The following is a 57,671-nucleotide window of genomic DNA, read 5'->3' on the forward strand; positions in this document are numbered from 1 at the left end:
AAAAGGCCCTGAAGGCGCATTCCGTCAGGGCAGTCCGTTCACGGGCATTGGTCTCGCGCAGGATACGGGCGGAGCCATCAAGGGACATCGTCTGGATTTCTTCAGCGGCTATGGCGATGAGGCCACATGGGTTGCCGGCCACATGAACACACCCGGCAGCGTCTGGCTCATGCTGCCCCGCATCCCGTAAGAGGAGGCCTCATGAACACCCAAAAGCCGCATACCATACTCGTACTGGACGATGATCCGGTAGTCCGCAGCACCATGGCGGCCTTCCTTGAGGATGAAGGCTATGTGGTACTGGAGGCGGACAGTGGCGAAAGCGGTCTTGAGGTGTTCCGCTGTGCGCACCCCGACGCCATCCTTCTGGACTGGCGGCTGCCCGGCATGTCGGGCGGAGAGGTACTCAGCCGCATGTGCGAAGAGGCCCCCACCACCCCCGTTATCATCGTCTCCGGCACCGACAGGATGAACGATGTCGTGGACGCCCTGAAACGCGGCGCGTGGGATTTTCTCACCAAACCACTCAGGGAATTCAGCGAACTGTCCGCATCCATCCAACGGTGCCTCGAGCGTGCACGGCTACTGCGGGAAGAAGGCCTGAGACGGGAGAATCTTGAACAACAGGTTCGCAAGCGTACGGAAGCGCTGGAAGAAGCCAACGCCATGCTTCGCAGACAGATTGCTGAGCGCATTGAATTTGAAAAGGCACTTGCCGACAGCGAAGAACGCTTTCGTCAGTTAGTGGAAAATGTCCGTGAAGTCTTCTTCGTCCGTGACATGAATACCGGAGCCTTTCTGTACGTAAGTCCGGCATACGCGGAAGTATGGGGCCGGTCGTGCGCCTCGCTCTACTCCGACCCCGAAGGGCTGTTCTCTACAGTACATGCCGAGGATCAGGAAAAGTTCGTACAAGCGTGGGACCTGCTTCAAAAGGCCCACAAACCCTTTGACGTGGAACACCGCATCGTACGTCCCGACAACACGCTGCGCTGGATTCGCGGCAGGGCCTTTCCGGTCGAGGATGACCGCGGCGTGCCCTACCGCATCGTGGGCATTGCCGACGACATCACCAACCGCAAGACAAGTGAAGAAAAGATTCGCAGCTCCCTGAAAGAAAAAGAAACTCTGCTCAAGGAAGTGCATCACCGGGTAAAGAACAACCTGCAGCTGGTTTCCAGCCTGCTTAATCTGCAGGCTTCCTACATCAGGACACCGGAAGACAGGGAACTCTTTCTCGAATCACAGAACCGTATCCATTCCATGACGCTGGTTCATGAAGAGCTCTATCGATCGGATGACCTGGCCTGCGTGGAATTCAGCGACTACCTGCCCAAGCTCACACAGAAGCTCATTTCAGTCTTCTCCATGGGCAAGGACATCCGACTGGTAACGGATATTCAACCCATATTCTTCCCCGTCGATACCGCCATTCCCTGCGGGCTCATCGTCAACGAGCTCTTTTCCAACGCACTGAAACACGCGTTCAAAGGCCGCGACGAAGGCATTGTCTGCCTTTCTGTCAAACGCGATCAGGACAACATCAAGATTATCGTCAGGGATAACGGGATCGGTTTTCCGCTGGATTACGAGCCGGATGCAGCGCGCACGCTGGGCATGCAACTCGTACATTCGCTGGTGGACCAGCTCGGCGCCTTTCTGGATATAGAGGTCGACACAGGCACCACCTTTACCATCACCTTCCACGCGCCCAACCGCTGCACGTTGGTAAGCTGACAGGCAGACCCGGCTGAGGAGTTACAGAAACCTCTTGGCCAATTCCAGCAGTTGCGGACCGCTGTCCACTTCCGCAAGACCGCAACACCCTTCCTCAGAGAATTCGCTGCAGGGCAGAAACTCAAGCCCTTCTCTATGGATGATGAATGGCACTGCTCCACATTCATGCGTCCGCGTCTGCGAAGAAGTCCGATGGTCACAGGTGACCACGAACACGGCATCCGGCAACGCGGCTTTGAGCGGAGCAAGCAAATCCCTGTCAAAAGCTTCCAGAGCCCGCCTTTTCCCCTCGGCATCACCGCCATGAGCGCAATGATCCGGCGCTTCCACATGAATAAAGGCCGCATCACCGCCACTCTCGAGAAAATCGATGGCCGCCTTGGCCTTCGCCCCAAGATCAGTATCCGGCAACCCCGTAAAAGCAGGGTTATCGACAACCGTCATACCCGCCGCACGACCAAGCCCACGAAGCAGTGAAACCCCTGTAATCATGCAGGTATACAGTTCGTGCAACGCGGAGAACTGTGGAAGATATGGCATGGGCCCCTGCCCCCATAACCAGACACGGTCCGGTGCCGAGGCATCATCCAAGGCGATACGGTTCATTGAACGAAGTGCCTGCTGCAAAGCAGGCGGATAGGTTTGCAGAATAGGCAATACGCTCTGGCCCAACAGCGTATGGGGACCGGGAAAACGCATACTCGCTTCCGGCTTGGCCGCAGCGCCGCGCTGGACAAGAATATGCCGGTAGGCCTCATTGGGCAGAACAAGAAACTCTCCACCGGTTACCGTTTCAAGTTCGGCAGACATGGCAGCGATAAGGGATCTTGCCTGCTCGTCGAAAATACCCCCGCCATGGGCATCGCGCATGATGCATTCCGGTCCTTCAGTACAGACAAGGGAGAGACGCCAGACAAGGTCGTCGGGAGAAATGGCAAATGCATCACTCGCAGCAGCCATCCCCAACAGTTCGATGGGGCCCCTTCCCGTGTGATACCTGAGCGGGTCGTAACCCATGAGGGCCATGTTCCCAACATCGGAATCGGGCGGCAGGAGATCAGGAATAACATGACAAAGGCCCGCCACAGAGTGGCGGGCCATGCTATCAAGTATCGGCATTTTCGCAGCCCGCAACGGCGTCATCCCTCCGGCGCAATATGCCGGAACATCCGCCATGCCGTCCGCGATGCAGTACACCAGTTTGCGCACTACAGAATCCTGTAATAGACGGGTTCCTGCACGACAAGGCCCTTGGCCTTCATGCCTTCAACGGCAGCCTTGACCGCACGGGCCGTGGCCTCGTGGGTAAGGAAGACGACAGGCACTTCTGCCGCGCCCTTTTCCTTCTGGATGGCCTGCGCAATAGAGATGTCCTGCTCTGCCAGCGCACCGGCGAGGTCTCGCAACACCCCGGGCACGTCGCGTACGATGACCCGGAAGTAGTACTTTGAACAGGCGTCGTCGGGAGACATGATATTCGCCAGCGGCGGAACCTGCCGCACAAATCCCGTATTATTCGGGTGTGCGCCGCGCGCCACGCTGAGAATATCGCCAAGCACCGCGCTTGCAGTGGGCAGATCGCCCGCTCCGGGTCCGTGCAGGAAGATGGGCCCGCAGGCGTTCCCTTCCAAACGAACCGCGTTGTACGCTCCTCCCACCCGCGCGATCAGGTAGGTATGATGCACCAGCGTGGGGAAAACCCCCGCTTCGATCTTGCCATCCACGGACTGCACCTGTCCCACCAGCTTGACCCTGTAGCCGAACTCACGGGCGAATTCAATGTCTTCAGGCTCAACCTTGGACACGCCAACCACAGGCAGCTCCTCAAAGGGATAGTTCACGCCGAAGGCAAGACGGGTCAGCAGGCACAACTTGTGCGCCGCATCCAGCCCTTCGATATCCAGCGTGGGGTCCGCCTCGGCATAGCCCAGTTCCTGCGCCTGCTTGAGTGCGGTGGCGAAATCCAGCTTGTTGGAGGTCATCTCCGAAAGGATGTAGTTCGCCGTGCCGTTCAGGATACCTACAAGGCGCTGAATCCGGTTGCCCGCAAGGTTTTCCTTCAGGGTGTCCAGAATCGGGATGGCGCCGCAAACGCTGGCTTCGTACTTGAGATGCACTCCATATTCTGCCGCAAGTTCGAAAAGCTCCAGCCCCTGCTCCGCCAGCAGCGCCTTGTTAGCCGTCACCACATGCTTTCCGGCACGAATGGCGGCCGCAATCAACTTTTTGGGCGCTTCAATCCCGCCCATCAACTCGACCAGCACGTCCACTTCGGGATCGTTCAGCAGGGCTTCATGATCATCCGTCAACTGCGCACCCGCAGGCACGGGAAAATTGCGAGGCTTATTCAGATCACGTACGAGAATGGATTTGATCACTACCTCGCTGCCGGAGCGCTCGATGATCCAATCCCTGTTCTCTTCAATAACCTTGGCAAGTCCAGTGCCCACAGTGCCGTATCCGGCAAGGGCAAGGACCAACCGCTTCTTTCCGTTAGACACAGACGTCGCCTCCTGCATTCAGCAGCTTCTTGATGCCGCGGCATGCCTGATTGGTGCGATGCTCGTTCTCGATAAGTGCGAAGCGCACATGGTCGTCACCAAAGTGCCCGAAACCGAGGCCCGGAGAAACAGCGACCTTGGATTCCGTCAGCAGCAGTTTGGAGAATTCCACGGAACCGAGATGACGGAACTCTTCGGGAATCTGGGCCCACACAAACATGGTCGCCTTGGGCGGCGGCACATCCCAACCTGCACGGCTCAGTCCTTCAATCAGCGCGTCGCGACGGTTCTGGTAAACCTGCACGATGTTGCGAACGCAATCGCTGGGACCGTTCAGAGCCACGGTTGCGGCGATCTGAATGGGCTGGAAGATACCATAGTCGAGATATGACTTGATGCGGGTCAGCGCGTACACGAGGTCGCGGTTGCCCACGCAGAAGCCCACACGCCAGCCGGCCATGGAGTAGCTCTTGGACATGGAATAGAACTCTACGCCCACATCCTTTGCGCCGTTTGCTTCCATGAAGCTCGGCGGCTTGTAGCCGTCAAAGCCAAGGTCTGCGTACGCCATGTCGTGAATGACATACATCTTGTGTTCCTTGGCAAAATCCACAACCTTCTGGAAGAATTCGGGAGCCGCCAGCTCCGTAGTGGGGTTGTGCGGATAGCTGATCATCAGCACCTTGGGCTGAGGCCAGGTCTGCTTGGTCGCCGCCAGCAGATCTTCAAAAAAGTCACGTCCCTTGCCGATGGGAATGCGGCGCACGTCAGCGCCCGCAATAATCGCGGCATAGGTGTGAATGGGATAGGTCGGGTCCGGTGCGAAAACGACATCACCGGGCGAAAGCATGGCCAGCGCGAGGTGCGAAAGGCCTTCCTTTGCGCCCATGGTCACCACGCATTCCTTATCAGGATCAAGATACACCCCGTAGTTGCGCTGGTACCAGTCACACATGGCCTTGCGCAGGTTGGGGATACCGCGAGATACGGAATACCGATGGTTGATGCCTTTGGCCGCCGCCTCAGTCATTTTATCCACGATGTGCTGAGGGGTGGGGATATCGGGGTTTCCCATGCCCATATCCACGATGTCGATGTTCTGACGACGCAGCTGCATCTTGAGCTCGCCGACAACAGCAAAGACATAGGGGGGCAGACGGTGCATACGCGGAAATTCTTGCATAGCCTTGGCATCCTCCAATGACAATTTAAAATAGACGCGTACACTATCGCGCCGCGTGCACGCTGTCAAAGAGACAGTTAGGGTTGGAGGCGAATAAATAGCAAGGCGATGGTGAAAAGATCATAATATGAAAATATTTTGATCAATTCACCCAAGAAATACCGCCTTAATCAAGTCTAATCGTCATTGAAAAAAATGAAATCTATTAGTTCAGTGAGTTAAGCTGAAATCATGAGCGACGATTTCAGCATCGACACGTCCTAGCGCAGTTTAGCCACCCCATTCGAAAAACACAAAATTAGCCGTTATTTCATGCAATTCTACCCAGAAAGCGCTATATCGGGCGATTCCACCAAGGCGAGCGCCATACCGTATCATCCAACCCCACGGTCCTGCCAGGCGGAGGGCACGATACATGGACACTTTGTGCCTTTGCCGCCTCTAGACATCGCACCAAAGGCTCATGCCAATCATGCAAGGCCAGATTAAAGGTGGCATAGTGGATAGGTATCAACACTCCCCCTTCCAAATCCTTATGCACCTTAACAGCCTGTTCCGGTGTAAGGTGTACATCCTTCCAATACCGGCTGTAGGCTCCTATAGGGAGCATCGTGACATCAAAGGGTCCCAGTCGCTCTGCGATTTCGCTGAAACCGTCAAAGTATCCGGTATCGCCACCAAAGAATACCTTGTGGCTGCTGTCTGAAATGCCCCAACTCGCCCAAAGGGAGGCGTATCTGTCTGCAAGTCCACGGCCCGAGTAGTGACGGGCGGGGGTAGCCGTCAGGGTAATCCCCCCTATGGTGAAATCTTCCCACCAGCGTAATTCATGAATTCGTTCTGCAGATACACCCCATCGCCTCAAAATACGCCCTACCCCGGAAGGAACAACAAACGCTGCGCCCGTACGCCGTAAGGCTCGTATGGTCGTGCGGTCCAGATGGTCATAGTGGTCATGGGATATAAGAACCACGTCGATGTCGGGAAGATCCGATACGCCGCATGGCACATCATGTAATCGCGCCGGTCCCCAGAGACCCGTGGGAGACGCCCGATGTGAAAGGACGGGGTCTGTCAGTATAGCCATACCCGACATCTGGATAAGCATGGTGTTCCAACCCAGCCATGTGAATGCGGGGTCCATGTTTGCAGCAAAAGAGTCACGAGTTCGGTACTCCACAGGCACCTTTTGCTCAGGTACACGCTTCTCATTGCCACAGAGCAGACGATGTACAATTCGCGTGGCATCTTTCGCGCTGAACCAGACCTTGGTGGGCAGACTATTCTCGAAACGAGATTGCGAGATGGAGTTTTGTTTAGCCATGCGAAGATAGTTAAGGACATCCGGGGGATTGGCAATGTTATTCGATGAATAGGCATGAATAAATGACAAGAGCCGAAGGAAAACGCTTCACCTCTACAATCGGATGAAACAAGATCTTCCACTGCTCATACCGCAACCCGATGCTATCGAGGTTTACCATGGGATTACAAGTAGACAGTGCCACCCCAGACACATTCAAGGGGAAAGCGAAGAAAGGAAAATGCCCCTGCTCCCCTCACAAAACGTGAGGCCGATTGGAAGCGCTTCGCTTCCACGGCGGGAGGGGTGCCCTTTCAGCGGACTGCTAGGGCGAGGCAGGGGAGTCCAGAGAGGCCTTGCTAAGGGCGGGAAACGCCCGGCTGAGGCCCCTCTGGTCGCCGGAGGCAGCAACGGGTATGACGAGCCAAGACTCAATGTAGTCGATGAAAGCCTTACCAAGTCAGCACAGACCAAGGCCCACGTCTCTCAAGTTAAAATGATGAAAGAAAAATCCCCCCCTACTTCCCTCCACAAACGTGTGGCCGATTGGAAGCGCCTCGCTTCCACGGCGGGATGGGTGCTCTTTCAACGGCCAGCCGGGGCGAGGCAGGGGTAGTCCAGAGGGGGCCTTGCTAAGGGGCGGTACGCCCCGGCTGAGGCCCCGCTCTGGTCCCGCTGAAGGCGGCAACGGGCAAAGCTAGCTAAGGCGTAATGTAGTCGGTGAAAGCCTACTCTAGATAATACTTACCAAGGCCCAGTTCACAATACATGACAAAGGTAAAAGTAATAGGAAGGGATAAGAAGAAAGGATGGAAGGATGAGGCACTACCCCCAAAACAGAAAAACTCCGGCCCTCATCGGTTACCGGAGTTTTTCGTCTTGGAAATAAGTCTTGGCGGCGGCCTACTTTCCCACCAGCTCCCTGGCAGTATCATCGGCGATGGCGGGCTTAACTTCCGAGTTCGGAATGGGATCGGGTGTACCCCCGCCTCCATGGCCACCAAGACAAAGTTCTCGGGTCTGCGTCTGTCGGGAAGGCGAACGGTATTTACCCCGTTGCCACATCGGCGACTTGACCCAAAATTTGAATCAAATAGGGAGGAAAGGAAGATTTTAGTAGAAAAATAAGGCGCACGGACTATTAGTACCGGTAAGCTGAATGCATCGCTGCACTTACACCTCCGGCCTATCAACCAGGTGGTCTACCTGGGTCCTTTAGCTCTTGCGAGAGGGAGACCTTATCTCAAGGCAGGCTTCACGCTTAGATGCTTTCAGCGTTTATCCCTTCCGAACGTAGCTACCCTGCTATGCCGTTGGCACGACAACAGGTCCACTAGAGGTTCGTCCACCCCGGTCCTCTCGTACTAGGGGCAGGCCCTTTCAAGTCTCCTACGCCCACAGCAGATAGGGACCAAACTGTCTCACGACGTTTTAAACCCAGCTCGCGTACCACTTTAAACGGCGAACAGCCGTACCCTTGGGACCTGCTTCAGCCCCAGGATGTGATGAGCCGACATCGAGGTGCCAAACCGCGCCGTCGATGTGAACTCTTGGGCGCGATCAGCCTGTTATCCCCGGCGTACCTTTTATCCAATGAGCGATGGCCCTTCCACTCGGAACCACCGGATCACTAACACCGACTTTCGTCCCTGCTCGACATGTCTGTCTTGCAGTCAAGCTCCCTTATGCGTTTGCACTCAACGGCTGGTTTCCAATCAGCCTGAGGGAACCTTTGCATGCCTCCGTTACTCTTTAGGAGGCGACCGCCCCAGTCAAACTACCCACCAGACACTGTCTCCGAGCCGGATAACGGCGTCGGATTAGAGCCTTAGATTGGCAAGGGTGGTATTTCAAGGATGGCTCCACACACACTGGCGTGCACGCTTCAAAGCCTCCCACCTATCCTACACATGCCAACCCAAAACCCAATGTCAAGCTATAGTAAAGGTGCACAGGGTCTTTCCGTCTTGCTGCGGGTACACGGCATTTTCACCGCGACTTCAATTTCACCGAGTCTCTGGTTGAGACAGTGCGGAGATCGTTACACCATTCGTGCAGGTCGGAACTTACCCGACAAGGAATTTCGCTACCTTAGGACCGTTATAGTTACGGCCGCCGTTTACCGGGGCTTCGATTCAAAGCTTCGCTTGCGCTGACCTCTCCTCTTAACCTTCCGGCACCGGGCAGGTGTCAGTCCCTATACATCGTCTTACGACTTAGCAGAGACCTATGTTTTTAGTAAACAGTCGCCACCGCCATTTCTCTGCGGCTCTTCAGTGCTGTACGAGTAAATCAGACACACTAAAGAGCACCCCTTATCCCGAAGTTACGGGGTCATTTTGCCGAGTTCCTTAACCAGAGTTCTCTCGAGCGCCTTGGATTACTCATCCCGCCCACCTGAGTTGGTTTGCGGTACGGTCTGCGTGAACTAAACTTAGAAGCTTTTCTTGGAAGCATGGACTCGGCAGCTTACGGCCATACGGCCACCGCATCGTGTCTCAGCCATAAGGAAGACGGATTTGCCTATCTTCCAAGCCTACACACTTGCACCAGCTAATCCAACAGCTGGCCTGCGTATCCTTCTCCGTCCCTCCATCGCACATTCACACAGGTACGGGAATATTAACCCGTTTCCCATCGGTTACGCATTTCTGCCTCACCTTAGGGGCCGACTAACCCCGGGAAGATTACCTTTACCCGGGAAACCTTGGGCTTACGGCGAACAGGTTTTTCACCTGTTTTATCGTTACTCATGTCAGCATAATCACTTCTCTACCGTCCAGTTAGCCTTACGACACACCTTCAACCAGTAGAGAACGCTCTCCTACCACTTGATAAATCAAGTCCGAAGCTTCGGTACCATGCTTAGCCCCGTTACATTTTCGGCGCAGAATCTCTAGACCAGTGAGCTATTACGCTTTCTTTAAAGGATGGCTGCTTCTAAGCCAACCTCCTGGCTGTCTGTGAAATTCCACCACCTTTTCCACTGAGCATGGATTTGGAGACCTTAGCTGTCGGTCTGGGCTCTTTCCCTCTCGACTACGGCCCTTCTCAGTCGCAGTCTGACTCCCGAGGAGCATTTATGCGGTATTCGGAGTTTGATAGGGTTTGGTAAGCTGGTGAGCCCCCTAGCCCTGTCAGTGCTCTACCCCCGCTAAACTCCCTCGAGGCTATACCTCAATATATTTCGGAGAGAACCAGCTATCACCGGGTTTGATTGGCCTTTCACCCCTATCCACAAGTCATCCAAATCGTTTTCAACCGATACTGGTTCGGTCCTCCACTCAGTTTTACCTGAGCTTCAACCTGCTCATAGATAGATCACCCGGTTTCGGGTCTACTCCACAGTACTTGTCGCCCTTATCAGACTCGCTTTCGCTACGGCTCCACTTTCGCTTAACCTTGCACTGTAGAGTAACTCGCTGACTCATTATGCAAAAGGCACGCGGTCACATCTCAAGGATGCTCCCACAGCTTGTAGGCAAATGGTTTCAGGTTCTATTTCACTCCCCTAACAGGGGTTCTTTTCACCTTTCCCTCACGGTACTGGTACACTATCGGTCGCCAGAGAGTACTTAGCCTTGGAAGATGGTCCTCCCAGATTCCCACGGGGTTTCACGTGTCCCGCAGTACTCAGGTACGGCCTACGCTGTGTTCAACTTCAGGTACGGGGCTTTCACCCTCTATGGCCGAGCTTCCCAGCTCGTTCCCCTATTTACTAACAGATCGATGATGGCCGCCCTACAACCCCGACTGGTCGAAACCAGCCGGTTTGGGCTAATCCCCGTTCGCTCGCCGCTACTGAGGGAGTCTCGTTTGATTTCTTCTCCTCCGGGTACTGAGATGTTTCACTTCCCCGGGTTCGCCTCCAAGAGCCTATGTATTCAGCTCAAGGATAACCGGACATGACTCCGGTTGGGTTTCCCCATTCAGAGATCAGCGGATCAAAGGATGTTTGGCTCCTCCCCGCTGCTTATCGCAGCCTACCACGTCTTTCATCGCCTTCTGGCACCAAGGCATCCACCAAATGCCCTTAATAACTTATTTTTCTTAGACTTCCTTTCCGTCCCTATCGATTGTCAATGAGCAGAGGCACAAAAGCCTCAGCCAAGTGTATACTTGGAGTACATGCATCACTTGCGTGGTGCGTGCTACCAACCATTCACTTGTCAAAGAGCGTGAAGCTCCTTGCAATTAAATAGCGAGTTGGACAAATTTCCTTAAAGGAGGTGATCCAGCCGCAGGTTCCCCTACGGCTACCTTGTTACGACTTCACCCCAATCATTAGCCCTACCGTAGGCGGCTGCCTCCCTTGCGGGTTAGCTCACCGATGTCGGGTAGAACCAACTTTCGTGGTGTGACGGGCGGTGTGTACAAGGCCCGGGAACGCATTCACCCCAGCATGCTGATCTGGGATTACTAGCGATTCCGACTTCAAGGAGTCGAGTTGCAGACTCCTATCCGGACTGAGACGCGCTTTTTGGGATTGGCTCCACCTCACGGTATCGCTGCCCTTTGTACGCGCCATTGTAGTACGTGTGTAGCCCTAGGCGTAAGGGCCATGATGACTTGACGTCGTCCCCACCTTCCTCCCGGTTAACCCGGGCAGTCTCCCTAGAGTGCCCAGCATCACCTGATGGCAACTAAGAATAGGGGTTGCGCTCGTTGCGGGACTTAACCCAACACCTCACGGCACGAGCTGACGACAGCCATGCAGCACCTGTCTCCTGGTTCTCCGAAGAGCACCCTTCCTTTTCGGGAAGGTTCCAGGGATGTCAAGCCTAGGTAAGGTTCTTCGCGTTGCATCGAATTAAACCACATACTCCACCGCTTGTGCGGGCCCCCGTCAATTTCTTTGAGTTTCAGCCTTGCGACCGTACTCCCCAGGCGGGATACTTAACGCGTTAGCTACGGCACCGAAGGTCAAGCCCCCGACACCTAGTATCCATCGTTTACAGCGTGGACTACCAGGGTATCTAATCCTGTTTGCTCCCCACGCTTTCGCTCCTCAGTGTCAGTATCGGTCCAGGTAGTCGCCTTCGCCACTGGTGTTCCTCCAGATCTCTACGGATTTCACTCCTACACCTGGAATTCCACTACCCTCTCCCGAACTCTAGCAATGCAGTATCAAGTGCAATTCCACGGTTGAGCCGTGGGCTTTCACACCTGACTTACAAAGCAACCTACGAGCGCTTTACGCCCAGTGATTCCGATTAACGCTTGCACCTTCCGTATTACCGCGGCTGCTGGCACGGAATTAGCCGGTGCTTCCTCTGAAGGTACCGTCAGCTGCGAAGCGTATTATTCTTCGCAGGGTTCTTCCCTTCTGACAGGAGTTTACGATCCGAAAACCTTCATCCTCCACGCGGCGTCGCTGCGTCAGGGTTTCCCCCATTGCGCAATATTCCCCACTGCTGCCTCCCGTAGGAGTCTGGGCCGTGTTCCAGTCCCAGTGTGGCAGGCCACCCTCTCAGGCCTGCTACTCATCGTTGCCACGGTAGGCCGTTACCCTACCGTCTAGCTAATGAGACGCGGACTCATCTATGGGCAGTAGCATGCAAGCAGAGGCCACCTTTAACGTTGCCATATTATCCAGTATTATCAGTCGTTTCCAACTGTTATTCCAGACCCATAGGTAGATAATCCACGCGTTACTCACCCGTGCGCCACTGTACTCATTCCCGAAGGAACTTTCTCGTTCGACTTGCATGTGTTAGGCACGCCGCCAGCGTTCAATCTGAGCCAGAATCAAACTCTCCAGTTTAAATCTGTGTCTTCATGATCAAGGGGGCTAATTCCCTCAATCACGCTAGCTGATATCTTTCTGTCCAACTCGCTATTTAATTGTCAAAGAACCTCTCGGCCTCACAAACGCGACACTTTGTCGCAGAGGCGGATTTTCAACTTATCGAAACCCCACCACCCCGTCAAGCATCTTTTCAACTTTTTTTCTTCACCGTGTTGGCAAAAAGAAGCTGATCGTTTTGTGAAAGAACCGTTTTGTTCGCCTCATCGGCGCGGAGGTGGAAACTACCCGAAAACGGATTTAAGTCAACCGCTTTTTTAAAAAACATGTAAAAAGCAAAATCAACTGTCCGAAATCAATGGATAATAAATCACACCCCCTGTGTTTTGACGAATCAGGCAACGCTATCATCTAATAGGGGCTCTTGTTTCTCTGGCGATATGCCGCAAGATGCGTTACACACTTCGGCGAACACAAAGGAGTTACCCATGGGATTCATGAATGCAAGCGCAAGCTTCACCCGCTACTATATAACTGAACCGGTACCTTCCGATCTCTGGCCGCAGATCCCTGACAAGCTCAAGCAGTTTGCCTTCAAGGAAATCGAAGACACGGCCGAAGAACGCGGCTGGGGCTGGGTATGTTTTGACGATATGCTTGATTCCTTCTGGCGGACGGCACCGCCGGAAAAGGGCGAATTCATCACCTTTTCCCTGCGGCTTGACACGCGCAGAATCCCCTCAGCCGTGCTGAAGAAGCACGTTGCTCTGGAACTCCGCGAAGAGGAACGCAAGAACAAGGAACAGGGCAAGAAGTACGTTTCCCGCGAACGGAAAAAGGAGATTCGCGAGCAGGTCCAACTGAAGCTCCGCGCTCGTTCCTTCCCCATTCCCGCCGAATTCAATGTGGTCTGGAACATCCAGACGGGCGCGGTATATCTGGCTTCCACACAATCCAAGGTTCTGGAGCTCTTTGAAGAATACTTCTCCACGACCTTCGGACTGGACCTTGAGCCCATGACCCCCTACGCACTAGCAGTTCGACTGCAGGGTGAAGACGTCATGAACAAGCTCGACACTCTTGAACCCACCCGCTTCGCCTAGGAGTTCACATGGCAGACACCCCTTATCTCGGGCAGACCACGGATGTGGTTCTCGGTCAGGAATATCTCACGTGGCTCTGGTTCCGCAGCGAAACCCGCAGCGGCCAGTTTCAGACGCCTGATGGCGATCCCTATTTCCTCTACGTAGAGCAGCGCGTCAGCGTTCAGGGCGGAGAGGGGGAAACCCTCGAAACCGCAACTGTTTCCGGCAACCTTTCCGAATTGCGCGAAGCCCGTCTCGGGCTGACGACCGGTAAAAAGGTGAACCGCGCGCTTATCCGCATTGAGCATGATCCGGAAGCATGGCAGCTCTCCCTTAAGGCAGAGGATTTCTCACTTGGCGGACTGAAGACGCCCAAGGTTGAAAAGGCCGATGGAGAAGACGACGATCCGGATGCAGCGTTTCTGGAAAAGATGTTCCTCATCGAGAAGTGCCTCACCTATCTTGATGCTTCCTACAACGACTTTCTGACCGTGCGCCTGTCACCCGAATGGGCAGACCAAGTCCGGCAGATCGGCCGTTGGCTTGAAATGGCTGAATAGGAGTCGCCAGCCGGATGCCTCATAGCGAGAACGTACACACAGCCCTGCGCGGGCTCCTCAAACGCGCCTGCATCAAGCTGGGCTGGATGCTCCTTGTACTTTGGGGCATCACCGTGATCAGTTTCTGGGTCATTCATCTGGCACCCGGTTCTCCCACGGACCTGCAAACCTCCATGAATCCGTTGGCAGGTCAGGAAGCAAGACTCCGTCTCGAGAAACTCTACGGGCTGGATAAGCCCCTGCACATTCAGTATATCAACTGGCTGGAACGGCTGGTCCGTCTGGACTTCGGCCGTTCCATGTCAGGCGACTACCGCCCTGTGTGGGACAAGATAAAAGAGCGACTGCCACTGACCGTGGGCATGAACGTAGCCTCAATGGTGCTTACACTACTCATCGCTGTCCCCATCGGTGTTGCCTCCGCCTATTACCAAGGGCGCTGGTTCGACTCCATAAGTGCGGTCTTCGTCTTCATAGGCTTTGCCATGCCCGGGTTCTGGCTCGCCCTGCTGATGATGCTCTACTTCGGCATCCATCTGCAATGGTTGCCCATTTCCGGCCTCACTTCACTGGACTACAACAACCTGAGTCCGTTCGGGAAGCTGCTGGACATCGCCCAGCACATGGTCATGCCCATTTTCATTTATACCTTCGGCTCGCTGGCAGGCATGTCACGGTTCATGCGCTCTTCAATGCTTGAAGTATTGCGGCAGGACTATATTCTGACAGCCAGAGCCAAGGGACTGCCCCTCCGAACCGTCATATTCAAGCACGCCCTGCGCAACGCCCTGCTGCCGGTCATAACCATTCTCGGGCTTTCCGTACCGGGACTTATCGGCGGTTCCGTGATCATTGAATCCATATTTGCCCTCCCCGGTCTTGGCCAGTTGTTCTACACGGCGGTCATGGCGCGCGACTATCCCATGATCATGGGCAACCTCGTGCTCGGTGCCGTTCTGACGCTGGCAGGCAACATGATCGCAGACCTGTGCTACGGCCTTGCCGATCCGCGCATCCGCAGCAGAGGGGGAGATGCCTGATGCCTTTGTCCTTCTCACACCTGGCGACACAGATAACCACACGGCAGTTCTGGCAGCGCTACGGCCTGTTGACGCTCGGCCTCACCATTGTCGGCATCATGTCAGTCGCGGCAGTATTGGCTCCGTGGATCAGCCCGCATGACCCGACAGCCCTTGACCTGAACGCTATTCTGCAAGCTCCTAGCGCCCTTCACCCCTTCGGGACCGACGCATTGGGCCGCGATGTGCTCTCACGCATGCTTCACGGTGCGCGGGTTTCCCTGTGGGTAGGTTTTGTAGCTGTGGGCATTTCCGTCGGCATAGGCATCGCACTAGGATTGATCGCGGGCTTCTTCCGCGGCTGGGTGGATGAAGCCATCATGCGTATGGTGGACATCATGCTCTGTTTTCCGTCCTTCTTCCTGATTCTGGCGGTTATCGCCTTTCTGGAACCGAGCCTGAACAACATCATGATCGTTATCGGCCTCACGTCGTGGATGGGCGTGGCGCGTCTTGTCCGCGCGGAAACCCTGACCCTGCGTGAACGCGACTTTGTCTCCGCGGCCCGCCTTGCCGGAGCAGGCAAGATCAGACTCATGGGCCTGCACATCCTGCCAAACGCACTGGCGCCGGTGCTGGTTTCTGCCACACTCGGCATTGCCGGAGCCATTCTCACGGAATCAGCCCTCAGCTTTCTCGGACTCGGGGTACAGCCCCCCATGCCGAGCTGGGGCAACATCCTGATGGAAGGCAAGGAAGTGCTCGAGATCGCACCATGGATGTCTCTCTTTCCCGGTTTCGCCATCCTGTTTACCGTGCTTGGCTACAATCTGCTCGGCGAAAGCCTGCGCGACATTCTGGACCCAAGACTTTCTCAGTAATATCATTCAATTGAACACATACACACTGCCCACGGCAATGCAGCCCCACGCGCCTCCCCCCTTGGCAAACAGGCCGGAGTTTGGATACAGTGCGCTCTCTGCAACGAATCAACCTTCCCTGACGGGATACCCCACATGCTGGAACTGCTCAGAATTCGTCAATTGGCGCTGATAGACGACATGGAACTGGAATTTTCTCCGGGCATGAACGTGCTCACGGGGGAAACCGGCGCAGGCAAAAGCTTCATCCTGAAAGCCCTGAACTTCCTGACGGGCGACAGGATGTCGCCGGACCTTGTGCGCCCCGGTGCCGAAAAGGCTCAGGTGGAAGCCCTGTTCGCCATGCCGGACGGAGACGTCGTCATCAAGCGTGAACTGGTTGCCGCCACCGGCCGCAGCCGCCTGTACATCAATGATTCCCTGAGCTCGCAGGACGCCATCCGCGACCTGCGCCCCAGCCTGCTCGTACATACCAGCCAGCATGGTCAGCAAAAGCTGTTGCAGCCAACCTTTCAGGCGAAGATTCTGGACGATTTCCTGAACCGCCCCGACCTGCTCAAGCGACGCGAATCCCTTCTCAAGGAATTGCGCGCTCTCGCTGCACGCCGCGAGGAACTGCTGGAGCGCAGTCGTCACCTTGAAGACAAGCGCGAACTGCTGGAATACCAGCAACGCGAGATTGCCAAGGTGAGCCCCGAACACGGTGAAGAAGACTTACTGGAGTCCAAGAAGCAGGAGTTGCGCAACCAGACTGTCGTTCAGGACACCATTGATTCGGCCCTTGCCCTGCTTGGTGCAGGCGAAGGCGGCATTCTGGACGGCTTGGGAAAGCTCGAACGCAACATGGAAACCCTGCGCCGCGTTCTTCCCGACTACGATGATGACGTGAGCCTGCTTGTGGAAGCCCGCCAAAACCTGCAGGATCTTGCCGCCAGACTGCGAAAGCAGCCGGCCTGCTCTCCCGACGAGGACAGTCTCGAATCCATAGAAGCACGTCTGTACGAACTGGCCCAGCTCAAGCGCAAACTCAAACGCTCTCTTGATGAGATCGTGGACCTGCAGAAAGAGATTGAGGAAAACCTTTCCTTCATGGATTCCTGCTCGCTCGATCTCAAGCAACTGGCCAAACAGGAAGCCACCCTGCTCGACGAACTGGCAACCCTGCTCACGGAACTCAACCCGCTCCGTAAGGAAGCCGGTGAGGCATTGTGCGCCGCCATCATTATGGAGCTGAAGGAACTGGGCTTTTCCGAACACGTACAGGTACGTTTCGATTTCAAGCCGGTGGAACTTTTCGAAGACCGCTCCGACTGCATTGAGGAACGCCCTTCCATGCTCTGGATTCCCAACCCCGGCCAAGCGCCCCAACCGCTGGACAAGATCGCGTCAGGCGGGGAACTTTCACGGTTCCTGCTGGCTGTGGTGGGCATAATGAACCGCAAGGAAACGCCCAGCCTCATCTTTGACGAAGTGGATGCCGGTGTAGGCGGCCTCACACTGAATGCCGTGGCCGATTCACTCGACAAGCTTGCTGCCCATCAGCAGGTCATACTCATCACCCACTGGCCGCAACTGGCCGCACGGGCGCGCAGACATTTCCAGGTCCGTAAGGAAGTGCGGGAAGGCAGCACCTACACCCACTGCACGGCACTGAACAATACCGCCATATGGGACGAAATATGCCGCATGGCCGGTGGTGGCGACCAGGGACAAGCCATGGCCCGGGAGCTTCTCGCCTGAGAGACATAACATCTTGCGGGAACAGTTTTTTTCTGGTTATCTCTTAAAGAATACACTCTGCCCCCGTACAAAAAGCACAGGTACTCATGACCGCAGATCCGGACAAGGGACAACCTCCGCAGCAGCGTCTGGCTGCCTATTGGGAAGTCCTCAAGGAGCACAAGGAAAAAAAGACCATTCGCGAACTCATGGAACGCGAAGTTCTGCTGTGCTTCATCTCCATCAACAAGGATCGCATCAATGAATACCCTCTGCTGCAGCCGCAGCAGCACGCCATCATCGATTTTCTCACGACGCGCGCGCAGGGGCACCCGCTGCACGAGCATACCGGTTCGCAGATTACCTTCTTCATCAACCAACTGAACAAATACGGCAGCCTTCTTTCCGCAGGCGACATAGCCGGCGCCGAAGGCGAAGTATCGGATCTGGTCAATCAGGAATCCCTGCTGCTCAAGGCGGTGCAGGCTGTGGTCTACACCACCGCCTTAACCGTGGACAACTTTACCGAAGTGCTCATCAGGCACTACGGCGAAGAAGCCCTTCCTGCCATAGACGCCATCATGGAAAAGGTGGAACTGGGCGAGAAGTTCTGGAAGGACAACTTCGACCACTTCATTACGCGACTGGCAGACAGCGCCTACCGCGAAATGACAGCCAACCAGCTGTATCAGGTGCGGAAGGAAAAATCCCAGATAGTGCTGCGTTTCAACTTCGACGATTTGCTCAGCCGCCTTAAGCGCACCAGCAAATCCATCGAGAAAACCAGAGCGCAAAGCATCTATGAGACCTCTCTCCATACCTTCGAGGCACGCAAGGCACGCAAACGTCTGGCAGACCACCTTGCCAAGCTGGCCCAGAAGCCGGAGTATCCCTTTACGCTGTCTGACATTCCCTACCTGGCCAGCATCCTCTGCATGGATCCTGCGGGATTGTCCTTTGAAGCCGCATACACATTCCTGCAGTCCCAGAACTCGGCCGACCCGCTCAAGGACGCTGAAGGACGCGAACTGTCGCAGGACAGTGCCCGCTTCATTTTCGAGCAGGTGCTCATCATGGCCTGTGCAGCCTCGGTAAGCCTGAACATTCTCCGTCAGGATTTCCAGAAATCCCTGCACATGTTCGAAAACAAGGAAGCTGCACACATCATGGCCCTGTTGGGCATATTTGATCTTGCGTCCATCGAGCGTGCGTTTTTCGCCATGCTGGAATTCCAGTTCATTGCCATTCTCAGGCAGCGCTCCGGCGAAGACAGTGGCAAGATGCAGATACGCAGCATGCGCCTGAGACGGGCAAAGGAAAAGGACATTGACCGTCTAACGGAACTGGGGCTCAACCGGATACGCAAAAACAAGCTGTGGCTGAAAGATCCGGAAAACGAAGAATATCTGCTATTTGCCCAACAGACGCCCGCCGATTTCAAGGCCATTCTGGACATCATGCATCTTGAACCCAAGCTGGCAAAGGCCGTTCTCATCCTTTGGCAGAAGGCTCACTTCAAGGTGTTCATCAGCGTCCACCTCAATATAGATCTCATTTCCCGCACCACGACCAATCTGAACCAAAGGCTCGCGGAGATCTTCCTTCGCTTCGGAACAATGGGGCCGGGAAAGAAAAACGGCGCACGGGGCTGATTGCCGCCGCACGCCGTCTGTCTTCATGGCCGCCAGTCGCCTGACGGCAATTCGCCTGCCACATCAGCAGGCCGCATACCGCAAGAACGGTCTGCCTATTCCCCCTCCTCGCGAAGCGCGAAGTTCACTTCCAGCCTGTTCAGATTCACCTCGGTAAGCCACAGAAGCACCTTCTGCCCCAGACGGAACCGCCGCCCGGTACGCTCGCCGATAAGCTCCTGCCGCTCGGGGAAATAGCCGTAATAGTCGTCATCAATGGTGGAAACGCGCACCAGACCTTCTGCCATGACTTCCTCAAGCTCCACCCAGAAGCCGAAGTCCGTCACGCCGTTGATGATGCCTGTATAGCGCGTACCAATCTTGTCACGCAGGAAGAGGACTGTCAGACGTTTCAGTATTTCACGCTCAGCCTCCATGGCCTTTCGTTCACGCTCGTTCAGATGGTCGGCAATACCCGTCAACTGACCCACGGAAGGATTGGGGGCATAGCCGGGAATCTTGAGAGCGTGCTTGAGCGCCCGATGCACCACAAGGTCTGCATAGCGCCGGATGGGCGAAGTGAAATGACAGTAGCAATCCGACGCCAGACCGAAGTGTCCCTCGTGCTCAGGCGTATACACGGCCTGCATCATGGTGCGCAGGGCCAGCCTGTTCACGATGAATTCCTGATCGGTTCCCGCAGCTTTCCTGAGGATGTACTGCAGGGCGGCAGGGCTCGGGTCCATGGGCACATGCTCGGCCATTTCCGTGCGCTGCAAGGTTCTGAAGAGTCCAAGCAGCTTTTCTCCGTCCGGATCAGGATGCGAGCGATACAGGAACGCCTCGCCCCGCTCGGTCAGGAAACGGGCAACGGCCTCGTTGGCCGCAATCATGAACTCCTCGATGATCTGGTGCGAGAAAAGGCGCTCCTTACGCCGGATGTCCACGGGCTCGCCATAGACATTGAATTTCACGCCGGCTTCCGGCAGGTCGAAATCAAGACTACCCCGCTGCATACGCTGGGCACGCAGCAGTCTGGCCAGTTCCTCGGCCGTCTCCAGCATGGGCAGAACCGGATCGAGCACCATGCGGACGTCAGCATCCTTTTCTTCCAACGCCTTATGTACCTGCTCATAGGTCAGGCGTGCCTTGCTTTCAATGACGGCAGGATAGAACTTGGATTTACCGTAAGTGCCGTTGCTGTAGAAATAGGTTTCCGCCACCATGGAAAGGCGGGGAACGCGGGGATTGAGGCTGCACAGACCGTTGGAAAGCGCCTCGGGGAACATGGGTTCCACCGATTGGGGGAAGTAGTAGGAGTTGGCGCGCTCCTGCGCTTCCCTGTCCAATGCGGAACCGAGAGGCACGTAATGGCTTACGTCTGCAATGGCCACCCACAGGCGGAATCCGTCGCCCTGCGCCTCCACATACACAGCGTCATCAAAGTCCTTGGCTGTCTCCCCGTCAATGGTGACAAAGGCCATGTGGCGCAGGTCCACGCGGTCGGCAAAGTCCTCTTCCGCCGGCACAGACGGCAGGCCACGGGCTTCTTCCAACGCAGAGGGAGGGAAGGCGGTGGGGATATCGTTGTTGAGCTTGACCAGCTTCTCCTGCACGGCAGCGCTTTCCTCGTTGCCAAGGCTTTCTAAAGCTTCAGCGCTCCACAGGCCGTCTTCAACCATCTCCTCGGGGCGCACCACAAGAAGCTCGCCCTTGGCGGGTTTACCGCCCAGTGCGTCCGTGTTGACCATGAGTGATATCTTCAGTCGCGGATCGGCCGGACGGCACAGGTAACCGCCTTCGCCGCCAAGCTTGCGGACCACCTTGCAGGTCAACGTCTCGTGCGCACGTTCCAGAATGCGAACGATACGCCCCTCCTGACTTTTTCCGGGCTGGCGGCCGGGCAACAGGGCAACTACCACCTTGTCTCCATGCATGGCACCGCCGAAATCATGCGGAGCCACGAACACGTCATTTCGCTTGCGGTCTTCGGGCAAGACAAAGCCCACACCGGAGCGCTGCACTTCCAGAGTGCCGGTGAGCATCTTCAACTGCTCCGCAAGCCCCCAGGCGCCGCCGCGAAGACGCAGAATGCGTCCCTTATCCTTGAGTTCCTCAAGGCGCAGTTCAAGGCCACGCTTCCAGCGCTTGCTGATATTTCCCATCCGCAGCAGGTCGTCGATTTTCAAAGGACGACGGGCTTCCTTGAACATGGCAAGCACATCGTTCTGAGACAGCGAGAACTCTACGGGATTCTTCTTTTTCGATTTAGCCATTAAATTCCTCTGGCAGACTGCATCGCCTGCCATCTGTTCCCCCACCATTCAGAAAAGGTATCGGGGGTATTCCATGCGGGACCGAACACGGTCTTGAGCACGAGTGTCCACACGGGAACACCGGCAAGGCCCAATCCGGCAATCTTCACCGCATCTTTCGGGGTGCAGAGCAGGGGCACTCCCTCCTCCGCCATATTCAATATGTCCTCACGGGTGTATCCGTAATGGTCAGGAAAAACATGATATCTGAGCGGCGGAACGCCGACATAGGAGGCAACGGTCTGCTCCACCTGAGCAGGCACACCGACACCGCTGAACAAGACATACCCGTTGCGGGCTATCAATCCTGCGGATGAGAGCACCTCATCTTCCGTTACGGACTGTACCCCCACGGGCTGCAGGGAAAAGCTGAATACCGGAACGCCTAAGTGTCCCAGTCGCTTCTTCACATCCGGCAGCAAGTCCGCAAATTCTTCCGGCGTGCATTTTATGAGAAAGGCACTGGCCCGGGAAAGTGCGCAGGCCCCCTCTCGCCATGATCCGGAGGGAATGACGCGATCCCACTCCGAGCGCAGATCATCAGGCCGCAACAGCACCAGATCGGTATCCCGCCGGACTGCCAGATGCTGAAACCCGTCGTCCATCACAAAAATGTCCGGAGCAAGGTTCGCTTCGGCCCACGCGCCGGAACGCCGCCGCACGGGATCAACCACAATGCGTGCCTGCGGATGCTGACGGGCAAGCATCAACGGTTCGTCACCCGCTTCTGCAGCGGAACTTGCAGCACCTACCACATAGGGCAAGGCAGGCGGTGTCGCCTTGTAGCCACGGGTGAGAACAACGGCCTGATGTCCCTCCTGAGCGGACCAGTCCAGCAGCCAGTCCACAATGGGGGTCTTGCCGCTCCCCCCCCATCCGATATTACCGACGGAGACAGTGGGAACCGAGGGCGAAAATACTTTGGCGCCGCCCTGTTCATACCTGCGTCGACGCACGGCCATGACAGCACTATAGGCCTTGCCGAAAGGCCACAACAAGGGACGGAGCACCCTCTGTGCCTTTTCGAATGTCTCTGGAAGCGTGCATCTCAACGCCATGGCTACCCCGCATGAAAATGGAGAATCCGCGACTCTCCTCGACTAACAACGTACGGCCAGCTAGCGCTGGCGTCCGCAGAAGACGTCCCCATCAAGAATCAAAGGGAGCACAAGGCTCCCTTTGGTCATTGCAATTTCCGAGACGCCCGTCATGTCAACGGCATCCCGATCATGTGATAATCCAGTGCCCGAAACAGGTTGCCGATGCGCACGATACATCAGCGGCAACCGTTCGTCGAGCCCGGGAACTGTTCTTAGTCTCTGGAGCCGCCGAAAAGACGGAGCAGGAACAGGAACAGGTTGATGAAGTCCAGATACAGGGTCAGCGCGCCAAGGATGGAGCCGCGACGAATGGCGGTTTCATCGCCCAGCGGCATGGTTTCACCCATGTAGCGGAGCTTCTGGCTGTCATAGGCGGTCAGTCCGGCGAAGATTACCACACCGATGAGGCTGATGATCATATCCATGGGGCCGCTGCCCAGGAACATGTTAATGATCGAAGCGATGATCAGACCGAAGAGGCCCATCATCATGAACTGGCCCATGCCGGTCAGGTCCTTCTTGGTAGTCATGCCGTAGATGGACATGGCCGCGAACATGCCTGCCGCAGTGAAGAAGGCATTAAAAATGGTGCTCTGTGCGTAGACCAGCAGAATGGCGGAAAGGGTTACGCCGTTCAGCGCGCTGTACGCAAGGAAAAGGCCGGTGGCTGCAGAGCCTGAAAGCTTGTTGATGCGAGCGCTCAGATACATGACCAGACCGATCTGGCCGATGAAGAGCATAATCGTCATCATGGCGTTGCCGAAAATGAGCTGCAGCATGGTTTCGCTGCTGGCCACAGCAAGAGCGGTCAGTGCGGTGACGCCGAGACCTGCGGTCATCCAGCCATACACGCCGCGCATGAAGGCGTTAACAAGTTCCCCGCGCCGTACTCCGGCAGTGCTGACGGTTCTTCCGAGCATGATTCCTCCAAAAAATGAGTCATTGTTTACAGTTCGGGTGATGCCGACAGTTATAACCATCCGTCATACCTTGCCGACATCGCTGAAAGAGGTAACAATCATTATATAGGTTGGCAAGGGCGCATGGTATCATATATTTTCATAATGTGAATTCGGAACTGCGGAGAGACACTCTGCAACATTCTGCATCACAACAGCTTGTTCCTGCCCACACACCTTTCACCCCCCCAGTTGTTCCAGCAGGGTGCCCACATGATTGAATCGCAAAACAACAAGAACAACAGAGTGCTCTTTGTCGATGATGAAAGCAATATTCTGGACAGCTTCCGACGCACGCTCTGCAAACGTTTCAGCGTCACCACGGCCTGCGGGCCGCTCGCCGGACTGGATACCGTGCGCGACCATCCCCCCTTTGCCGTCATCGTCTCGGACCTGAAAATGCCCAGAATGAACGGAGTGGAGTTTCTCAGCGAAGTCCGTTCCCTTTCACCGGACACAGTACGCATTCTGCTTACGGGACACGCTGATACGGAAAGCTCTGTCGCTGCCGTCAACGAAGGGGCCATTTTCCGCTTTCTGACCAAGCCCTGCCAGACCGAGTCGCTTATCCGCGCCATTGAAGCCGGTATTGACCAGTACCATCTCGTCACCAGTGAACGAGAACTGCTCAGAGGCACCTTGCGCGGGTCCATCAAGGTGCTTTCAGAAGTGCTGGCCCTGACGAACCCCGAAGCCTTCGGGCGGAGCGAACGCATCAAGCGTCACATGAACGCCCTCTCCAGCCACTTTGAAAGACCTGACGCCCTGAAGCTGGAACTGGCGGCCATGCTCTGTCAGATAGGCTGTGTGACGCTCACCTCGGAGATGCTCAACAAGCATATACGCGGAGAAGAGCTTTCCGGAGAAGAACAGCAGCTTTTTGCCATGCACCCCCATGTGGGCTACGATCTGCTTACCCACATCCCCCGCATGCGGGACGTGGCACGCATCATCCAGCAGCAGAATGTGCCGTTGTCAGAAGACAAAGACATGCATTTCGGAGCACGGGCTCTCAAAATCCTGCTGGATTACGACATGCTGGCCTCACGCGGCATGGCAGCCGGTGAAGCCCTTCAGTACATGCAGAATACGCAGAGCATTTATGATCCCGAAATCCTGCGTGCCTTTCGCGAAACCATACTGGATCAGGAAGTGAGCGTTGCCGGAGAAATGTATCTGGAAGACCTGCGGCCCGGTTTGATTGCGGCGCAGAATATTGAAACGCGTGACGGCATGCGGCTGGCCACAAAAGGGCAGGAGCTGTCCGAGGCGTGCATCGCCCGCATCAGAAACTTCGCCAAGGCATACGGCCTGGACGAACCCATCCGCATGATCGTTCCCGACGAGAGCACCCAGTCTTCATAGCGTGCTACAAGGCGCGCATCCACTCTGACTTGATGGGCACATAGCCGCCGATGGCGGCATCCAGTTTCTCAAGGGCAACATCCTTGTCCTTGGGAAGCCGCACTCTCATGGGCAGATGATTGGAGGCATGGTTGGTGAGAAAAATGCCCGAACGTATATCAGTGCAGGCAAGCAGCTCACGCAACTCGCGCAGCAGCCCGCAGGCATCGGGCATTGAGAACTCGCCGCGTTTATATTCCCCGTGCAGAGGTGTATCCGGTAACAGCATCAGGCTGAGCACGCCGATGAAATCCGGAGACATGGCGCTGAGCACCCTCCCCGTCTCCCGGGCGTGTCGCATACTGCCTTCCACCCCGCCAAGTCCCACTATAACAGTAACGTTAAGTTTCATGCCGGCAGCAGTTACCCGTGCGGCCTGTTCAATAAGCTGCGCGCTGGAAACGCGTTTGTTCACGCGGCGCAACACGTCATCGTCACCCGACTCCACACCCATATAGACAAAGGAAAGACCAAGGCTGCGCAGAACCGCCAGCTCATCGTCAGTCTTGCGGGCAATGGACATGGCGCTTCCATACGTGCCCACCCGCGTCACCTGCGGAAGGTGCTGGCGAATGGACTGCAGCAGGGCAACAAGACGATGCTGGGGAAGCGCAAGACAATCCCCGTCACAAAGGAACAGGCGGCGCATCCCCTTCAGATGTTCGGCAGCCCAGAGGATATCGGCATCAATGACGGCATCGTCCTTGATGCGGAACGTCTTGTCCTGATAGGCCCCGCAAAAGGTGCAGTTGTTATGGGGACAGCCCGTAGCTACCTGCAGCAGGATGGAATCTATTTCACTGGGGGGGCGGATGATGTCGCCTTCGTAATGCATGCGTTCTCCTTCCCTCACCCGCTAACCGCTTTTGGCGGATTCGTCCAGCGCGCCACAGGGCAAAAAAAAGCTCCCGCCGAAGCGGGAGCTTTCAATACCGGTCATGCGAAATTCAGGCGCTTTCAGACAAAACGGAAGTCCTTGAAGCCAGATATGTCGTACATACGACCCGAAGCAGGGAGGCAAAATTCCCGACCGAGCCGTGAATATGCACAGCCTCATCATACAGGGTTTCAAGGAACTTGGGGAGCGAAGAGCCTTCCGAAGCGGCCAGTTCCTCAAGCACGTTCCAGAACCTCCGTTCCAGCCGTACGCTTGTCACCCCGCCATGCAGCCTGACGGACCGTGTAGTCTGTTCGTACTCGGCAGGGGCGGTGGATGCATACATCTCACACATGGGGACAAACTCCATGGCCGCCCTGCGGATATAACGATGCTATCCGAGCAGGTCGGCAATCTTACGCAGCCACTGGGGATGGGCAGGCCATGCCGGAGCGGTCACAATATTGCCATCCACGAGGGCTTCATCCATTTGCAGATTCACATATTCAGCACCGGCAAGACGTACTTCCGGCGAGCAGGCAGGATACGCGGAGATGCGCTTGCCGTCCAGAGCAACAGCAGCGGCAAGCAACTGCGCACCATGGCAGATGGCACCGATAACTTTGCGGCTTTCCTGGAAATGACGCACCACGGCCAGCACCTTCTCGTTGAGGCGCAGGTACTCGGGAGCACGACCACCGGGAATAATGAGTCCTGCGTAGTCTTCGGGACGGATGTCATCAAAGGTCGCATTCAGCGTGAAATTGTGACCGGGCTTCTCGGAATAGGTCTGGTGCCCCTCAAAATCATGAATGGCGGTTGCCACGGATTCACCGGCTTTCTTGCCCGGACACACGGCATCTACAGCATACCCCATCGCCTGAAGTGCCTGAAAAGGCACCATAACTTCGTAATCTTCCACAAAATCACCACAGATCAGCAACAGTTTCTTTGCCATGACGCAATGCCTCCTGATTATTTTGTGGGTACCTTACACGGTTCTCCGGATATGGGGTACTACTCGGCTACTACATACCGCACATCTCGCACACAGGAGCGCTGCTCCGAAATGCGAACTGCCGGTCATTCACCGGTATGGTCATTTATCGCTTGAACTTATGAGAAACCTCCCAGAACTCACCCAAGGAAAGACTCCTGTTGGACGGTCCCTGCCGGACATAGAAGGACTCCACACTCTGATGACGCAAAAACACTGGCGTGGTGGACTGCCTGCACAGAACGACCAGCACCAATTTATCGTCCAGCTTGCAGGTGTGCAGTGAAACGCAATTGAAATGGCGTGCGCCAACACACTCGTTGAACACATTCCCCAAATGCCGCAGCGCGTGGTCCTCACTGCGGAAGCCGTCGGGCTCCACACCCAGAATCTCACCGCCGTCACCGACTCCCACGATCATGGTACCGCCAAGGGTATTCATGAACGCGCACATCCCCTTGAGTACGGCAATCTCCATACTCTTGTCGCGTTTTCCGCTTTGAAGGTTCTGGCGCAAGGTGGATTTGAACTCCACATGCATTCCCTCCCCCTGCTTGATCAGTGTTCGCACGAAGTCGGCGTCAACAACCACTTCAGGCCGGTAATACCGCCTGTGGCGGGTAAGATATCGTGAAATGGCAAGCACCAACACAACCAGCACCAGCACGAACACGCCGAGCGTGATAAGAAACTCCGGTTTTGCCAGCAGGCCTCTGAGCAAGCCCATCCCCTGACTGATGAACACAATACGCAGCCCTGTAACGGAGTCTTCGGTTATGATCTCCACCAGATCTTCTTCACCCGCAGGGCCCAGACGATCCAGAAAGGCAGCAAAGGGAACCTGCACGCTTCCATCGCCTGTCAGCTCTCTGTATTGCCGTTCGGCAGCAGATGACACGGCCAGTACCTTGTCCTGCTGTAGCAGAGCCGCACTCATCTGCACGGGAATGGCTGCGGCAAGTCTGTTCAGAAAGAATTCCGGCGTGAACACCAGACAAACGGTTATCGGCTTCTGGGTTGCCGGAGCCTGCATGTACAAAAGGACAAATCGCTTGCCTTCCGGCGTGGTCATCAGGCTCATCACGGGCGCGCTCTCGGCAGGGGGCACAACAAAGAGCAGGTTCGCCCGCAAGGCAAGCGCAAAATCCCTGAGTTCGTCCCCCGCTATGGATCCCACCTCCGGGGCAGCACCTCCCGCCCCTGCAACACGTGACAGGCTGTAGGATACCTTCTCGTCGCCCGTTTCCTCCATGGTGGCACGAACGCCCGTTCTGGCATCAACCAATTCGGCCCTTGCATTACCTAGCACGACAAGCACATAGCCGGCATGGGTGCTTTCTGCCATGAACTGCATCTCATCCGCGAGCGCAGCATCGGGCAACATTCTGCCATCGCGCACAAGCCGGGCTATATTCTCCCGCATGGTCTGCAGCGTGTCGCGAGTGTTGTCGGCAAAATATCCGAGGGCCAATCCGCCCAACTGGCGTTCCACCAATCGCATCTGTATCTGCAGAAACAGGAGCAGGCACAGGCCGAGCAACACGACCAACGCAACCAACCGGCCATATGTAAACGTCACTTTCTTCATACTGCACCACATAGCCGACAAACGCGCATAATGCCAGCCCGTAATAAAAAAGGAGGGCAGCCTTCCGGCTGCCCTCCTGAATTGCTTCTGAGATACGGATTAGATCTTGTCGAGGAAGTCCTGATTCTGAATCAGAATTTCCGCCTTCTTGCCAAGGTCGTTCATGAAGGCGCGGAACATCTCCTGACGCTTGGCACGGAGCATGGAAGCCATAACCTGTTCTTCTGCAACTTCCCATTCCTTGTCGGAAGGCAGGCTGGTATCCTTAAGATGGAAGAACACGGCACCGGCAGCACTCATGAAGGGACCGCCCCACTGATCGCCGGATGCAGCGAACACGGCATTAACCAGTTCCGGAGCCTGACCGAGACCGGGCACAAAGCCACGGCGGTCAAACAACGGAGAGGTCTGCACCGTAGCCGCCAGCTCGGCGGGCAGCTTGCCCGAGGCCACATCTTCAGCAATCTTCTTTGCCTCATCAGCGGCCATCTGCATGGCGGCTTCCTGAAGCAGACGACCTTCAATCATGGTCTTTACCTGATCAAACTCGATGTAGCTTTCGGGGGAGGCTGCGCTCACACGGGCAACCATGTAACCGCCTTCCACTTCAAGGGGGGTTTCCACAACACCGCCGACAATGGTGCCGAATACGGCGTCAAGGGAATCAGGCTTGATACCCACGACTTCCATTGCCTTGGCACGGGGGAATTCGGAGGTAGTACGCAGATCCAGATTATGCGCGGCAGCGGCATCAGCCATGGACTTGCCGGCCATGACTTCTTCGAACACCACGTCAAGGGAGTCTGCAACCTTATCGGCAGCCTTGTCTTCAGCCAGACGCTGACGAATCTCGTCATGCACTTCGGCCAGAGCCTTCACGCGGCGGGGAGTCTTTTCCTCCACCTTAATGATATGGAAACCGAACTGGGTACGCACGATGCCGGAAACCTGTCCTGCATCAAGCGCAAAGGCGGCATCCTCGAAAGGCTTCACCATGGCGCCATGTCCAAACTCACCAAGATCGCCGCCATTGGGGGCGGAGGGACCTTCAGAGTATTTCTTGGCCAGTGCGGCAAAGTCTCCGCCCTTCTTCACTTGAGCCAGAACCTGCTCGATCTTGGCCTTGGCTTCGGCAACCTTGGCTTCAGGTGCGTTGGCGTCCGCCAGCACGAGAATATGACGGGCACGCACAGACTCATCCTGCACGAAGTAGGTTTCAGCATTCTGGTCGTAGAAGGCGGCAATCTCCGCTTCATCCACAGTAACGCCCTTGGCGAGGCTCTTGGGCGTAATGGTGATGTATTCAAGGGCTACCTTGGCAGGCTGCTTGAACTGCTCCTTGTTCTGGTCATAGAACTCCTGAAGCTTTTCGGGAGCCACGGTAACCTTGGAAACAAAGGAAGCGGCGGGCATCACAGTGAATTCGATGGAGCGTCTTTCACCTGCGAAGTTGAACGCGGTGCGGGCTTCATCGGCGGTCACGGATGCGGGCAACCCAACATATTCCTGCATCTTCCGAATCAGTATATCCTGACGGTAGGACTCTTCGAACTGCCCGGGGGTCATGCCCTGCGCTTCCAGAACCCGCTTGTACAGGTCACCGTCGAACACGTCCTTCTCATTGCGGAACACCGCGATGGAAGCAATGGTCTTCTTCAGTTCCTGAGGCGTCACGGCAATGCCAAGGCGCTCAGCTTCCTGCAGGATCAGCTTCTTGGAAACCAACTGCTGCATCACCTGCTGCGCAAAGCCCAGCTGCTTCAGGTCTTCCTGCTTCAGGCCGGGAATCTGCCGTTTCAACACGGCAAACTGCTGATCATACGCCTGCTTGAATTCGGGAATCAGAATCGGTTCTTCGTTGACCGTGGCCAGCACGGACGATCTGTTGGAGTTGCTCATGGAGCCCACTCCCCAGAAAATGAACACGATAATGATAAGCGCAAAGGCAATTTTCACGCCCCACGACTGGGCATTCTGCCGAATAGAGTCCAACATGCTCCGTATCCTTTGGTTCTAACGGTGTGGCGTGCGCCTGTTACGCAACGCCGGTTTTTGAGAGACGGACATAGTTCAGAAGTCCGCCCGCCCGAATAATGTCCAATTCCTTCTGCGTCAAATCATTCTTCACGGGCACCAGTCCCGCACCGTCCACGGTGATTTCCACTGTACCACCGGCAGTTACGGCAGCTACGGGAACCGTCACCTTGCCGCCCAATGCAAAGCGGTCGTAATCCGCCTTATCCTCGAGAATGAGCGGCAGAATGCCGAAGTTCACGAGGTTGGCACGGTGAATACGGGCAAGGGACTTGGCGATAACCGCACGTACGCCCAGATGACGGGGAGCCAGTGCGGCGTGCTCGCGCGAAGAACCCTGGCCGTAGTTTTCTCCGGCCACGATGACGCCATTGTCACATGCCTTGGCACGGGCCACGAACTGTTCATCCACGCGGCTGAACACATGCTCGCTGATGGCGGGCACGTTGGAACGCAACGCGGTGATCTGAGCACCTGCGGGCATGATGTGGTCGGTGGTGATGTCGTCCCCGGCCTTGAGCAGCACTTCCGCCGTCACAGTGTCGCCGAAACCATCGAACTGCTCCAGCGGCACGATGTTGGGACCACGCGTCACTTCCACGCCGGCACCTTCGGCAGGGGGGAAGATAAAGAGGTCACGGATGGACGGCACGTCCGCGGGCAGCTCGGGCACCGCAGGCGCATCACCCCAGGTGGCGGGGTCGGAAAACTCACCGCGGATGGCAACCATGGCCGCAGTGAGCGGGCTGACAAGATACACGTCCGCATCCTTGGTACCGGAACGGCCTTCAAAGTTGCGGTTGAAGGTACGCACGGAAACGCCTGCGGAGACGGGAGAACCGCCCATGCCGATGCAGGGGCCGCAGGAACATTCCAGCAGACGGGCACCGGCGTCCAGCAAAGGCTCCACAAGCCCTTCACGGGCCAGCATTTTCAGCACCTGCTTGGAGCCGGGGCTGATCAGGGTATCCGTCTCGTTGCTTACCTTGGCGGAGCCGAACAGCACGGCAACGGACTTCATGTCCGCGTAGGAAGAGTTGGTGCAGGAGCCGATGGCAACCTGATCAACTTTCTTTCCGGCCAGTTCGCGTACAGGCACAACGCGGTCGGGCATGTGCGGCTGTGCAGCCAGGGGCTCCAGCTTGGAAAGATCAATGACGATCACATCATCATAGGTGGCGTCGGCATCGGCCACCAGTTCCGACCAGTCTGCCTCGCGGCCCATGGCGGCAAGGAACTGACGGGTCTTGTCGTCGCTGGGGAAAAGAGAGGTGGTGGCGCCGAGTTCTGCCCCCATGTTGGTGATGACCGCACGTTCAGGCACGGACAGGGTGGCAACGCCGGGACCGGCGTATTCAAATACCTTACCTACGCCGCCCTTCACGGTCAGCATGCCGAGAAGATGCAGAATGACGTCCTTGGCGGAAGCCCAGCCGGTCAGCTTGCCTTCCAGCTGCACCTTGATGACCTTGGGCATGGCGATGAAATAGGACTCACCAGCCATGGCAAGGGCAACGGAAAGACCGCCCGCGCCCATGGCAAGCGAACCGATGCCGCCTGCAGTGGGAGTATGGCTGTCGGAACCTACCAGCGTTGCGCCGGGCTTGGCGAAATTCTCCAGATGCAGCTGATGGCAGATGCCGGTGCCGGGAGGGGAGAACACCACGCCATACTTCTGCGCCACGGTGCGCAGGTAGCGATGGTCGTCCGGATTGCGGAAGCCCATCTGCAGCGTGTTGTGATCCACATAGCTCACGGACAGGTCTGTGCGCACACGGTCAACGCCCATGGCCTCGAACTGGAGGTAAGCCATGGTGCCGGTGGCATCCTGCGTCAGGGTCTGGTCTATGCGCAGACCGATTTCGCCGCCGGGAACCATTTCACCGGAGACAAGGTGGCCCGCAATAATCTTTTGCGTAACGTTCATGGACATAGTCTTCTTCCTAACAATCGTCTGTTTCGCAGACGGCGTCTTCCGGCCGGAATACATCCGACCGCACATGCCGAACCGCGCACGGGTCCCAACGAGAAGCTGCTTGCTGCCTTCAGGCATACAGCAGCCTGATACCCGGCCCGATGAAATTGCGAAGACCGGATGCAATGCCACTGCACCACGGTTCCGTTTCCGGCGGACCGCCGTATCCGACCTGTCTGTCACAGGCCGCCAGCCCGATACGCCTACCGCTGACGGTCGATTCAATGCACATGCTCCGTAAAGGCGGAGACAACACCGTCAGCCATGCTCACACATTCAGGCGCAGGGCCTAACCATTTCCCGATGTCGGGGTGGACCCTTAAGGTATGTCCAGCCCTTCGCCGCGATATTCGTTCAACTTGTTTCGCAGCGTACGAACGGATATGCCGAGCATCTCCGCAGCCTGAGTACGGTTGCCGGAGGTCTGCTCCAATCCTTTGAGAATCATGATGCGCTCCATTTCGTGCAGAGGAATGACCCCCTGCGCAAAAAGCGCGCTGCCACCGTCCACGCCTGCAGCAGAATACTCCTGCGCAGTCGCGGCGCCGGCAACTTGACCGGCAGGATCCGCCATCCCGCCGGATGCCGAGACATCCGCACCATGCTCCTCTTCCTCGCCGAACAGGGGCCAGCTATCCGGATCAAGGAGAAAATGACTCTTGGAGATGGGCCCGCGCCCTGCCAGCAGGGTGGCGCGCTCCATCAGGTTCTGCAGTTCTCGCACGTTGCCCGGCCACTCATAGGAGGCCAGCCAGTCGAGCGCGTCCTGCGAAAATTCGAGAGAGGAAAGCCCGTATTCGCGGACATAGAGATTCACGAAAAAGCGGGCCAGGGCCAGCACGTCGTCACCGCGCTCACGCAGAGCAGGCAACCGCAGGGGAATGACGTTCAGACGGAAGTAAAGATCCTGCCGGAACTTGCCTTCCTTGACCCAGTCCTCAAGATTACGGTTCGTGGTGGCCAGCACACGCACGTCCACCTTCACCGTTTCAGTACCGCCCACGCGGTCCAGTTCGCTTTCCTGCAGCACACGCAGGAGCTTGGCCTGCAGGCCGAGGTCCATTTCGGAAATTTCATCCAGCAGAATGGTGCCGCCGTGAGCCAGCTCGAATTTGCCGAGCTTGCGGTTGATGGCACCAGTGAATGCACCCTTTTCATGCCCGAAAAGTTCGCTTTCAAGCAGGTGTTCCGGCAGGGCGGCGCAGTTCACGGCCACAAAGGGGCCGTTGGCCCTGTCGCTATGCGCATGCAGAAATTTGGAGAACATTTCCTTGCCGGTGCCGGATTCGCCGGAAATGAGCACCGTGGCACGGGAGGGAGCAACCTGCTTGGCAAGGGCCAGCACGCGACGCATGACGGGATTGCTGCCGATGATGTTCGGCCCCTTTTCCGTCTCGGGCATCTGCGGCTTGCGACCGCCCAGCGTTGTGCTGGGAGGTGCCGGAATGGTCTTGCGGCCCGCAGGAATGGCGGCAACCACCTTCTCATAGACCAGAGGCTCCAGCCAGTAGTCCTGCGCCCCCAGATTCAACAGCCGTTCCGCCTCTTCCACGGAGCCCTTGTCGCTGAAGACAATCACCGGCGGAAAGGTGGCATCGTCCTGACTCACGGCAAGCAGGTCATCAACCTTGTAGCCGGGCAACTGCGGGCGCGAGAATATGACGCTCGGTCCGGACTTGCGGATGAACGCGGAGGCTCCCTTCAGATTCTCGGCAAGGCCCACCTCATACCCTGCGTCCTTGAGTCGGGGAAAGATGTGCGTGACAGATGCTGCCGGAGCAAGAAAAAGTATACGTCTCAGTGACATGCCTTCCTTGATAACCTCATGCGGCCAGAATCGCAATAATCAGCGATGAACAATGTCATAAAATGATACGTTTGGCAAAACATGGTATTGACCTGCCCCTGACGCTCCCGTAGCCTTCCGGCATTATTCCCTGTAATCTGGACCACGCCACACGAGGGATCTCCATGCACGACCATGATATGGCTGCCCTGCTCCGCGCCACGCTCAATGCCGTTGCCGAAGGCACCCTGCCTCCCGGCGAGGCCGCACTGCGGCTGAAAACCGCCCCCTGCGAGGCCACCCTGAACGGCGTTCATGTGGACCACCACCGCGCCATGCGTACCGGACTGGGGGAAGCCGTTCTCGCCCTCGGCAAAAGCGACGACCGTCTCGTGACAGCGGTGGAGCGTCTGTCCGAGCAGGGAACACCGGTTCTCGCAACGCGGGTTTCAGCAGCGCAAGGAGCCCTGCTGCAGGAACATTTTCCGCAGGGCACGCACCACCCCGACGCAGGCCTGTTCTGTCTGGGACGCGACCTTGGGTTGATGCCGCCTTTTGCAGCCACCGGCGAAGTTCTGGTGGTCACCGCCGGTGCGGCGGACATGCATGTGGCGCTGGAAGCGCTGGGTACGGCACGCTTTTACGGACTTGACGCGGGACTGGTCCCTGACGTAGGCGTGGCGGGGCTTCACCGCATAGGCCCGCACCTTGCCGCCCTGCACGAGGCGAAACTGCTCATCGTGGTTGCCGGCATGGAAGGCGCGCTGCCCAGTGTGGTGGCAGGCCTTTGCAGCTGCCCCGTCATCGGGGTTCCCACTTCCGTGGGATACGGCGCAGGCGCGGGCGGCATCACCCCGCTCTTCGCCATGCTCAACTCCTGCGCAGCGGGCATAAGCGTAGTGAACATAGACAACGGTTACGGTGCTGCGGTCTTCGCCACCAAAATTCTGAACACATTCCGTCACGAGTAGCGCATGCGTCTCGCCTTTTTCAACGCCACCCGCAAATGGGGCGGCGTCAAAACATGGACCCTCGAATTTGCCGCCGCACTGACGCGCCTCGGCCACACGGTCATCGTGCTCGGCAGGGAAGGCGCTTTCATTGAACGGGCCCTCGGCCTGGGGCTTGATGCCCGCGCCGTGGACTTCGGTCCGGATTACAACCCCATTGCCATTGCCCGCTTCATGCATTTCTTCCGTACGGAACGCATTGATGCCGCGCTGGTGAATGTAGGCCGCGACCTGCGTACGGCAGGCATTGCCGCCAAGCTTTCCGGCATCCCGCTGGTTCAACGCGTGGGCCTACCCGAGGACATGAAAAACGTCTGGAAGGTTCGCGCGCTGCACAACTGGATTCGCCCGCACTACCTGTGTCCCTGCCATTTCAACCGCAACGGCCTGCTCGCGCATCTGCCCTGCATCGACGCGGCAGACACCACTGTCATCCACTCTGCCAAGATTCCCGCAAAAACGGCACCGGCACACGTCGGCTCTCCCCTGCAGCTTGCCACCACCAGCCAGTTGAACCGCGACAAGGGCCACGAAGAACTCATGCGTGTTCTTGCCCGCCTGCGGGATGAAGGCCATGCCTTCCACTGGCACGTGGCCGGCACCGGCCATGAAGAGGCCGCCCTGCACACGCTGGCGGACGAACTGCGACTGCAGGAACATATCACATGGCACGGTTGGACCCAAAACGTGGGAGCCATTCTGCAACAGGCCGATGTCTTTGCCCTGCCTTCCCTGAGCGAGGGGCTGCCAAACACCCTGCTGGAAGCCATGGCTGCAGGGTGCATCCCCGTTGCCAGAAACGTTGGGGGCGTGGCAGAAGTGTGGCCTGACAGCCTGAAAGATTTTCTCATCACTCCCGGCGAGCACAGCAACGAATCCTTTCACGCGAGCCTTTCCAGCCTGCTCACGGCACAGGCCGATACCCTGCTCCGCTGGAAGCATGCGGCATGGAGCCAGTGCGTTCAGGCCTTTTCCCTGGATACGCAGGCCCGCAAACTGGAAGCCTTTTTCACGGATATCACAGGAAAACGTTAACCCCCATGCATATCATATTCTGCACCTCATCCAGTACCAAAAGCGGCGGTTCGCGTCAGGCGCTGTACCTTGCACAGGAATTCGTCCGCAGAGGCCATTCGCTCACCTTCTTCACCCCCGCCCATTCAACCCTGCGTTCGCTGGCCCCGGAAATACACTGGGCAGACCTGCCGGACGCTCCCGGCCAGTGGCGTGCAGCCATTGAGGCCGCCCTGCCCGAAGGGGCCCCTGCCGTTTTCCATGCCTTTCATAACAAGGCCGTCAAAAAGGCTGCATGGTGGGGTCTGTGCTGGCGCTCCAGAGGCGTGGTCTGCGTGGCCCATCGAGGCGTGGTTTACAAACCCGGCAACCCCCTGCCCTACTGGTCTCCCGGCATTGGCGCGTTTGCCGTAAACTCCAAGGCCTGCGCCAAGGTACTCGCCCGTTACGGCCTCAGCAAGAAGCGCCTGCACGTGGTTTACAACGGCATTCCGGACGCCCGCACCACGCCCGCCACACCGGCGGCTGACATGCGCGCAGCCCTGAACATTCCCGAAAGCCATTTCGTCTTCGGCACCGTGGCGGGCAACAACCCCGTCAAAGGAGCCGACGTGATGCTGCGCGCCTTCGCCCTAGCCGACCTGAAGGACACCACGCTGGTGGCGGTTGGCGTCGGAGCCGACGTATACGGACCCCTTGCCGAAGAATTGGGGATCAGCGATCGCGTCCGCCTTGTGGGGCACACGGAAAATGTGGCAGACCATCTGAACTGTCTGGATGCCTTCATCCTGCCTTCCCGTTCGGAATCCATGCCCAACACCCTGCTTGAAGCCATCCGCATGGGACTGCCGTCCGTTGCCACGGACGTAGGCGGCGTGAAGGAATTGCTGGCTGACACAGGCATTGCCGTACCCGCCGAAAATCCGGAAGCCATGGCCGCGGCCATGACGACCATGCGCACAGACACGGACAAACGCGAAGCCTTTGCAGCCAACAGCCGCGCCCTTGCCCCGCAATACTCCATCGGCAACCGTGCCGACCGCATGGAAGCCATCTATCGCGACCTTCTGGCCGCACGCGGACTGAGTACGCGATAACGACCCAAGGCCGATGCTCTTTCACGGGGAACACATGGCAGCAACGAAGCAGACACAGGGAACACACGGCGGCGAGGTCTACCGCCTCGCCCGCAGCATGGGCGTATCGCCTGACGCGATACTGGACTTCTCCAGCAACGCAAACTCCCTGTGTGACGACCTGACCCGCGCCATACTCGGCGAAATCGACTATCCCTACCGCCACTATCCGGATACGTGGTGCTCCGAACTGCGGGATGTACTGGCCCGACACGAGAATGTTTCGCCGGAATCTATTCTGGTGGGCAACGGTTCATCGGAAAATATCTTTCTGACCATTCAACAGCTGCGGCCAAGGCATGTCGTCATGCTGGCCCCCATCTTCTCTGAATACGTCAGGGCCTGCGAAGCCTTCGGCGTGCCGTACACACTCATTCCCTGCTCTGCCGACAATGGCTTTGCTTGCAGAGAACACGAGCTGAACGCGCTCAGGGAACTGCAGGCCGATCTTGCCATCATCTGCTCCCCCAACAACCCCGCCTGCGTGACCTACGACAACATGGCCGATATCCTCAGCGCCGTGCAGGCAAGCACCATCCTCGTGGACAACACCTACAGCGAATTCCTGTGGGGACTTCCTGCCTACGAAGACAACCGACTTACGGTCTACCGGGAGCTGGTGAACACAGACACGCAGGTGATCACCGTACAGAGCTTCACCAAATTCTTTTACTGCACTGGTGTACGTCTGGGATACTCAGTAGCCTCGCCAGCACTCACAGAGAGGCTTGCCGCAGGCAAAACCCCATGGACCGTCTCGGCATATGCCGAACAGGCGGGCATTGCTTTCATGAACAGCATGCAAAGCTACAGGGACAGGTTGCACCCCATGCGGGAAGAGCGCAGACACTTTGTGAGCGCCCTGCAAGCAACCGGCGCTTTTGCAGAAGACAGGATTTTTTCGGGAGTGAATTATGTGACTGCCGGCCTGAAGACTCCTGAGCGGTCACAGGAAGTATACGCCAGCCTGCTTGAACAGGGCATTCTTGTCCGTGTTTGCGACAATATTCCGGGCATGCCCGCCGGATACTTGCGCATGCAGGTGCGGGAAGAGTCCGCATGGCGCAGACTGACCGCCGCCCTGCATTCCCCCACCTAGCTGATAAGCAGTACCTTGCACAGGGTTGCCAGTTCCCTGTCCAGTTTCTCGATGACTTCGCCCAATTCCGCAGTCTTCAGCTCCATGGCTTCCCACGCGGAAATATCCACAGGCGCCACCCTGCAATCGTCCGTTGAGGAATATCCCATTCCTCTCACCAGCGTATCTGCCACGTGCACAAAAACGGGCTCGTCAAACTCCGTACAGGCGGAGGGATTGTGATGGTATCGTACCGCAGCCACCAGATTGGGCGGCAGGGACCAAGTCTCGAACAGCCTTGCCCCGAGGACCGCGTGGGTCATGCCAAGCGACCTGCCCTCTGCTTCAAGCAGCGAGCAGTTCTCCTCATCTGCCCTCTGCAGCACCATCTGGAGCAGATTGTGTTGCGAGCAGGTCAGGGCTAGCCAACCGATGTCATGCACCAGACCGGCCACAAAATACCGCTCCAGTCCATCCCGTCCCGCCAGCTTTGCCAAAGACTGTGTCGCCATGCCTACAGCAATGGAATGCTCCCAGAATTGCCCGATATTCGGGCAGGTATCGGGACGTTCCTTAAAAAGCCCAAGCATGAACGTACCGAGCGCCAGTGTGGAAACCTGTCGCATTCCCAGCACCGCTATGGCGCGGGATACCGTGTCTATGGAGGATTGAAAATTGAAAAGGGCGCTGTTTACCAGACGAAGAATGGAACTGGTCATCTTGGGGTCGAGGCTTATCACCTGTGCCAGTTCCTGCACGGTCACATCATTGCGTTCCATGAGCGCTTGGAGCTCATAAAAAACCTGAGGCATGGAAGGTAGTTTCACCTTTGAGAGCATGCTGTCCAACGAATGCACGCAGAGCGGTTCCTGCTGCGTCTCTCCCCTTTCCTCTGTGACAAGCGGCTTGAACAAATAGGTTTCAAGCGCAAAGGTCCCGGTCTGCTTCGATCGCGCAAACAAACGGAATCTGGCCTCTGCCCGCAGCCAGTCGCACAAAGGATTCTCTCCGGCAAAATGAAAGCGCCTGGAGAGAATATCGGAAATCTTCTGCTCCAACCCTGCATCAATCAAAGATCCCATGCTCACACCCCGCAAGTATGTTTGCCTAAGGGTAGACCATCAGAAAATTCAGTGCAACACTTGTAATGTTCCACAACGGACAAGCCCCCGGAGAGGGGATCTCCGGGGGCTTGCCAAATGAAGCGACTGAATCAATGTCCGCGAAGCGAGGGACCACACGGACTTAAATCCTTTGATTGTAATCCTACCTTAGCAGATAGCGTGCCAACTCTCAAAAAGCTGGGAACCCACTCATAACACCATTTCCAACATAACAGCCCCACTGGACTGGTTACGACTTTTCGTATAAAACGATTTTTCGTAACGACTTTTCGTAAAGGAGCTACCTCCATGTCTGCTGAAACAACACCTATGGCCGCAACGGGCAACCGCTCTGCCGTCACCTCCAATGATCAGGACCCCCAACTCATCCCCACCCTGCACAGCGTGGATGTGAGTCCTTTTCTCGACCTGATGCTGGGCATTGCCCGGGAGCGCACCATTGAAGGCATTCTGCGGGTGACCAAACGCACCTATCGCGGGCGCCATGTCATCTTCGGCGGACTCTGGATTGTCGCCTCCCTGCGCATAACCGGCACGTCAGATCACAGCGCTCCCGGAGCGGACAGAAAGCTCAGGCTCATGGCCTTTTCCGGTGCGGGCAAACCGCGTCCGGCCATGTGGCGACACCAGGAAGGCACCTATGACCTTGTCCCCTTTTCCAACCCGCTGCTGGGCCCATGCACCAATGGAGAACCCACCTATGCGGCTTCCGGTGAACAGTGGAACCGGCCCGACTGGGCCGTTGAGCATGGTTACCATGCCTATTCCGCCTTCCCCATCATGCACAAGGACGAACTGCTCGGCGTAATGGCGGTATTCTATGACCGCCCCATGATAAACGAACTGGCAGACATGCTGCTCATGCACCGCAAGATGCACAAGATATACGCGGACTCGCTGGCCGCCGCACTGGCCAATGCTGCAGCCTTTGATGAAATCCAAACCCTGCGCCGAGAACTGGAACTGGAAAACGAACACCTGCGCCGTGCGGTTCGCACCGCCCATGCAGATGACCATATCGTGGGCAACGCACCAGCGCTGCACAAAGTCATGGAACAGGTGGAGGTTGTCGCCCCGACGGACGCCACGGTGCTTATTCTGGGTGAATCAGGCACAGGCAAGGAGCTACTGGCAGAGGCCATACACAAGCGCTCGCATCGTCGGCTGGGGCCACTGGTACGGGTGAACTGCTCTGCCGTTCCCCACGAACTGTTCGAAAGCGAATTCTTCGGTCACATCAAGGGATCATTCACCGGTGCCGTCCGTGACCGGACCGGACGTTTTCTCATGGCAGACGGCGGCACGCTCTTCCTCGACGAAGTAGGAGAAATTCCGCTGGAATTGCAGGGCAAACTGCTGCGAGTGCTGCAGGAAGGAACCTTTGAGCCCATTGGTGATGACCGCCCCCGCAAAGTCGATGTGCGCATCATCGCGGCAACCAACCGCGACCTTGCTGCGGACGTTGAAGCCGGGCTGTTCAGGCAGGACCTCTATTTCAGGCTCTCGGTATTTCCCATCCACAATCCGCCCCTGCGGGAGCGGCTGGATGACATCCCCATGCTCGCGCACCACTTCATCAGCAATGCTGCAAGGCGGCTTGGGGTAACAGAGCCCAAACTGCATTACCGGCACATTCAGCAGCTACAGTCTTACGACTGGCCCGGCAACGTGCGCGAACTGCAGAACGAAATCGAGCGTGCCGTGATCATGTCACACAACGGCGGACTGGATTTCAACCGGCTTGGCGCACACAGGATCGGCACCCCTTCTCCAGCAGGCACAGCCACTCCGCCCGTTGTTCCCAGCAGCACCCATGTAGGCCCGCTGTATACGGAAGCGCAAATGGAGGACCTACACCGCGAAAACACCTTCCGCGCACTGGAATCCTGCAACTGGCGTGTGCAGGGAGAAGGAGGCGCAGCCGAGCTGCTGGGCATAAAGCCGACAACGCTGCAATCACGGATAAAAAAATACGGACTCAAGAAGCCGGTAGCCTAAGGCCACGCGACCAAAGGGAATCGACCTCTCCACCTCCCGGCATCTGGACAATGGGCCGCAAACGGATACAATGGCGGAACAGTGCATAAGACGCCGGAACAGCAGAACGACCAGAACGGAGACGCCATGAGCACAGGCAAAACAGCCAAGGTTCTCAAAACCATCAAGGAAAATGAAACGACCACCACGGTCATCATGGACGTGGAGGATGAGCGTTTCTCCAGCTTCAGGCCCGGCCAGTTCGCCACTATCCGCATCATGGAAAACGGAGAATGGTCCAAGCCCCACCCCTTCACCATCTCCGGCGCACCGGGTGACAAGCTACAGATGACCATCAAGAGAAACGGCCACTTCACCTCGGAACTCATTCCCGCATTGAATGATGCCTCGCAGATACAATGCGCCGGACCTTACGGCATATTCTGCAAGGACATTGCCTTGAAGGAAGAAATCGTCATGGTAGCGGGAGGCGTGGGCATAACCCCCTTCCTGTCCGTACTTCGCCATTTCAAAAAGACGGGAGCAAAGAATACATGCACGCTGTTCTGGTGCAACAAGACCTTTGCCGACGCCTTTGCCGCTTCCGAACTGGAGGAAATGGCTGAATCGTTGAAGCTTACCGTCATCCACGTGCTCAGCCGGGAAACCAACCCGGACATGTACTATGAAGAAGAGCGCCCGCAGATCAAGTTCGAGAAGGGGCATTTTTCGCGGGATATGCTTGCACGGCATATCCACTCTACCACGGCCTCCTTCTATCTCTGCGGCCCTTCAGGCATGCAGCAGACCGTTGTGGAAGAGCTGGCAGCCTATGGCATTGCCCCGGACACTGTGGAGAAAGAAGCATTCGTCTACAACGGCGCATAGCGATAAGACCCAAAACAAACACACCCCGTTCTCCTGATGGAAAACGGGGTGTTTCTATTTCTGGATCAATACCACCGACTGCCTATCAACCGGCAATGGCCTTTCTGAGTGCCTCAGAGGCGGATCTAGGTGATGGAGTGCCACAGATGGCAGAAACCACGGCCACACCATCGGCGCCAGCCATGAGCACATCCGCAGCGTTTTCAGCATGAATGCCCCCGATGCCGACAAGCAGATGGTTGGTCACCAACCGTATCCTGCGGACGCCATCCAGCCCCCACGGCACGGCTGCATCTTTCTTGGTCGCCGTGGCAAACACCGGACTGATGCCCAGATAGTCCACATCCAGCCGCTTGGCTTCGTTTACCTGCTCCTGCGTCTCCACGGAAAGCCCGATTATGGCATCCGGCCCCAGCAACGCCCGCGCCTTTTCATAAGGCATATCCGACTGGCCTATGTGCACGCCGTCGGCACCGGAAGCCAAGGCCACGTCCACCCTGTCGTTAATGAGCAGCGGAATCCGCAACGGAGTCAGAGCCTGCTTGAGGAGCACTGCCGTCTCGATGAATCGCCGGGTATCCAGCGTCTTCTCGCGCAACTGCACTACCCGCACACCTCCGGCCACAGCCTGCAGCACGGTCTCTACAACGCCTGTCTCCCCGCACAGCTCCCTGTCCGTTACCAGATAGAGGGAATAATCAATGCGCTGTCTCACTGCTCTGAATCTCCGTAACCAAGTTCGGGACAGTCGCACTCGCAAACGTCCACCAGAGCCTCAATATCCTCCATGGTCATTGCATACAGGGCATCATAAAAATGCATCTGGAAACTGCCCGGTCCTGCCGCTTTACGACCAGCCATACCACCGGCAGCGGCCATAACAGCCAACGCACTCACGGCGCCCTCGAAGGGAGATTCAGAAACGGCCACGTAAGCGCCGATCAATGCAGTTGCTGTGCAGCCCATGCCGGTGACTCTCGCCATAAGCGGGCTACCGCCCTTGATGCGGTAAGCGCAGGTACCCTTGATCACGATGTCTTCTTCACCGGTCACCGCCACAACGCAATCATACTGGCGTGAAAGTTCGACGGCTGCTTCATGGGCATCCGATGACTGCAGTATGGAATCCACTCCCTTGGTCATCCCACCTGCTCCGTGAAGAGCCATGATCTCGGAACCGTTTCCACGAACGACTGCGGGTTTGGCAGCATGCAACAGGCGCATAGCCGTATCCGTGCGCAGGTTGGAGGCCCCAGCTCCCACAGGGTCAAGCACGACAGGAATATGCCGCTTACTTGCGTACTGACCGGCCTGAAGCATGCTCTGGATCCAGGGGGCACTCAACGTTCCGATGTTCAACACCAGAGAACCGGCAATTCCCACAAGCTGCTCCATTTCTTCAGGAGCGTGCGCCATTATGGGCGAGGCGCCGGCACTGAGCAGGGCGTTGGCCGTGGTGTTCATCACAACGTAGTTGGTAATGTTGTGCACGAGAGGCCGCTGCTTTCTGACCTTGCACACCTGCTGCCATATTGTCTTGAAATCCATATCCCACCTTGAAAACGTAGCTTGGTATAATAACGAAAATACCCCATTTGTGATGTGGAGTCGATACGAAACAAACCGCTTGCAGGTTAATCCGCCCTTTCCTGCCGCCACATCCTTCTTCAAGACATAAAAAAGCTCCGGCATGCCCTGCACGCCGGAGCTTCACTCTGTATCCTGTCACTCCCCTAAGCCAGACAATCCCGCAGGCATTTACCGAGACGGGCAATGCCTTCTTCAATCCTGTCGGGACTCGCATTGGAGAAGTTCAGTCGGAATGTGTTGTCCGTACCGTCCACATAGAAAGGCTTGCCCGGCACAAAGGCCACATTATGCTTGATGGCCTCCTGAAACACGCTTTCCGCGGAAACAGTTTCGGGCAACGTGCACCAGAGGAACATGCCGCCTTCAGGCTCAGTGGTGGCCACCTCTTCAGGAAAATGTTCCCGGATAGCCGCAACCATGATGTCACGATGCGTCTTGTAACGCTCTCTGATGGATGCAATATGGGCGTCCACATCGTTGTCTGCCAGATAGCGGTATAAAATGGACTGTGTCAGGCTTGCGGTATGCAGGTCGGAGGCCTGCTTGGCCCTGACCAGGCTGTCCATGAGTCCGTCCGGTGCGTAAATCCAGCCAAGTCGCATACCGGGAGCCACCATCTTGGAGAAGGAGCCAAGGAGAATGGAAGGCGACTGCATATAGCAACGCACAGGGGGAACATCTTCCCCAAGAAAGCGAAGCTCGCCGTAGGGATTATCCTCAATCAGCACACAGTCATAACGGGCCATGAGCTCTGCAACCGCCTTGCGAGTCTCCTTGTCATAGGAAATACCCGAAGGATTCTGGAAGCTGGGAACGGCATAGAAATACCGTGCGCCGGTCCGCTTCAGAACGGACTCCAGCATATCCACATCCACCCCCGTAGAAACCAGGTCAACCGGTTTGAAATCTGCTCCATACATGGAGAAGCACTGAATGGCCCCGAGATAGCCGGGTCGCTCTATGACAATGGCATCCCCGCGATTGAGCAATGCCCTGCCCGCCATATCCAGCGCCTGCTGAGAACCGGTAGTGATAAGGATGTCATCTGGCGCGACGGTCAGCCCTTGGCGGGCATAGCGGTCTGCAATCCACTTCCGCAAGGGCGCGTACCCTTCCGTTGTGGAGTACTGCAGGGCAGAGGCCCCTTCTTCCGCAAACACTCTCGCTGCAGCGGCAGCCACCCTTTCAGCCGGAAAGGAGTCCGGATGAGGTAGACCGCCCGCAAAGGAAATAATCTCGGGTCGTGCAGTGACCTTGAGGATTTCCCGAATATACGATCTGTGGACGCCCTGCATCCGATCTGCGGTCTTCATAATGACTCCTTATGCTCTCACATCGAAATAATAAGTTATGACGCAATGCAAAACAAATGAGCACTCACTCTAAACGCCGTCAAAAAAAGGCCTACGCCTTCCCGAACTCCTCATCAAGCCCAATAATGCTCAGGTTATGGGCATCGGCAAGCTTCAAGGCCTCTTCCCTGTCAAAAAACAAAGTTTTTCCGGCATGATAGGCAAGACAGGAATAACCTCCATCCACCAGAGTACGGATAGTTGCAGTTCCAAGAGCAGGCAGGTCAATGCGCTCATCCTGCCCCGGCTTGACGATCTTGATGGCCACGCAGCCAGCGCCCCCAAGCTCCGCTCCACGGCGCAACAGGGCATCCGTGCCTTCCAGCCCTTCCACGGCAACGACCATGCCCCGCTTCACCACAATGCACTGGCCTATGTCCATGGCGCCTATGGCTTGGGCGATAGGCCAGCCATACCGCAAATCGTCCCACTCTTCGCTTCCGGGTTGCCGACGGGTCTGAACGCCTGCAGCCCCCCGGAGGTCGGGCACCAATTCCGCCGCCTGCACGATGCGCAGCCCCTCTGACTCCAGCTCGTCCATCACGGCTCGCAGCAATACGTCATCCCCTTTGGACCGCAGCTTGAAAAGCACCTTTGCGGCACGAAAATCAGGACGCAGGTCAAGCGCCTTGGGCTTGCTGATGGCCCCGGCAAAACACAGGCGGCGCACCCCGCGTTCCTTGAAATATTCAATAAGCTTATTCAGTGCGCCAAGGTGCAGCATGGCAAAGGAATCGGCCTCACGCTCCAGCAGCGGATCCGTGTGACCGTGAAACCCGCACATGACCACGTCGAGTCCTGCCGCGCGTGCACCGCGGGCAACCAATGCAGGAAACTGTCCTTTTCCGGCCACAATACCGATAGCTTCTTTCGTCATGCCATCTGCTCCAAAAAACGGGCTGAATATTGAAAAACGGGAAGGAAGACCGCGCTTCCTCCCCGTTAAACACAAGGTATAATGCGGCCTGCCCACCTAGTCTGCGGGTAGAATGCCTCGCTCGCTGCTGCGAATGAACTCGACGAAACCGAGAATCTCGGGGAACGTGCCGAATTCGTACTCAAGCTGCTCCAGAGCTTCCTTGCGGGGCGTGTCGGAGTGCCAAATGAGTCGGAACGCACCCTTGAGGGCTGCGATCAGCTCACGGGAGGCCTGCAGACGACGAAGTCCCACAAGGTTGGGGCCATGCACACCAGCGCGGTTGCCCACTGCCAGCATGTAGGGAGGCAGATCCTGACTGATGCCGCTCATTCCGCCCACAAAGGCGTAGGCGCCGATGCGGACAAACTGATGCACGGCGGAAAGGCCTGCAAGGATGGCACGATCCTGCACGGAGACGTGACCGGCGAGAGTTGCACCGTTGGACATGACGATCTCATTACCCAAATGGCAATCGTGGGCCACGTGAGTGTAAGCCATGAACAGGTTACCGTTGCCGATCTTGGTCAGCCCGCCACCGCCCTGGGTTCCACGATGCAGGGTTGCAAACTCGCGCACGTTGTTATTGTCGCCCATCTCAAGCCAGCTCTCTTCACCTGCATACTTGAGGTCTTGCGGCTCTCCGCCGACCAAGGCGTAGGAATGGATATGGTTTCCAGCTCCCATGCGGGTGTACTGCTTTACCGAAGCAAAGGCATCAATACGGCAACCGTCGCCGATGATAACATCATCTTCAATGACGGCGCAGGGACCGATAATGACATCGTCACCGATCTCGGCCTTGGGCGATATGAATGCAGACGGATGAATCTGGCTTGCCATGCTACATATCCTCTTTATTCATGATGGCGGCGGTCATCTCCGCCTCTGCGGCCAGCTTGCCGTCAACATACGCCTTGCCTTCCATCTTCCACAGCTTGAGCTTCTGACGGATGAGCGAACAGCGCAGTTCCAACTTATCGCCGGGATATACGGGCTTACGGAAACGCACCTTCTCCATGCCGGTAAACAGGAATAGCTTGTCCTCAATGGTGGTGTCGGTGCTCTTGATGACCAGAAGGCCACCGGCCTGCGCCAGAGCTTCCATGATGAGCACGCCGGGCATTACTGGAATGCCGGGGAAATGTCCCTGAAAGAATGGCTCGTTGAAGGTGACGTTCTTATACGCCACGATGCTTTCGTTGGGTACATACTCCACCACACGGTCTACCAGCAAAAACGGGTAACGGTGCGGGAGCAGCCCAAGGATCTTTCGGATATCAAAAGAATTAGGGTTCTCTTGGGTCATGATAATTACTTCTCCGCTTCATTCTTGAGTGCAGCGAGTTCCTTCTCAAGGCGTTGCAGACGCTTGTACATATCGGGCAGCTTGGGCATTACGGTCAGCGTACGGATATACGTACCCTTATCCACGGCAGGCTGGCCACCCACGGTCTGGCCGGCAGGAATTCCCTTGGCCACACCGGACTTGGGCCCGATGGTCACACCGTCGCCAATGCTCAGATGCCCTGCGACGCCGACCTGTCCGGCCATGGTCACCCTGTTTCCAACCTTGGTTGAACCGGAAATGCCAACCTGCGAGACGATGAGACACTGGTCTCCCATCTGCACATTGTGTCCTATCTGCACCAAATTGTCGATCTTTGTGGAATCGCCGACGGATGTCGTGCCCAGTACTGCGCGGTCAATGGTGGTATTGGCACCAATTTCCACATCACTGCCTATGGTCACGGTTCCGATCTGTGGAATCTTCTGAATGCCGTAGGGGGTCGGCGCAAACCCGAAGCCATCGGCCCCGAGCACCACACCGGCGTGCACGATGCAATCATCTCCAAGAACGGTTCCTGCCATCAACACAACATTGGGATACAGAATACAGCCAGTCCCCACCCGGCAATCTTCCCCGATGTAACAACCGGGGAACACCACCGTATCGGCCCCCACTTCGGCCCACGGTCCGATGAAGGCAAACGGATATACCGTGCACCCATCCGCAACCTGAGCTTCCGGATCGATGTATGCCATGGCATGAATCCCCTTCATGCCGCCTTGCGGCTTGGCAAACAGCGAAACGCAACGACCGAAATCAAGATACGGATTCTCGCTGATGAGCGCCCTCTTCACCTCTCCGGCGAATTCGGCACTGCAAATTACTGCTCCTGCAGCTGTGGTCCCGAGCTGCGGAACATATTTGGGATTCGCAAGAAAACTGATGTCAGCCGGACCTGCATCCTCAAGGGTGCTGACACTGGAAACTTCCATGTCCTCACCACGCAGCTCAAGCCCCAACTCGCTTGCGATATCGGAAAGCATGCGTCCCATGCTTACTACTTCTTACCTTCGCGATACACGCGGTTGAGCTCAACCAGCACTTCCTTGGTTACGTCCAGACCGGGGGCTGCATACACCATGGAAGGATAAGCCTTGTCGAACACCATGTCATACTGGTTTTTCTTGGCGAAGTCCTGCGTAGCCTTCACGATCATGGCGGCGATAGTGTGGCGCACACTCTCGTTGGCAGCCTGAACCTTACGGGCAAGAGCACGCTGCCTGTCTTCAACATCGCGCTTGAGGCGAAGCAGTTCAACCTTCTTGTCCTCACGGGCAGACTCGGAAAGAGCAGCGGCCTGCACCTTCATTTCTTCCATTTTCTTCTTGTACTGCTGAATGAGGTTGGTCACTTCCTTGTTCTCAGGACCGAAGTCCTTCTCCATCTTCTCGGATGCTGCCTTTGCAGGCTCGGACTCGGTCACGAGCTTGATGGAATCCACGTAGCCGATTTTACCAGCAAAAGCGGGCACTGCAGCCACCAGAGTCATCAACAAAGAAAGAACAATAATCTTACGCATGGATACTTGCTCCTTGTATTCTATAAAAATGACAAGCCATGTTATCGAAAAAGAAATCCCAATTCCGCAATCCAAACAAACCGTCCGGACCAGAGTGAGAAGGAATATCCCCCAACACGCTTTTCCGTCAAGAAATGTTACATGGAAGCATAACGCCCCAACTGCTTGGTGTAGCTTTCAACGCCTTTCACCACACCAGACGCCAATCGCTTGAGGTACTTTTCGGACCTCAGGCGCTTTGCCTCTTCCTTGTTGGTGCAATAGCCCAATTCAACCAGCACAGAAGGCATCTTGGCACCCATCAGCACGTAAAACGGAGCACTGCGTACTCCGTTGTCGCGCACGGAATATCCGCCAGACTTGGCAGCTCCAACCATATTCTTCTGAATGAGGGATGCCAGATCCTTGGATTCCTGCATCTTGGAGTTCAACATGAGGTCCGTCAGAATAAACTGCAGGTCACTGATACGCTTCTCACTGACAGCGTTTTCTCTGGCAGCGACCCGCACGGCACTCTTGGAGCTGGCAAGGTTAAGGTAATACGTCTCCAGGCCGGAAATACCGGTACTGCGATGGGCGTTGATATGGAACGACAGGAACATGTCCGCTTTCCGCACGTTGGCCATGGCAGTTCGTTCTTCCAAAGGAACAAAGGTATCGTCGCGACGGGTATACAGCACGGTAAACCCTCGCTGCTTCAACATATCCCCAACCATTGTGGCGACCCTGAGAACATACTCCTTTTCACGGATACTGTTTGCATTGGCACCGGGGTCTTTCCCGCCATGACCAGCGTCGATCATGATGGTCTTGACCGTTAGCCCCAACTGCTCAATCAGGTCGCCAACCTGTTTCTTACTCCCGGGAGGAGCCTTGTATGTAACAGGGGGCGTATTCTTCGCAGCCTGTTTGCCCGACGACTTGGGGGCAGGTTCCTCAACTCGGGTCTTGGGGGCAGGCGCCTGTTCCGGGACAGCAGCCACAGAACCGCCAGCAGGTGCCGTGACGTCAATCACCACCCTGTAGGGGTTATCCAGAACAAATACATTATATTTCTGCACAGACTGAAAATCCAACACAACACGGGTCGTGTCATTGGAAGGGGTACCAGTCCGAACCTGACGCAGAATACCGTCCTTCACCTCTATCTCACCCGCTACCCCACTGCCGATTGTCACATTCTTGAGATCCACATACAGCCGATAAGGCAACCCGCGGGAAGGGTCCGCCGACAATATCTGGTAATGATATGTAGGCTCATTGCTAACCGTCAGGACAATACGGGTGTAGTCATTGCTGCTCTGGAAGCGGATACTGCTCAACTCACCGGAATCGGACGTCCGGGAAGGCGCTGCGGAAACAGCTGGTCGTGAAGCAGGGGGCGAAGGTGCCGGGGAAGCGGCAACTGAACCGGAAGATTTCCGTAATTGCCGGTGCAAGGCAAGAGCCTTGTTGTACATGTCCCCCTTGGTATACCCCTGCAAAATGGCATTAAGATCTTGAAGCGCAGCATCGGTATCATGCAATCGCACATGAAGGAGCTCTGCCCTGCGATAAAGGCAGTCGTCTGCCCAACTATGATTGGGAAACCGTTTCGCAACTCTCTGATAGTACTCTGCAGCAGTCTGATAGTCTGAGGAAAGAAACGACCGTTTGCCAAGCTCTTCGTTCACCCGTGCGGCAAAATACAAGGACTTGGGGGCATAGGCCCCTTTGGGATCCCGCTTGTAAACGGCCATGAATTTTTCTTCCAGCTGTTTCCAGTTGGAACGGTACTTGGCTCGTTTGGCGTCCTTGGTAAGCGCCGTGAACGACTCGTAGCCCTGTTTATAGTCAGTGCTGATAGAAGCGCCAAAGGCCAATGACGAAAAAAGGACAAGCCAACAGAAAGCAGAGAGGACTGTAACGGTCAGTCTTTTTATGCGCGCTTGATACATATTCTTCCTGAAATATCGCTTCATACCCGAAGCCATGAACACAGAAGCGGAGCAAAGTCTAGAAACAGTTACAACCTAATGAAACAGCAAAAGAGTTGCAACCCGATAAGATCGGCGGCGGGGAATAAAAAAAGCGCGGCTTGCGCCGCGCTTTGCCTGTGCTCTAGAAAGTTTGCCCCATTGCAAACTCAAAGCGGGGATCCTTTTCGTCTCCGTCCACCTTACTGAGCGGAATTCCGTATGCGAAGCGCAAATCACCCATGGGGGATTTCCAGCGCCATTCAAGACCGTAGCTCATCAGAATGTCATCGGTGTCCTGACGCTCGTAGACATCGTCAAAGTTCGTACCGGCATCAAAGAACGGAACCAGCATCATGCCGAACTCGTTATTGAAGTACCACTGGTATTCAAGGTTGACGAAAGCCATGCGGTTGCCACCGATCTTATCGCCATCCTCGTTCAGCACGGCGAAGTCTGACGTCTTGTAGCCGCGAACCGAGTTGATACCACCTATCCAGAAACGTTCAACAATGGGCACTTCTTCACCGGACTGAGACTCCAGAAGGGCTCCGCCCTTAACACGTCCCATCAGCACATTGTCCTTGTTAAGCGCATAGTAGGCCCGGGTGTCACCAACAAGCTTGATGAAATCGTCATCGCCCTGCAGGACCCCGCCACCATATTCTGCACGACCGGTAGTATACATACCGCTGGTCGGACGCAGCGGATCATCAACGGAAGAGCGGACAAAAGAAGCGGAAACCACGCTTCCAATGCGGTCACCAGAACGATCCTTCAACATCTTTGAAGCATCCTCGTCCACTTCATAAATCTTGTAGAAATCAAGACGGTATCCGGCAAATATCTTCGTCTTATCCGAGATAGGCCGCCCGACCTGAGTCTCACCACCGAGAACGCTATAAGTATAGTCGTCATACTCGGTTTTTGCGAGATAGGTATTCACAGACAGCGAGTACTTGGAATCGTACAGGCGAGGGTTGTAGAAGTACAGGTCGTAGCGGTTTCCCTTGCCGCTGAAGGTACCCTTGACAGAAGCAGTGTAGCCGCGCCCCCACAGGTTCTTTTCGGAAACGGAACCGCTGATGCCTACCCCGCCCCATGTATTCCAGCCGACACCAGCCATAAGAGCACCGGTGTTCTGTTCCTTGACCTTGACCTTGAGATCCACTTCGTCAGGATTCTCAGTGGGCACCATCTGTACTTCCGCGGCAGAGAAATAGCCGAGGGAGTTCAGTTTCTTATTGCTCTTCTGCAACTTGGCGCCGTCGAACACTTCGCCATCAGCAAGCAGCACGTCACGACGAATCACGTTATCGCGGGTCTGGGTGTTACCTTCAATGGAAACGTTGCGGACGTACACCTTGTTTTTCTTGGAGACCTTGTAGGTAAGGTCGATGGTTTCACCATCAACCTTGCGGGTATCGAAATCGACCTCAGCAAAGGCATAGCCGTGCTGCGTGTAGTATTCCGTCAGTTTGTTGGTATCGTTCTGAATCTGGGAATAGTTGAGGTAGATTTCATCTTCTTTCCACTCATCCATCTCGATGAGACCGAGCAGTACGGCATCAGGTTCGATCAGGTCACCCTTGAAAGCAATGTTGCCAACCTTGTAGCGCTGCCCTTCCTTCACACGGAAGGTAATTATGATACCGTCTTCCAGATATTCGACCTGAGGTTCGCCCACCGCAACGTCCATGAACCCGCGGTTCAGGTAGTATGCGCCGATGGCTGCGGAATCTCTCTCGAGATAATCTTCGCGAAGAACACCGGTTCCGGTATACCAGGAAAGCATGTTGCGGGGAGAAAGAGCCAGTTCGTCAAGCACATCATCAGCATCCAGCTGTTCTGCGCCCTGCAGCTTCACTTCGCTGATGTAAAGCTTGTTGCCCTCTTCGACCGTAAAGACCAAGCTCGCAGAGTGGTTGGAATGTTCTTCAACCTTGTGGGTCAGCTTGGCAAGGTAGTACCCTTCCTTGCGGTACAGTTCGAGAACCTTGTCAATATCCTGGGCAAGCAGCTTCTCGTTCAGAACGGCTCCGGTTTTGGAGCTCATGGCTGCAAGAATGTCTTCTTCGTCAACGGCATCGGAACCTTCGATGACGATCTTCTCAATGCGGGACTTTTCCACAACATTGAAAACCAGTTCCATTCCTTCTCTGGTCTGATCAATGGCGGCAGTCACGTCGCTGAAATATCCGAGATCAAAAATACGCTTGATGTCCTCGTTGATCTGCTTACCGTCAAGCCCGTCGCCCTTTCGGCTACGGAGACGCATAAGCACGACATCGGGATCAAGCACCTTGGTGCCCTTTACAGAAATTTTGGCAATGGTGTTCTTGCTGAGCATCTCATTGGAAGCGACATCAACAAGTTCATCCACGGCAGGGATGATGTTGATGAGCCCGTTCTTGGCAATGAACACGGGCTTTGCAGGCTGCAGGCCATAGGCTTCCACGAGGCGGGCGTCAATGGATACATCCTCGCCGATCTGGTTGAAGCTGCCATAAACAGCGTAGGAAGCACCGGACAGCAGGGAGATGTCGCGCACGGCGGCAATGGAAAGTTCGGTAATGCCCTGCTGCTGAATCAGGGCCATGACCTGATTTTGAGGAACGACCGTAAAGCCCTTTGCTACAAGCCGCTCGGCAATCAGTTCTGGCAGGCTGTCTTCAAGGTACTTCAGGTCTTCACCGGCATTCACCTCGAAAGGCAGCACAATGATTTTCGTGTCCTGAACAGGAGCAGCATAGGCTCCCGAGGAGGTAAGCAGGAAGAGTGCGAAAAAGACCATTGCAAGGCAAGGTCTAAACAGTTTGGTCATACAGTTCTCCAGCTCTCAGTTCAAGACGGCGTTGCATCAATGCCGCCAATTCCGCATTATGGGTAACAACTACAAGGGTCATTCCCAGTTCTTCATTGAGATGCATAAGCTGTTCTGCAACAGCATTGCCGGTGCGCTCATCAAGATTGCCGGTAGGCTCGTCGGCGAGCAATACCGCAGGGCGCATCAGGATGGCACGGGCAATTGCGGCTCGTTGTCTTTCGCCTCCGGAAAGGGTGGTTACCCTGTGCATGAGCCGTCCGTGAAGACCAACCAGCCCCAATGCATCACGCGCTCTGTCAAAGGCTTCAGATCGGGCAACCCCACCGATGAGGGCCTGCATGGCCACGTTCTCGATGGTAGTGAACTCCGGCAACAGGTGGTGAAACTGGAAGACAAAACCAATTTCACGATTCCTCAGGGAAGCCTTGGCCTGAGGGGAAAACTGCCCAAGATCCTGCCCACGAAAAAGTATGGTGCCCCACGAAGGATTATCAAGGGTTCCCAAGAGATGCAAGAGGGTACTTTTACCTGAACCGGATGATCCGATAATTGCGATGGATTCTCCCTGCCCGATTGTGAGGTCCAGAGACCGTATCACGGTCACCTTTTCAGCAGGACCTTCATACTCCCTGCCCACTCCGGACAGCTGATATAGCGGCTCTGCGGACATTATTCGTACCTCAGAGCCTCTACAGGCTCGAGACCGGCAGCCTGACGGGCAGGATAGATCGTGGCGACGAAACAAAGCAGCATTGCCGAAACACCTATGATGAATAAATCCACCCATTCGATGAGCACCGGAAGCGTATCCAGCGAATAAACGCCCTTGGGCAGATCAATGAATTGATATTTCTTGAGCAGGTATGCCACCAGCAGACCAAGCGCGAACCCGAGCGCCGTGCCTATGGCGCCGATTATGGTTCCCTGCAGCATGAAAATGCGACGAATCTGGCTGCGGGTTGCCCCCATGGACATGAGGATGGCGATATCACGCGTCTTCTCCATGACCAGCATGACAAGCGTGGTGACAATGGAAAAGGAGCCTACCAGCACGATCAAGGTCAGAATGATGCCCATGGCGGTCTTTTCCAACTTGAGCGCTGCAAAGAGGTTGGCATTCATCTCCATCCAGTTGCGCGAATAGTAAGGATATCCGCCCAATGCCGCGGTCACGTCCTCCGCCACCCTGTCGGCGCGGTAGACATCCTTCACAGTCATTTCAAGGCCGGTAACGGAATCGTCCTTCCAGCCCAGCAGGTCACGCGCGGAGGCAAGGGAAACAAACCCCAGAGAGGAGTCATACTCCCACATGCCCGTCTTGAACAGGCCGACTATACGGCACATGCGCACACGGGGAGTGAAACCGGTGGCGGTTTTGGTACCGGTAGGCGAAAGCAGGTTCACCCTGCCGCCTATCCCCACGCCAAGCCGTTTTGCCAGCTCCTTGCCAATAATAATGCCGGGCATGCCGTCCTCTTTGAGGCTGGCAAAGGAGCCGTCCTCCATGTGCTCACGAATGGAAAGCACCTCTTCCGCCGTGTCGGGGTCAACCCCGCGCAGCACCAGTCCCTTCACACCGTTGGCCGTGGAGATCATGACTTCCGAATAAATGAAAGGGGTTACTCCGGTTACACCGGAGACCCCTTTCACGGTATTCATTACGGAATCATAGTTGCTGAAGCCGCCGCCAATCGACATGGTGATGGCATGGGCGTTCACGCCAAGAATCTTGTCACGAAGATCCTTGGTAAAGCCGTTCATAACCCCCAGAACCACGATGAGGGAGGCAACCCCCAGGGCGACTCCGAGTATGGATGTAACCGATATGACGGATATGAACGTCTGTTTGCTGCGCGCCATGAGGTAGCGCAGCGCAATGAATGATTCAAAGCTCATGGGTGCCTTGGGCTTAACTCTCCGGTTTGAGCAGCGGGAAGAGGATAACTTCACGAATGGACGGAGAATCGGTCAGCAGCATGACCAGACGGTCAATGCCGATACCCTGACCCGCCGCCGGAGGCATACCGTATTCCAGAGCACGAAGGTAGTCCTCGTCCATGAAATGCGCTTCGTCGTCACCGGCTTCCTTTTCGGCAACCTGATCAAGGAAACGCAGGCGCTGGTCAACGGGATCGTTCAACTCCGAGAAGGCGTTGGCGAGCTCACGGCCGGTCATGAACAGTTCAAAGCGGTCGGTGATGGTGGGATCCTTCTCGTTCTTTCGGGAAAGAGGCGAGATATCCGTGGGGTAATGATAGATGAAGTGAGGCTGGATGAGACGGGGCTCAACGTCCAGATCAAAGAGCTTTGCCTGCAGCTTTGCAAGCTTTTCACCCTGAACAACCTTTTCACCGCGCTCTCTGATATAGGCAGCCAGCTTGTCATAGTTCTCATAGAGTTCGGGGGTGTGTCCGCCGATCTTCTCCAGAGACTCGGCAAAGCCCATACGGGTCCACTTGCCGGGAGTCAGGTCAATTTCCTGCTCCTGATAGGTAATGACAGTAGAACCGCACACAGTCTGCGCAATATGGGCAAAGAGCTGCTCGGTAAGATCCATCAGATCCTCGAAGGTCGCATAGGCCCAGTAGAACTCACACATGGTGAACTCGGGGTTATGCTGGGTGGAAATACCTTCGTTACGGAAATTGCGGTTGATTTCGAAAACCTTCTCGAAACCGCCCACCAGCAGACGCTTGAGGTACAGCTCGGGCGCAATACGCATATAGAGCTGCATATCAAGCGTATTATGATGCGTGATGAAGGGACGAGCCGTGGCACCGCCGGGAATGGGCTGCATCATGGGCGTTTCCACTTCCATGAAGCCGTGGCCTTCCATGAAACGGCGGAACTCGCGCACGATCTGGGTACGCTTGCGGAAAATCTCACGGGTGCGCGGGGTTACGATAAGGTCAACATAACGCTGACGATAACGGATTTCCACGTCCTTGAGGCCGTGATACTTTTCAGGCAGCGGACGGATAGACTTGGTCAGCAGCTTGACGGACTTGCAGGAAAGCGTGAGTTCGCCGGTCTTGGTGCGGAACAGAGTACCCGTCACGCCGACGATGTCACCGATATCAAACTTCTTGAAAACGGCGTATACTTCTTCGCCTAGATCTTCACGGGCAGCGTAACACTGCATCTTGCCGCTGCGATCCAGCAGGTGGAAAAAGGTCACCTTACCGAAGGAACGGTTTGCGACAATACGTCCGGCACAACAAAAGACCCGGTCAAGCGATTCAAGCTCTTCGGTCTCCAGCCCCTCGTACTCGGCACGGATTTCGGAGAAGTCGTCTTCCTTGCGGAATCCGTTGGGGAACAAGGCGTATCCCGCCTCAAGCAGGTCACAGGATTTCGCCACCCTGTTTTTAACCACTTCGTTCAGATCATCGCGGTTGGCGAAACTCTCCAGCATGGGCATGAAATACTCTGCATGCTGGGATTTGGTGGGCAATTTAATAGTAGGCCGCTTTGATTTTTCCTGATCGCTCAAGGCAATAACTCCATGTAGTAAATTCGATCCATCTGAATTGG

The 57,671-nt window shown here is 56.2% G+C and carries 43 protein-coding genes and 3 rRNA genes (1 of these 46 running past the window's edge); 15 read left to right on the top strand and 31 right to left on the bottom strand.

Going from position 1 to position 57,671, the window contains the following annotated elements:
* A protein-coding gene (gene mltA / locus N1030_RS07745; protein ID WP_265828693.1) for a murein transglycosylase A crosses the window boundary here: on the top strand, nt 1-190 show its end. Its footprint begins 1,004 nt before the window's first position; only the last 190 of its 1,194 coding nucleotides appear in the window; the start codon falls outside the window, past its left edge; the stop codon is at nt 188-190.
* Between the two features lie 11 nt (nt 191-201).
* Complete coding sequence (locus N1030_RS07750) at nt 202-1,737, top strand: sensor histidine kinase (protein WP_265828694.1); 1,536 nt, start codon at nt 202-204, stop codon at nt 1,735-1,737.
* Between the two features lie 21 nt (nt 1,738-1,758).
* Here N1030_RS07750 and N1030_RS07755 read toward each other — a convergent pair whose 3' ends face one another.
* The 7 genes from N1030_RS07755 to N1030_RS07780 all read right to left on the bottom strand — a co-directional run bounded on the left by N1030_RS07755 (nt 1,759) and on the right by N1030_RS07780 (nt 12,488).
* Nucleotides 1,759-2,946, bottom strand: coding sequence for a BPG-independent phosphoglycerate mutase family protein (locus N1030_RS07755; protein WP_265828695.1), 1,188 nt, complete (start codon nt 2,944-2,946; stop codon nt 1,759-1,761).
* A complete protein-coding gene (locus tag N1030_RS07760) occupies nt 2,946-4,256 on the bottom strand; it encodes a homoserine dehydrogenase (protein WP_265828696.1) in 1,311 nt (436 codons plus the stop codon). The genes N1030_RS07755 and N1030_RS07760 overlap by 1 nt, the downstream gene beginning before the upstream one ends.
* Nucleotides 4,231-5,421, bottom strand: coding sequence for an aminotransferase class I/II-fold pyridoxal phosphate-dependent enzyme (locus N1030_RS07765; protein ID WP_265828697.1), 1,191 nt, complete (start codon nt 5,419-5,421; stop codon nt 4,231-4,233). The genes N1030_RS07760 and N1030_RS07765 overlap by 26 nt, the downstream gene beginning before the upstream one ends.
* A gap of 334 nt (nt 5,422-5,755) precedes the next feature.
* Entirely contained in the window at nt 5,756-6,745 is a 990-nt protein-coding gene (locus N1030_RS17705) for an MBL fold metallo-hydrolase (protein WP_420842832.1), read from the bottom strand.
* An 869-nt stretch (nt 6,746-7,614) separates the two neighbouring features.
* Nucleotides 7,615-7,729, bottom strand: a 5S ribosomal RNA gene (rrf, locus tag N1030_RS07770).
* Nucleotides 7,730-7,844: 115 nt separating this feature from the next.
* Nucleotides 7,845-10,771, bottom strand: a 23S ribosomal RNA gene (locus N1030_RS07775).
* 175 nt (nt 10,772-10,946) lie between these two features.
* Nucleotides 10,947-12,488, bottom strand: a 16S ribosomal RNA gene (locus tag N1030_RS07780).
* Together the 16S, 23S and 5S rRNA genes form the textbook arrangement of a ribosomal RNA operon.
* A gap of 470 nt (nt 12,489-12,958) precedes the next feature.
* Here N1030_RS07780 and rdgC point away from each other — a divergent pair.
* From rdgC to N1030_RS07810, 6 genes are all read left to right on the top strand, one after another.
* Nucleotides 12,959-13,573, top strand: coding sequence for a recombination-associated protein RdgC (gene rdgC, locus N1030_RS07785; RefSeq protein WP_265828698.1), 615 nt, complete (start codon nt 12,959-12,961; stop codon nt 13,571-13,573).
* Between the two features lie 8 nt (nt 13,574-13,581).
* Nucleotides 13,582-14,115 (top strand): hypothetical protein, encoded by a 534-nt coding sequence (locus tag N1030_RS07790; RefSeq protein WP_265828699.1) that lies wholly within the window; start codon nt 13,582-13,584, stop codon nt 14,113-14,115.
* Nucleotides 14,116-14,129: 14 nt separating this feature from the next.
* A complete protein-coding gene (locus N1030_RS07795) occupies nt 14,130-15,155 on the top strand; it encodes an ABC transporter permease (RefSeq protein ID WP_265828700.1) in 1,026 nt (341 codons plus the stop codon).
* On the top strand, nt 15,155-16,015 hold the full coding sequence (locus N1030_RS07800; protein ID WP_265828701.1) for an ABC transporter permease: 861 nt from the start codon (nt 15,155-15,157) through the stop codon (nt 16,013-16,015). The genes N1030_RS07795 and N1030_RS07800 overlap by 1 nt, the downstream gene beginning before the upstream one ends.
* Before the next feature lie 135 nt (nt 16,016-16,150).
* Complete coding sequence (locus tag N1030_RS07805; protein ID WP_265828702.1) at nt 16,151-17,755, top strand: DNA repair protein RecN; 1,605 nt, start codon at nt 16,151-16,153, stop codon at nt 17,753-17,755.
* Between the two features lie 86 nt (nt 17,756-17,841).
* On the top strand, nt 17,842-19,386 hold the full coding sequence (locus N1030_RS07810) for a hypothetical protein (RefSeq protein ID WP_265828703.1): 1,545 nt from the start codon (nt 17,842-17,844) through the stop codon (nt 19,384-19,386).
* Between the two features lie 95 nt (nt 19,387-19,481).
* On the opposite strand, the gene rnr is transcribed toward N1030_RS07810, so the two are convergent.
* From rnr to N1030_RS07825, 3 genes are all read right to left on the bottom strand, one after another.
* Nucleotides 19,482-21,641, bottom strand: a complete 2,160-nt coding sequence (gene rnr, locus N1030_RS07815) for a ribonuclease R (protein ID WP_265828704.1) — start codon at nt 21,639-21,641, stop codon at nt 19,482-19,484.
* Nucleotides 21,641-22,738, bottom strand: a complete 1,098-nt coding sequence (gene lpxK, locus N1030_RS07820) for a tetraacyldisaccharide 4'-kinase (protein ID WP_265828705.1) — start codon at nt 22,736-22,738, stop codon at nt 21,641-21,643. Before lpxK ends, rnr begins: the two co-directional genes overlap by 1 nt.
* Nucleotides 22,739-22,992: 254 nt before the next feature.
* A complete protein-coding gene (locus N1030_RS07825) occupies nt 22,993-23,700 on the bottom strand; it encodes a Bax inhibitor-1/YccA family protein (RefSeq protein WP_265828709.1) in 708 nt (235 codons plus the stop codon).
* Between the two features lie 252 nt (nt 23,701-23,952).
* Between N1030_RS07825 and N1030_RS07830 the strand changes: the two genes are divergently transcribed.
* Nucleotides 23,953-25,104, top strand: coding sequence for an HD domain-containing phosphohydrolase (locus N1030_RS07830; RefSeq protein WP_265828710.1), 1,152 nt, complete (start codon nt 23,953-23,955; stop codon nt 25,102-25,104).
* Between the two features lie 4 nt (nt 25,105-25,108).
* On the opposite strand, the gene N1030_RS07835 is transcribed toward N1030_RS07830, so the two are convergent.
* The 7 genes from N1030_RS07835 to N1030_RS07865 form a co-directional block, all read right to left on the bottom strand.
* Complete coding sequence (locus N1030_RS07835) at nt 25,109-25,978, bottom strand: radical SAM protein (RefSeq protein ID WP_265828711.1); 870 nt, start codon at nt 25,976-25,978, stop codon at nt 25,109-25,111.
* A gap of 112 nt (nt 25,979-26,090) precedes the next feature.
* The gene (locus N1030_RS07840) at nt 26,091-26,375 is read right to left on the bottom strand and encodes a ribbon-helix-helix domain-containing protein (RefSeq protein WP_265828713.1); all 285 of its coding nucleotides are present in this window, start codon (nt 26,373-26,375) and stop codon (nt 26,091-26,093) included.
* A 39-nt stretch (nt 26,376-26,414) separates the two neighbouring features.
* Complete coding sequence (locus N1030_RS07845; protein WP_265828714.1) at nt 26,415-26,978, bottom strand: DJ-1/PfpI family protein; 564 nt, start codon at nt 26,976-26,978, stop codon at nt 26,415-26,417.
* A 145-nt stretch (nt 26,979-27,123) separates the two neighbouring features.
* Nucleotides 27,124-28,605, bottom strand: coding sequence for an AlbA family DNA-binding domain-containing protein (locus N1030_RS07850; RefSeq protein WP_265828715.1), 1,482 nt, complete (start codon nt 28,603-28,605; stop codon nt 27,124-27,126).
* Nucleotides 28,606-28,704: 99 nt separating this feature from the next.
* On the bottom strand, nt 28,705-30,600 hold the full coding sequence (locus N1030_RS07855; protein WP_265828717.1) for a SurA N-terminal domain-containing protein: 1,896 nt from the start codon (nt 30,598-30,600) through the stop codon (nt 28,705-28,707).
* A gap of 40 nt (nt 30,601-30,640) precedes the next feature.
* Entirely contained in the window at nt 30,641-32,572 is a 1,932-nt protein-coding gene (locus tag N1030_RS07860) for an aconitate hydratase (protein WP_265828718.1), read from the bottom strand.
* A gap of 361 nt (nt 32,573-32,933) precedes the next feature.
* Nucleotides 32,934-34,421, bottom strand: a complete 1,488-nt coding sequence (locus N1030_RS07865; protein ID WP_265828720.1) for a sigma-54-dependent transcriptional regulator — start codon at nt 34,419-34,421, stop codon at nt 32,934-32,936.
* 164 nt (nt 34,422-34,585) lie between these two features.
* Here N1030_RS07865 and larB point away from each other — a divergent pair, with 164 nt between their 5' ends.
* The 4 genes from larB to N1030_RS07885 are packed head-to-tail and all read left to right on the top strand — an operon-like array spanning nt 34,586 to nt 38,659.
* Nucleotides 34,586-35,371 carry a nickel pincer cofactor biosynthesis protein LarB gene (larB, locus tag N1030_RS07870; protein ID WP_265828721.1) on the top strand — a complete coding sequence of 262 codons (786 nt, stop codon included), beginning with the start codon at nt 34,586-34,588 and terminating at the stop codon, nt 35,369-35,371.
* A gap of 3 nt (nt 35,372-35,374) precedes the next feature.
* Nucleotides 35,375-36,445 carry a glycosyltransferase gene (locus N1030_RS07875; protein ID WP_265828723.1) on the top strand — a complete coding sequence of 357 codons (1,071 nt, stop codon included), beginning with the start codon at nt 35,375-35,377 and terminating at the stop codon, nt 36,443-36,445.
* A gap of 5 nt (nt 36,446-36,450) precedes the next feature.
* Nucleotides 36,451-37,521, top strand: a complete 1,071-nt coding sequence (locus N1030_RS07880) for a glycosyltransferase family 4 protein (RefSeq protein ID WP_265828724.1) — start codon at nt 36,451-36,453, stop codon at nt 37,519-37,521.
* Nucleotides 37,522-37,555: 34 nt separating this feature from the next.
* Nucleotides 37,556-38,659: a pyridoxal phosphate-dependent aminotransferase gene (locus N1030_RS07885; protein WP_265828725.1), complete on the top strand. Its 1,104-nt coding sequence runs from the start codon at nt 37,556-37,558 to the stop codon at nt 38,657-38,659.
* Here the strand turns inward: N1030_RS07885 and N1030_RS07890 are convergent.
* Nucleotides 38,656-39,720 (bottom strand): HDOD domain-containing protein, encoded by a 1,065-nt coding sequence (locus N1030_RS07890; protein WP_265828726.1) that lies wholly within the window; start codon nt 39,718-39,720, stop codon nt 38,656-38,658. The genes N1030_RS07885 and N1030_RS07890 overlap by 4 nt on opposite strands.
* Nucleotides 39,721-40,050: 330 nt before the next feature.
* Between N1030_RS07890 and N1030_RS07895 the strand changes: the two genes are divergently transcribed.
* Both N1030_RS07895 and N1030_RS07900 read left to right on the top strand, forming a co-directional pair.
* Entirely contained in the window at nt 40,051-41,760 is a 1,710-nt protein-coding gene (locus N1030_RS07895; protein WP_265828727.1) for a sigma-54 interaction domain-containing protein, read from the top strand.
* Between the two features lie 126 nt (nt 41,761-41,886).
* Nucleotides 41,887-42,627, top strand: a complete 741-nt coding sequence (locus N1030_RS07900; RefSeq protein ID WP_265828728.1) for a ferredoxin reductase domain-containing protein — start codon at nt 41,887-41,889, stop codon at nt 42,625-42,627.
* Between the two features lie 85 nt (nt 42,628-42,712).
* Here the strand turns inward: N1030_RS07900 and thiE are convergent, their stop codons facing one another.
* The 13 genes from thiE to lysS form a co-directional block, all read right to left on the bottom strand.
* The gene (gene thiE, locus N1030_RS07905) at nt 42,713-43,342 is read right to left on the bottom strand and encodes a thiamine phosphate synthase (RefSeq protein ID WP_265828730.1); all 630 of its coding nucleotides are present in this window, start codon (nt 43,340-43,342) and stop codon (nt 42,713-42,715) included.
* Entirely contained in the window at nt 43,339-44,175 is an 837-nt protein-coding gene (gene thiM, locus N1030_RS07910) for a hydroxyethylthiazole kinase (protein WP_265828731.1), read from the bottom strand. Before thiM ends, thiE begins: the two co-directional genes overlap by 4 nt.
* Nucleotides 44,176-44,360: 185 nt before the next feature.
* A complete protein-coding gene (locus N1030_RS07915) occupies nt 44,361-45,530 on the bottom strand; it encodes an aminotransferase-like domain-containing protein (protein ID WP_265828732.1) in 1,170 nt (389 codons plus the stop codon).
* Nucleotides 45,531-45,621: 91 nt separating this feature from the next.
* Nucleotides 45,622-46,446 (bottom strand): LpxI family protein, encoded by an 825-nt coding sequence (locus tag N1030_RS07920; protein WP_265828733.1) that lies wholly within the window; start codon nt 46,444-46,446, stop codon nt 45,622-45,624.
* 96 nt (nt 46,447-46,542) lie between these two features.
* On the bottom strand, nt 46,543-47,328 hold the full coding sequence (gene lpxA / locus N1030_RS07925; RefSeq protein WP_265828734.1) for an acyl-ACP--UDP-N-acetylglucosamine O-acyltransferase: 786 nt from the start codon (nt 47,326-47,328) through the stop codon (nt 46,543-46,545).
* 1 nt (nt 47,329) lies between these two features.
* Nucleotides 47,330-47,794, bottom strand: a complete 465-nt coding sequence (gene fabZ / locus N1030_RS07930; RefSeq protein ID WP_265828735.1) for a 3-hydroxyacyl-ACP dehydratase FabZ — start codon at nt 47,792-47,794, stop codon at nt 47,330-47,332.
* A gap of 5 nt (nt 47,795-47,799) precedes the next feature.
* On the bottom strand, nt 47,800-48,828 hold the full coding sequence (gene lpxD, locus N1030_RS07935; protein WP_265828737.1) for a UDP-3-O-(3-hydroxymyristoyl)glucosamine N-acyltransferase: 1,029 nt from the start codon (nt 48,826-48,828) through the stop codon (nt 47,800-47,802).
* A gap of 5 nt (nt 48,829-48,833) precedes the next feature.
* Nucleotides 48,834-49,355 (bottom strand): OmpH/Skp family outer membrane protein, encoded by a 522-nt coding sequence (locus N1030_RS07940; RefSeq protein ID WP_265828738.1) that lies wholly within the window; start codon nt 49,353-49,355, stop codon nt 48,834-48,836.
* A 137-nt stretch (nt 49,356-49,492) separates the two neighbouring features.
* Entirely contained in the window at nt 49,493-51,292 is a 1,800-nt protein-coding gene (locus N1030_RS07945) for an N-acetylmuramoyl-L-alanine amidase (RefSeq protein ID WP_265828739.1), read from the bottom strand.
* A 163-nt stretch (nt 51,293-51,455) separates the two neighbouring features.
* Entirely contained in the window at nt 51,456-54,134 is a 2,679-nt protein-coding gene (bamA, locus tag N1030_RS07950; protein WP_265828740.1) for an outer membrane protein assembly factor BamA, read from the bottom strand.
* On the bottom strand, nt 54,118-54,807 hold the full coding sequence (locus tag N1030_RS07955; protein ID WP_265828741.1) for an ABC transporter ATP-binding protein: 690 nt from the start codon (nt 54,805-54,807) through the stop codon (nt 54,118-54,120). The genes bamA and N1030_RS07955 overlap by 17 nt, the downstream gene beginning before the upstream one ends.
* On the bottom strand, nt 54,807-56,033 hold the full coding sequence (locus tag N1030_RS07960; protein WP_265828742.1) for a lipoprotein-releasing ABC transporter permease subunit: 1,227 nt from the start codon (nt 56,031-56,033) through the stop codon (nt 54,807-54,809). The genes N1030_RS07955 and N1030_RS07960 overlap by 1 nt, the downstream gene beginning before the upstream one ends.
* A 13-nt stretch (nt 56,034-56,046) precedes the next feature.
* Entirely contained in the window at nt 56,047-57,552 is a 1,506-nt protein-coding gene (gene lysS / locus N1030_RS07965) for a lysine--tRNA ligase (protein ID WP_265829036.1), read from the bottom strand.
* Between the last annotated feature and the right edge of the window lie 119 nt (nt 57,553-57,671).

Origin of the sequence: Desulfovibrio mangrovi (assembly GCF_026230175.1) — a bacterium.
Taxonomy (GTDB): Bacteria; Desulfobacterota; Desulfovibrionia; order Desulfovibrionales; family Desulfovibrionaceae; genus Halodesulfovibrio; species Halodesulfovibrio mangrovi.

What these genes read in the sequence shown, in the direction of transcription:
- N1030_RS07750 (WP_265828694.1), top strand. Translation starts at nt 202, where the DNA reads ATGAACACCCAAAAGCCGCATACCATACTCGTACTGGACGATGATCCG.
- N1030_RS07760 (WP_265828696.1), bottom strand. Translation starts at nt 4,256, where the DNA reads ATGCAGGAGGCGACGTCTGTGTCTAACGGAAAGAAGCGGTTGGTCCTT.
- N1030_RS07765 (WP_265828697.1), bottom strand. Translation starts at nt 5,421, where the DNA reads ATGCAAGAATTTCCGCGTATGCACCGTCTGCCCCCCTATGTCTTTGCT.
- N1030_RS17705 (WP_420842832.1), bottom strand. Translation starts at nt 6,745, where the DNA reads ATGGCTAAACAAAACTCCATCTCGCAATCTCGTTTCGAGAATAGTCTG.
- rdgC (WP_265828698.1), top strand. Translation starts at nt 12,959, where the DNA reads ATGGGATTCATGAATGCAAGCGCAAGCTTCACCCGCTACTATATAACT.
- N1030_RS07790 (WP_265828699.1), top strand. Translation starts at nt 13,582, where the DNA reads ATGGCAGACACCCCTTATCTCGGGCAGACCACGGATGTGGTTCTCGGT.
- N1030_RS07795 (WP_265828700.1), top strand. Translation starts at nt 14,130, where the DNA reads ATGCCTCATAGCGAGAACGTACACACAGCCCTGCGCGGGCTCCTCAAA.
- N1030_RS07800 (WP_265828701.1), top strand. Translation starts at nt 15,155, where the DNA reads ATGCCTTTGTCCTTCTCACACCTGGCGACACAGATAACCACACGGCAG.
- N1030_RS07805 (WP_265828702.1), top strand. Translation starts at nt 16,151, where the DNA reads ATGCTGGAACTGCTCAGAATTCGTCAATTGGCGCTGATAGACGACATG.
- N1030_RS07810 (WP_265828703.1), top strand. Translation starts at nt 17,842, where the DNA reads ATGACCGCAGATCCGGACAAGGGACAACCTCCGCAGCAGCGTCTGGCT.
- rnr (WP_265828704.1), bottom strand. Translation starts at nt 21,641, where the DNA reads ATGGCTAAATCGAAAAAGAAGAATCCCGTAGAGTTCTCGCTGTCTCAG.
- lpxK (WP_265828705.1), bottom strand. Translation starts at nt 22,738, where the DNA reads ATGGCGTTGAGATGCACGCTTCCAGAGACATTCGAAAAGGCACAGAGG.
- N1030_RS07825 (WP_265828709.1), bottom strand. Translation starts at nt 23,700, where the DNA reads ATGCTCGGAAGAACCGTCAGCACTGCCGGAGTACGGCGCGGGGAACTT.
- N1030_RS07830 (WP_265828710.1), top strand. Translation starts at nt 23,953, where the DNA reads ATGATTGAATCGCAAAACAACAAGAACAACAGAGTGCTCTTTGTCGAT.
- N1030_RS07835 (WP_265828711.1), bottom strand. Translation starts at nt 25,978, where the DNA reads ATGCATTACGAAGGCGACATCATCCGCCCCCCCAGTGAAATAGATTCC.
- N1030_RS07840 (WP_265828713.1), bottom strand. Translation starts at nt 26,375, where the DNA reads ATGTGTGAGATGTATGCATCCACCGCCCCTGCCGAGTACGAACAGACT.
- N1030_RS07845 (WP_265828714.1), bottom strand. Translation starts at nt 26,978, where the DNA reads ATGGCAAAGAAACTGTTGCTGATCTGTGGTGATTTTGTGGAAGATTAC.
- N1030_RS07850 (WP_265828715.1), bottom strand. Translation starts at nt 28,605, where the DNA reads ATGAAGAAAGTGACGTTTACATATGGCCGGTTGGTTGCGTTGGTCGTG.
- N1030_RS07855 (WP_265828717.1), bottom strand. Translation starts at nt 30,600, where the DNA reads ATGTTGGACTCTATTCGGCAGAATGCCCAGTCGTGGGGCGTGAAAATT.
- N1030_RS07860 (WP_265828718.1), bottom strand. Translation starts at nt 32,572, where the DNA reads ATGTCCATGAACGTTACGCAAAAGATTATTGCGGGCCACCTTGTCTCC.
- N1030_RS07865 (WP_265828720.1), bottom strand. Translation starts at nt 34,421, where the DNA reads ATGTCACTGAGACGTATACTTTTTCTTGCTCCGGCAGCATCTGTCACG.
- larB (WP_265828721.1), top strand. Translation starts at nt 34,586, where the DNA reads ATGCACGACCATGATATGGCTGCCCTGCTCCGCGCCACGCTCAATGCC.
- N1030_RS07875 (WP_265828723.1), top strand. Translation starts at nt 35,375, where the DNA reads ATGCGTCTCGCCTTTTTCAACGCCACCCGCAAATGGGGCGGCGTCAAA.
- N1030_RS07880 (WP_265828724.1), top strand. Translation starts at nt 36,451, where the DNA reads ATGCATATCATATTCTGCACCTCATCCAGTACCAAAAGCGGCGGTTCG.
- N1030_RS07885 (WP_265828725.1), top strand. Translation starts at nt 37,556, where the DNA reads ATGGCAGCAACGAAGCAGACACAGGGAACACACGGCGGCGAGGTCTAC.
- N1030_RS07890 (WP_265828726.1), bottom strand. Translation starts at nt 39,720, where the DNA reads ATGGGATCTTTGATTGATGCAGGGTTGGAGCAGAAGATTTCCGATATT.
- N1030_RS07895 (WP_265828727.1), top strand. Translation starts at nt 40,051, where the DNA reads ATGTCTGCTGAAACAACACCTATGGCCGCAACGGGCAACCGCTCTGCC.
- N1030_RS07900 (WP_265828728.1), top strand. Translation starts at nt 41,887, where the DNA reads ATGAGCACAGGCAAAACAGCCAAGGTTCTCAAAACCATCAAGGAAAAT.
- thiM (WP_265828731.1), bottom strand. Translation starts at nt 44,175, where the DNA reads ATGGATTTCAAGACAATATGGCAGCAGGTGTGCAAGGTCAGAAAGCAG.
- N1030_RS07915 (WP_265828732.1), bottom strand. Translation starts at nt 45,530, where the DNA reads ATGAAGACCGCAGATCGGATGCAGGGCGTCCACAGATCGTATATTCGG.
- N1030_RS07920 (WP_265828733.1), bottom strand. Translation starts at nt 46,446, where the DNA reads ATGACGAAAGAAGCTATCGGTATTGTGGCCGGAAAAGGACAGTTTCCT.
- lpxA (WP_265828734.1), bottom strand. Translation starts at nt 47,328, where the DNA reads ATGGCAAGCCAGATTCATCCGTCTGCATTCATATCGCCCAAGGCCGAG.
- fabZ (WP_265828735.1), bottom strand. Translation starts at nt 47,794, where the DNA reads ATGACCCAAGAGAACCCTAATTCTTTTGATATCCGAAAGATCCTTGGG.
- lpxD (WP_265828737.1), bottom strand. Translation starts at nt 48,828, where the DNA reads ATGGGACGCATGCTTTCCGATATCGCAAGCGAGTTGGGGCTTGAGCTG.
- N1030_RS07940 (WP_265828738.1), bottom strand. Translation starts at nt 49,355, where the DNA reads ATGCGTAAGATTATTGTTCTTTCTTTGTTGATGACTCTGGTGGCTGCA.
- N1030_RS07945 (WP_265828739.1), bottom strand. Translation starts at nt 51,292, where the DNA reads ATGTATCAAGCGCGCATAAAAAGACTGACCGTTACAGTCCTCTCTGCT.
- bamA (WP_265828740.1), bottom strand. Translation starts at nt 54,134, where the DNA reads ATGACCAAACTGTTTAGACCTTGCCTTGCAATGGTCTTTTTCGCACTC.
- N1030_RS07955 (WP_265828741.1), bottom strand. Translation starts at nt 54,807, where the DNA reads ATGTCCGCAGAGCCGCTATATCAGCTGTCCGGAGTGGGCAGGGAGTAT.
- N1030_RS07960 (WP_265828742.1), bottom strand. Translation starts at nt 56,033, where the DNA reads ATGAGCTTTGAATCATTCATTGCGCTGCGCTACCTCATGGCGCGCAGC.
- lysS (WP_265829036.1), bottom strand. Translation starts at nt 57,552, where the DNA reads ATGCTGGAGAGTTTCGCCAACCGCGATGATCTGAACGAAGTGGTTAAA.